This is a genomic window from Paenibacillus sp. FSL H7-0326, assembly GCF_001955535.1.
Classification (GTDB): Bacteria; Bacillota; Bacilli; order Paenibacillales; family Paenibacillaceae; genus Paenibacillus; species Paenibacillus shunpengii.
On the sequence record NZ_MPVN01000004.1, the window covers coordinates 519,043 to 576,713 of the forward strand.

Below are 57,671 nucleotides of genomic sequence, written 5' to 3' on the forward strand. Positions count from 1 at the left end.
TTAACGGTATCAGTATCACTGCGGGTGCTACTATTACAGTTAATGATAAAGCAACAAGTAAAATTGCTATCGGAAGCATTACTACGACTTCCTTTAGCGGCTTAGGTTCTACTGCTACACTTGCTTCGGTTGAAGATGCAATCAAAGCTGTTTCTACAGAGCGTGCGAAACTTGGTGCGGTACAAAACCGTCTGGAGTATACTTCTAACAACCTTGGTACAACTGTTGAAAACTTGACTGCTGCTGAGTCCCGTATCCGTGATACAGACATGGCTAAAGAAATGGTTGCATTGTCCAAGAACAACATCTTGCTGCAAGCTTCCCAATCTATGTTGGCACAAGCAAATTCGCAACCGCAGGGTGTACTATCCCTTCTTCGTTAATTTATTTTCAACTTTTAAGAGACCTTGGTATAACAAGGTCTCTTTTTTGTTTTATTATTCACTTCACTCTACAATCTTCCGATATAAACAGTAACAATGTTGATTATGATTCCAATTTATAGGGAGGATCGACTACTATGGAAAGCCGGATAACTGGGAGTGGTATAAATATGGGGGGCGGCTATGGGAGAATTGCCGATAAATTGAATAGTGGCAACGAGCAGTTGACTATAGCGGCTCTATCGAGAGAAGAAGAAATTGCAGTACAGGAGTTAGAAAAATCAATCAGAGCCATACAAGGTACAGAGAAAACAATTCAGTTCTCCATTCATGAACAAACAAACGCAATTATGATTAAGGTGGTGGATAAAACAACTGGCGAAGTAATACGAGAGATTCCAAGGGAAAAGCTGCTTGATGTAACCGCCAGAATGATGGAAATAAATGGATTGATTATTGATGAAAGAGCTTGATATTAGGAGGTAAATAAAATTATGCGTATTAGTGGATTTGCTTCTGGACTTGATATAGATTCAATCGTAAAACAACTGATGACGGCACAGAAAGCTCCTTTAGATAAGCTGAATCAGCAGAAACAGCTTGTAGAATGGAAACGAGAAGATTATAGAACTGTGAGCACCAAGTTAGTTACGTTCCAAGAAAAATTGTCTTCACTGAGTCTAAGCAGTGCTATAGACGCTAAGAAAACAGTGATTTCGGGTGCTTCAAACGTACTTACTGCTACACCAACTGGCGCTGCTTCAAATTCAGTATTGAATGTTGAAGTTATTAGTCTTGCAAAGGCATCCACTACTGTACTTCAAGGTACAGCAGGTGCAACAAAAATTTCGGATATTTATACAGGTGGTTATAATGGAACAGAAAACGTAATAAAAATCGGTGATGCAGATCCGATAGTATTTAATAAAGATGATACAATTGATTCTCTCATGAACAAGATCAATAGCAATAGTAAAACAGGAGTCACTGCAGTTTACGATTCAGCATCCGGAAAATTATCTTTTACAAGCAAAGCAACGGGAAAAGACAATACTATCGCTCTGTCTGGAGGGTTGGTAAGCAACTCGTCTCTCGTAATTGAATCCACAACCCCAGGTACAGATGCAGAAGTCATTATTAATGGTATTAAAACCACGCAATCTTCTAATAGATTCACGGTGAACGGTCTTGAAATCAGCTTGAATGGAACAACTCCCCAAGGTCAAAGTACACAAATTGAAGTCACACAGGATGTTGATAAAACAGTAGAGACGATTAAGGAGTTTGTAAATGCTTATAATGACACACTCTCTTTTCTCAATTCTATGACAAGTCAGGAACGATATAGAACTTATCTGCCTCTTACAACAGAACAAAAAGAGGCGATGAGCGAGAACGAAATTAAGCTTTGGGAAGAAAAATCTAAAAGCGGTATGCTGAAGAATGACTCTATATTGAATAATACGATAAGCCAGATGCGGCTCGCTGTTATGAGCGATTTTACTACTGACTTCACTCTTCCCGACGGAAGTGTAGTAAAAAGCATGAATCTTACCAATATAGGAATAACAACAGGTGACTATCAACAAAAAGGTAAGCTGCAAATAGACGAAAATAAACTTCGTGCAGCTATAGAGGCTAATCCCGATCAAGTTGCGTCTTTTTTTAAAAATGTTGATGGTGCTAGCAATACAGGATATTCCCAGACTGATGGATTATTCAATAGATTAAAGAAGATAGAACAGGATTCACTAAAGCTTATTTCCGAAAAAGCAGGTACATCTAGATTTAGCACAGATCCTACAACTGCTTTCCTGCCTCAAAGCGAAATGGGTGATCAACTCAAATCATTCGATAAAAGAATATCAGACGTCCAATTAAGATTAAATATGCTGGAGACTCGTTACTACAGACAATTTACAGCAATGGAAACTGCGATGAATAAATATAATAGTATCTCCTCCAGTTTATCAAGTTTCATTTCGTAAGGATAAGGAGAGGTTTGAATGTTTAGTACAGCTCAACAAAAATATCAACAAACCAGTATGCAGACGGCTTCACCTTCGCAGTTATTATTAATGCTTTATGATGGAGCAATCCGATTTGTGAAAGCGGGTATAGCTGCAATAGAAGAGAAAAATATAGAGAAGACGAATATGTTTTTTGGCAAAGCTCAAGCTATTATTCACGAACTGATTGCATCTCTTAATTTCGATTATCAAATCTCCAATCAATTATACCAAGTATATGAGTATATGATTCACCGTTTAATACATGCCAATATACACAAGGATCTGGGAGCTGCGTCTGAAATCCTTTACCAGCTTGTAGAGTTAAGAGATACCTGGGACTTAGCGAGCAAGTCCCTTACTACTAAAGGAGAATATTGATGACGGCCACTTTATCTTCACTTATCAATGAATTAGAAAGAAATGTAACTGAATTGTTGTCTGTGGTGGACCATGCAAATTATGAGCAAATTGTTGAACTAGTTGATAAGAAAGAAGAGATCGTTAATAACTTATTAGATTATAAAGAAGAGTTGAGTTTAGATACGAAAGAGAAAATTAAAGCTTTAATGATGCATGATAGTTTAGTTATTTCTAGGATGCAGTCACTGAAAGATGAAGCAACTGAGTGGCTATTAAAAAGAGAATCAATTAAAGAACAACGTTCAGCTTATAACATGAACTATACTCCAGACAGTTTCTTCTTTGATAAGAAGAATTAAATTAAGGCGGTATTTATGAACAAACTACTGAGTGTCTGCATGATTGTCAAGGACGAAGAAGCTGTGTTATCCCAGGCGCTTGAAAGCATTAAAAGTGTTGCTGATGAAATAATCATCGTTGATACTGGCTCCACGGATAAGACAAAAGAGATAGCTGCAAAATATACTGAACAAGTTTATGATTTTGAATGGTGCAATGACTTCGCAGCTGCAAGAAATTACTCTATTCAATTTGCTAAGGGCCAATGGATTCTTATCATGGATGCTGACGAGTATTTGCCTAATCATCAAATTCATTTATGGAGAGACTTGTTGAAAAAAGAGAATCCCCATAAAGAGCTGGTTTATACATTAATGATAGTAAATCATTTGGACGACAGAAAATTAAATCATCAAATTTCGACAGCTCCAGTAACAAGACTATTTCCTAATTACAATGGAATTAAATTTACTAACCCTATCCATGAACAATTAGTTGGGAAGAATGGAATGCTGCAAAGTAAACTGATCGAACTCAATATTTTTCACTCAGGATACCAACAATCAATTATTGAAAGCAAGAAAAAGCATGAGCGTAATATGTATATCTTCAATGAGATGCAAAAAAAAGGTGAGATGAGTGCCTATGATTATTTTACACTTGGTAACCAACATGCCCATGGCGGAGAAGAATTAAAGGCAATTGAATGTTTTAACATAGCTCTAGAAAGAGGATCCGATACAAGCACATGGCATCCTTTTTGCTTAATGGGATTAATTACTTTATATATAAGGCAGGATATGCTCGATAAATCATGGGACCTAATTGAGACGAAACTCAAGAAGTTTGCAGATTATCCTGAGTATTTCGTAACTAGAGGGATTCATTACGAAACTTTGGGCTATTTCAAAGAAGCAGAGGAATGCTATGAGAAAGGTATACAATGTGCAGAAAAAAATGCAAAATGGTCACGTGAAATTTGGCTGACAGATCCGAAGTTTGCTTTCTATTTACCTGCATATCAATTAGTTAATATCTGTTTTCGTTTAAATAAGGAAGAAAGAGCTGTTTATTGGCTGACAAAAATAATTAAGAGTAATCAAAGGGATGGGGAGGCTCTATTAAGATTATTAGAGTGGCTACTACATCATGAGACAATTGAAGATATTCTGGATATGTTAGGCAGGACACTAGAGTTAAAAGATAACTACGATTTGAATTTAATCTACAAAATAGCTTTAAGTCTATGTAATAAGGATATTATTGACCATTATCAGAATCTCCAACCAAAGGATTCTCCTATGCAGTGGACAGACCAGCTAAGATTAGGACTAGCAAATAAGGATGTAAATCAATGGTTCGAGGCCGCCTCTAACTTAAAAGATATTTTGCGAGAAAATATTAATACAAAAATAGCATTAGCTGCAGGCTTCATAATTTGGAATAATAAAATAGTGATTGATAACAGTGGATATATATTTGATGGTGAAGAGGGTCCAGAATTTAACGAATTACTTTACAATTTAGTTGATGATAGAGAAATTACAACAGAAATGATTGCAAAATGGAGTAAAGAGCTTTTTCTAATCTGTAAAGCACTATTTCAATTAAAACAATTCGATGATTATGATCGTCTTATTGCTAAAGTCAAACATCCAAAGATAACTAATATGCTGGCAAATTATTTCTACAAGGTAGGATTATACGAGTTAGCTTTTCAATATTATTCATCATTACTATCTACAAATGATTTAGATGTGATAAGTTTAGAAAACTTAGGACTTTACATGTACAATCATGGACAGCATGAAGATTCGATAGAATTTTTAAGAGAAGCTTTGAGAAAAGACCCAAAGAGAAGACATCTTTATTATCCTTTAATCCTACAAGCATCTGGGTCCATCAGAGAGGAATATATTGAGAAATTCAAGAACGAATTTGACCCTTTCTTATCTATTAAGTTTATAAAAAAAACATTTGCTTAAACATAACCAAGGAGGGTCCTGTGAAGACTTCAATTATAATTTTGACTTTGAACCAGCTAAGTTATACGAAGGAATGTATTGAAAGTATTAGAAAATTTACTGAGTCCTCGACTTACGAAATTATTGTTGTTGACAACAATTCAACTGATGGTACGGTAGATTGGTTGAGAGAGCAGCAAGATATAACAGCAATATATAATCAGACCAACAAAGGATTTCCGGCTGGCTGTAATCAAGGTATTCGAATAGCAAAAGGCTCAGACATTTTATTGCTAAATAATGATATTGTTGTAACAACCAATTGGTTAGAAAATTTAAGGACTGCATTATACAGTGGTGATCAAATAGGAGCAGTTGGTTGTGTGACAAACAATTCATCTTATTATCAACAGATTGATAAAAGTTACGAGACTTTATCAGATATGCATAATTTTGCTGCAGGATTTAATATTTCCAGTCAAGATAAATGGGAAGAAAGATTGAAATTAGTAGGATATTGCATGTTAATAAAGAAAGACGTCGTAGACATGGTTGGATTATTAGATGAACGGTTTACTCCGGGTAATTATGAAGACGATGATTATAGCTTAAGAATAAGAAAAGCAGGATATAAGCTGATTTTATGTAAAGATACGTTTATACATCATTACGGAAGTGTTTCCTTTAAAGAACAAGGCGATGCTTATAGTGAATTGATGTTATCTAATTCGAACAAATTTAAGGAAAAATGGGGGTTCCATCCTGATTATAATCAGCATATTAGGTTCGAGATTATAGATATGATTGAATCTGGATTAGAAGATCATATTAATATTCTTGAGGTAGGGTGTGCTTGTGGAGGAACACTATTACAGATTAAGAATTTGTATAAAAATGCTGTGCTTCACGGTATAGAATTAAACGATCAAGCTGCAGATGTTGCTTCTCTTGTTTCGAATGTTAAATCATTTGACATTGAGAATGAATCTCTCTTTGATTACGAAAAGGGCTATTTCGACTATATCATATTTGCAGATGTACTTGAACATTTAAAGGATCCTTGGAAAGTGCTTCATCAAATTAAAGACTATTTAAAGCCGGACGGACACATCATTGCCAGCATACCTAATATTATGCATTACAGTGTGATGTCTGGTCTCTTACAGCGAGGACAATGGAATTATACTAAATCAGGTATACTTGATGAGACACATCTAAGATTTTTCACCTATGATTCTATTCAAAGAATGTTTATGAATGCTCATTATAAAGAGATAAGCATAACTGGAAAAGAAATATACAATTCAAAAGCTGAAAAATTTATTGGAGAATTATCCAAATTTTCAAATGGAGCAATGCTTCAACAGTTCACTGTTTATCAGTATCTCATTAAGGCCAAGAATACTGATTTATACAATAAATTAAAATATATAAATGATAATGATTGCAGTACTACCGATATATTTGAGCTCATTTTCACGCATAAAGATCAAGAAATGATTGATCAGATCTTGCATTCAGAAGAAATTGATGGTTGTAAAGTGCTTAATTCTATAGGTGTATCATTTTTTGAGAATGGTAAACATGAACGTGTAATTCCTTTTTTCCTAGAAGCAATTGAGCTAAACCCTTCTGACAAAGAAGTCCTCTATAACATTTCATATTTCTTGAATTATGTTGGTGAAGACCAAATGTCTGCTGACTATCTTAATCGACTAAGAATAGTTGATACGAACTTATCGAAACAATTGGAAAGTATTTTTTTATAATGCAAGTTATATGTTATTAAGAAAAAACTCTACGGAGATAAATATGAATTCCACCCTTGCTTTAGTCATGATTGTTAAGGATGAAGCTTCTGTGTTAGAACGCTGTCTTGAGAGTGTGCTTAACTTGGTTGATGAAATCGTAATTGTCGACACTGGATCCACAGATAACACTAAGGATATTGCACGTAATTTTAATGCCCGAATCTTTGATTATGTGTGGGAGCAGGATTTCTCATCAGCTCGAAATTATGCTCTTTCGCAAGTGAAAAGTAATTGGTGTATAGTACTCGATGCGGATGAAATGATATCTAATGATTGTATGCAATCAATCAGATCATTTATTAACTCACATGAGGCTATAGGGAAAGTGAAGATAATAAATAAATTCTTGGGTTCGGATGGTCTTAATTATGAACAGATATATATATCCAGGTTATTTCCTTCTCATTGCAGATACACTGGGAAAATACATGAACAAATAGATTCTGATCTTCCACGTAAGATTATAGATATCGAAATACAGCATGACGGATACCTGGAGAAGAAGAAAAGCTCAAGAAATATACCGATACTAAAAAAAGTGATTGAAGAGAATCCTCAAGATCCATACTATTACTATCAGATTGCAAAAGAGTATCGGGGATTAGATGAGCATCTCGAATCCAATAAGTATTTGGAGCATGCCTATTCACTAATGAACTTAAGAGAACCTTATGCACCAAGGATCATAATAGATTATTTGTATTCTATGATAAACTCTAATCTCTTACATAAGGGTTTGGACGTAATAGAGGATAATCGGGACTTTTTGTGGGATAACCCAGATTTCTTTTTTGTATCGGGTCTTTATCTACTAGAAGTTACATTAAGTGATCCTGAACAATTCATTAGCTTGTTACCGCTTATTGAGAAGTATTACTTAAGAGCTCTTGAGATCGGTGATAGCAATTCTGAAGGTAGTGTATTAGGTACCGGGAGTTTTGCTGCACATCATAATTTAGGTGTGTACTACGAAGCGACTGGAGAACTGCCTTTAGCTAAAGAACAGTATGAGCAGGCTGCAAAGTATAATTATGAACCTTCTATTGAAAGAATGAAAAATTTATTAATATAGGCTCACTTGATGTTTTGTTACAAGAGGAGCCAACTAATCAAAGATAGCTCTGGAGTTTATTCCAGGGCTATCTTTTTTGCATTTAAAGAGGTGAGTTATTTTCAGTGATCATCCAAAATAATATATTTTTTGACAACATCTAGCACAAATAAAATTAAAATGGTATTATACTCCTAGACAAGTAGTTCATTAGACTTAGTTCTATAGATATAATTATATCTCGAATATCAGAATAATTAGTCTTCAGGACCTGCATTTTTGCTGTTCCAATTTTATTTCTATATTCAAACATCTGGGAGGAATAAAAGTGAGTAAGAAAGTTCGTGGTACAGTCACAGGGTTATTGAGTATCAGTATGGCGCTGAGTTCATTGGGAACTGTAGGAGCTGCACAATTAGGAAAAGACTTGGAAGGACATTGGGCGGAGAGCCAGCTTCAAACCTGGATTAACCAAGGGAACCTTAATGGGTATGCAGATGGAACGGTTAAGCCTAATCAGTCGATTTCACGTGCTGAATTTGTTTCTTTAATCAATCGGAGCTTTGGATACACAGCACAGGCTTCAATATCTTTCGAGGATTTATCTGTATCCAATTGGGCATATACTGATATTGCCAAAGCCGTTGAGGCCGGATATGTACAAGGATATGAGGACAATACTTTCCGACCTGGCACAACCGTAACTAGACAAGAAGCAGCAGTCATGATTTCCAAATTATTAAATGTGAAGAGCAATGATTATAATACGCTGAATCAATTTTCAGATCGTAACAGTATTGCTGGCTGGAGTAAAGCAGCAGTTGCTTCCGTAGTAGAGCGAGAAGTAATGAAGGGATATCCGAATGATACGTTTGCTCCTCTCCGTTCTTTGACCAGAGCAGAAGCAATAGTTTTGATTGATAACGCGATAGCAAATGAAAAAGAGTTGAATACGATTACATATGACGAAGCTGGAACATATGGCTCTGATGAAGAGAAGACAGTTATCGAAGGTAACGTCATTATTAGCGTGCCAGATGTCACGCTCGTGAACACAGAGATTAAAGGGGATCTTCTGTTTGCTGAAGGTATTGGAGCAGGAGATGTCACTATAAAAAATGTAAAGGTTTATGGTACGACGAATGTAGAGGGCGGCGGTGAGAATTCCATTCATCTCGTGGATTCTGTCCTCATCAACATTGTTGTTAACAAGAAGGACGGTACTGTACGTATAGTAGCAGAGGGATCCACAAGTGCTCAGAACGTAATTGTGAACTCATCTGTAAAATTGGAAGAGGAAAATGCATCAGGCGTAGGTTTTACAGATGTGGAGCTGTCGAGAGAACTTCCATCGAATAGCACCGTTGTATTAAACGGAATATTTGATGATGTAGATCTGTATGCTGCCTCTATTTCCGTTGAACTGGTTCGTGGCTCCATTGAGAATTTCTTGGTAAGCGAAGATGCAGACGGCAATGAAATTACACTTAGCAGCAATACTCGAATTGCTCAGCTTGTACTGGGTGCAATGACTCAATTATTGGGTTCAGGGACGATTTCGAAAGCTACATTAAATGAGGGTGCTCAAGGCTCTTCATTTGAGACCAAGCCAAGTCAATTGGATGGTGTACAAAAGGATAACGTCACTTTACCACCAAGTACTACACCTCCAGTATCTAGCGGTGGCAGTGGAGGTGGTGGAAATTCGGGAAATAATCCGGACCCGGTACCGGCTCAAGTAGACAAATCGGCATTGTTCGTGGCATTAAATATTGCGAGAGATCTGATTGAAGACGTTCCAGTTGGTACAGAACCAGGCCAAATTAATCAGGATAGTAAAAATGCACTTATATCTGCAGTTGCTTCTGCTGACGTTGTTTATCTTAATGCGAATGCGACTCAAGCACAGGTGAATCAATCTCACGCTGACCTGGTTGCTGCGATTGAAGCATTCAACGCCGCAATTATAACAGATAGTACAGAAGAAGGATTACAAGCAGCGAAGTTAGAGCTTGGTCTTACCATTAACAATGCTAAATCCCTCAACGAAGCAGTTTATGTAGGCGAAGAGGTAGGTCAGGTTTCTGTACAAGCCAAAATTGATTTCACTGAAGCTATTCGTGTTGCTGAAGCCGTATATGCTGATATAACGGTTAGTGTTGCGGAAGTCAATCTGGCAAACCGTAATCTCGATAATGCAGTTCAAACGTTCCAGAGTGCAATAAATAAAGAGGATCAAGATGGTTCAGACGAGTTGGAGAATGCGAAGCAACAATTATACGTAAGGATCGTAGAAGCTGATCAGCTTTATGTTAATACAAGTGTAGGTGAAGAGGTAGGCCAAGTCTCACAAGCTGCTAAAGAGAATTTAGATGCAGCTATAACGGTGGCTAAGTCTGTATATTCAAATCAAACGGACATCAACGTTGTCAATGTAGCGACTTCAAGCTTAAATGAAGCGATTAGTAGCTTTAATGCTGCTATTATCACAGACGAGCAAGTAGAATCCGAAGCTGTCAAAGCAGCAAAAGCAGTGTTGTACAGCGAGATTAAAAGAGCCACTGTAATTGCTGATACTTACGTTGTCGGGGATCAGATCGGACAAGTGCCAGCGGAGCAAAAAGAAGCCCTTGATGAGCAAATTTCTGTTGCTAAGAGTGTGTATAGTAATGTAGAAATATCATCGCAAGCTGTGTATACCGCAATTTCAGATCTTCAATTGGCTGTAAGCATACTTGAGTCATCTGTCATTGAAGTGGTTTCTGTGACAACACTATCTGAGCTTAGTGAAGCTGTGACAATTAATAACAACAAGATCAAGCTGGAAGCCAATCTCGTAGGACAGCAATCTGTGGCAATTACAGGCGAAAATGTTCAAATAGATGGCTATGGTTTTACTCTACAAATCACAGGTAAAGGTAACCGATTCACAGTGGAGAACGATGGTGCATCTGTAAGCAACCTGACCATAAAAGACTCTGCTGAATACAATCTTCAAGTATATAATGCCAATAATGTGATCATTGAAGATGTCATCTTGCAGAACTCGCTTAAAGGCGGATTATTGATTAACGGATCAGAGGTTACTGCAAATAACGTAACAACAAGCGGGAATGCTTGGGGTGGTATCGAAGTTTCGAAAGGAGCAGGAGAAGGGCTTAAAGCTTCTACTCTTACAGTCAAGGGAACAAGCAGCCATGACGAAGCAGTAGCGATCTGGACAGTGAACCCAACTGGTGAAGGTAACCAGGTTATTGATGCATCTGAGCAATACCGTTCCTATGCTGATGTGCGTCCTGATAAACAAGGCTATACCAACTATATTCTGAAAGATGCATACCAAGTAGTAAGTTCACTAGCAGAATTTAAACAAGCGGTTACTATCGACAACAACAAGGTTCAACTGTGGGCCGATTTGTCGGGAGAAGAGTCGGTAGCAGTTACAGGTGAAAATGTAGAACTAGATGGGAACGATTTTACACTAGAGATCACAGGTAAAGGTAATCGATTCACCGTAGAGAACGATGATGTATCTATAAGCAATCTGACCATTCAAGGTTCCACTGAATACAATCTTCAAGTATATAATGCCAACAATGTGAACATCAATGATGTAATCTTGCAGAACTCGCTTAAGGGTGGACTGTTGGTTAACGGATCAGAAGTTACTGTGAATAACATAAAGACAATCGGCAATGATTGGGGCGGTATCGAAGTTTCAAAAGGAGCAGGAGAAGGGCTTAAAGCTTCTACTCTTACAGTTAAGGGAACAAGCAGCCATGACGAAGCAGTAGCGATCTGGACTGTGAACCCAGCTGGTGAAGCTAACCAGGTTATTGATGCATCTGAGCAATACCGTTCCTATACTGATGTGCGTCCTGACAAACAAGGATATACCAACTATATTTTGAGTGAAGCATATCAAGTTGTAAATTCACTAGCAGAATTTAAACAGGCGGTTACTATCGACAACAACAAGGTTCAACTGGGAGCTGATTTAGCCGGAGAAGAGTCGGTAGCAGTTACTGGAGAAAATGTTCAAATTGATGGCGATGGCTATACTCTTGAGATCACCGGTGAAGGTAACAGATTCACCGTTGAGAACGATGGTGTATCTGTAAGCAATCTGACCATTCAAGGTTCCACTGAATACAATCTTCAAGTATATAATGCCAACAATGTGAACATCGAAGATGTCATCTTACAGGACTCGCTTAAAGGCGGACTATTAATTAACGGATCAGAAGTTACTGTAAGTAATGTGACAACAAGCGGGAATGCATGGGGTGGTATCGAAGTTTCGAAAGGTGCAGGAGAAAGTCTTCAAGCTTCTACTCTTACGGTTAAGGGAACAAGCAGCCATGACGAAGCAGTAGCGATCTGGACAGTAAACCCATCTGGTGAAGGTAACCAGGTTATTGATGCATCTGAGCAATACCGTTCCTATGCTGATGTGCGCCCTGACAAGCAAGGCTATACCAACTATATTCTGAAAGATGCACACCAAGTAGTAAACTCGTTCCAAGAACTTTCTGCTGCAGTTAAGGGGGATGGCAATAAAATCAAACTCGGGAAATCGATTACCGAAACAGGCGTCGTTCTCGAAGTTACAGGTCAAAATGTAATTATTGAAGGTGCTAATCATACACTTAGCCTTACCGAAGCAGGAAATAGCTTCGTTATCTTTGGTAACGGTACACAGCTCAAGAATCTTACCGTGGCTGGTTCACAGAAATACAACATCCATGTTTACAAGGCTACCGGTGTTGCACTAGAGAATGTAAATCTAACCACAGCCCTGAATGGTGGTATGCTCGTTAACGGTGCAGAGGTATCGGTGCACAATATCGAGACTTCCGATAATGCATGGGGAGGAATTGAAGTCTCCCGAGGCACCAATGTTGAGTCACAACCTACACTAACGGTTGAGGGAATTAGTCACCACAATGAGGAAGTTGCAATCTGGACTGATCCTAAGAATGGAAGTGCGCCAACAATTAAGGATGTTTCGAATCAATACAGAGTAGAAGACATCACAGCTCCAGGTAAGGAAGGCTTTAAGTATTACTATTTTGAACCTACTGCAGTTAACTAGGGTCTAAGTTTGTAATGGACTAGGATATACTTCGTAAAATCAATATGGGGATTGCTTGGGGTGATGACGATCAGTCTCGTTGTTACCAAGCAATCTCCTTTTATTTGGAATGATTTTAAATTAAACAGAAGTTCATGGAAAGGACAATTTTCGACAATATATTAACATTCATATGTTATTTATTTGAAGGTAATCATTTTCTTTTCCAATTGACAATGGATAAGTTTGGATGGTATAGTCGGAGATGTGAGCCAAGCTCACTTCATTTGATGACGAAGGGAATGTTCGTGCATGCAAGGTAAAGTTAAATGGTTTAACGCAGAAAAAGGTTATGGTTTCATCGAGACTGAGGAAGGCGGCGACGTATTCGTACACTTTTCCGCAATCCAATCCGAAGGCTTCAAGACTTTGGAAGAAGGTCAATCCGTAGAATTCGAAATCGTCGAAGGCGCACGTGGACCACAAGCTGCTAACGTAATCAAATTATAATCATCCCGGCTTAGCCCGACCTACATATAACGGTTAGATGGTTAACAATTGAGTTTAGCTAGCGTCAACCTTGAGACAGTTGTCTCAAGGTTTTTTTTGTTCCCGTCGGAAGGCTTGATTTCTCATCCTCTTTTAGTGGGAGTACCAAGTTACACATGAAAGGACAAACACATGCATGGTCTCTTTGGAATATCCAATTCCTAATTTTGATATGTGCCTACTTAGAATCTCAGCCCCATGCAAGACAACTTCAACCTTATCTCAACGAGATCTGAAGCTTATTTTCTTGCATAACCAGAAATTTTATTTCACATCATATTAAATTTCCGACAAAATAAGCGGAAGTCTCCGTCAAAATCCGCAGATTTCTTTTCATTTCACAAGGCTAACACAGTATTTTAACCGATTCCTGCTCTCCTCAAACGCACCTCATACAATTGTCATAACTTTGTGTTATATATGTGTAAAACGCCCTCATTCTTTTTACATTCGCCTAACAAACATGTTATAATCGAGGTGCAAAGGAAAAGGAGGAATTGCCCTATGAATTTGAGTATTCGAGGTCAACAAATCGAGGTTACCGATGCTTTGAAAGAATATGTCGACAAGAAACTTAGCAAGCTAGAGAAGTATTTCGATGAACCTCTAACCTCTGATGGCAATGTGACGCTTAGCGTGAATGTTAACCGCGGGTTCCACACTGTTGAGGTTACGATTCCGATGAAAGGTCTAGTCCTTCGCGCAGAAGACGAGAGCACTGACATGTATGCGTCCATTGACGCTGTGGTGGAGAAGCTTGAGCGTCAGATTCGGAAGCATAAGACGAAGATCAACCGCAAATTCCGTCAAGAAGATAATCTGAAGACGTTTTTTGTTGAAAATGTTCCTGCCAGCCCGTCCCCAGTGACCGATGAGGAGCTGGACAGTGAGTACGACGATCTGGAAGTGGTCCGCACGAAGAGGTTCTTTCTGAAGCCGATGGATGTGGAAGAAGCCATTTTGCAGATGAACATGGTCGGCCATAACTTCTTTGTATTCTCCAATATTGAGAACAATGAGGTCAATGTCGTGTACAAGCGTAATGACGGCAAGTATGGTTTGATTGAACAGGAATAAGCAGCCAGAATGATGATGGCTGAATCGTGCAGGATTTGTGCTGTTAAGGTTTGAATTGAGAATTTGGATGAACTGGAAAATAACCCGGAGCCCTCTCTTTGATGAGCAGGGGCTCTTTTTTGTATTTTTCCACATAATGTCTTCGTCAAATAGCGAAACTTAATATTAGGCTCATGCGTCTATATATACAGGGTCTTGCCGGAAGAAGGGATAGGGCTGTGATGTGTTTCACTGCTCTTTTCAATCGCGGAATTCGGTGAAAATAAAGGGCTTGCCCTTGTTGCGACTGCCTTGACAAACTGTTACAATTTAGGCAAAACCTTTTTTATGTATACTACTGAATCAAATTCATCCTTGTACTGAGTTTTGAAATGGATTCACCGCATTTTGGATATGCATAAAAATTTAATGATTGATTCGATATGAACATCAGCTTGTGCATGTAAGAACTTTGAATGAATAACGAACCACTCAAGTTCCTAACATTTACCCTTTGCATGCCGAGTTTGATTCTAACATCTGTTTTGCACGAAAGGGGTTAACCATGCTAGGACTAGTGAAGAAGATCTTCGGCGACACCAACGAGCGTGATGTCAAACGTCTGATGAAGACGGTCGATACGATTAATAAAATGGAACCGGAATTTGCCGCGCTTTCTGACGCTCAGCTCAAAGGGAAGACAGAGGAGTTCCGCGCACGGATCGAGAAAGGGGCTACTCTTGAAGAACTGCTGCCGGAAGCTTTTGCTACTGTACGGGAAGCATCGAAGCGTGTTTTGAATAAGCGTCACTACGACGTACAGCTGGTTGGCGGTATTGCACTGCATGAGGGCCGTATTGCAGAAATGAAGACAGGGGAAGGGAAGACGCTTGTCGGAACGCTGCCTGTATATCTCAATGCACTTCTTGGCAAGGGTGCTCACGTGGTTACGGTCAATGACTATTTGGCTCAGCGTGACAGCCAGGAGATGGGACAGATTTATGAGTTCCTTGGCATGACTGTTGGAATTAACCTGAGCGGTATGGATCATGCGTCCAAGCAGGCTGCATATGCATGTGATATTACTTACGGAACGAACAACGAGTACGGGTTCGACTACCTGCGTGACAACATGGTTCTTTATAAGGAACAGATGGTACAGCGTCCGCTGTATTTCTGTATCATTGATGAAGTGGACTCCATCCTCGTTGACGAAGCGCGTACACCGCTCATCATTTCCGGACAAGCCCAGAAATCGACAGAGCTTTATTTTGCAGCCGATCGTTTCGTGAAGAAGCTGGTCGCTGAAGAAGACTACACTGTAGATATCAAGGTCAAGTCCGTAGCGCTGACGGAAGCAGGGGTTGCGAAGGCGGAGCGTGCTTTTGGCATTGATAACTTGTACGACCAAGCCCATGTCACGCTGAACCACCATATTGTGCAGGGGCTTAAGGCGAATGTCATCATGCGTCGTGACGTAGATTACGTCGTTGCCGAAGGTGAAGTTGTCATCGTTGACGAATTTACAGGCCGTCTGATGGCGGGTCGTCGTTACAGTGATGGCCTGCACCAGGCGATCGAAGCGAAGGAAGGCATTGAAGTTCAGAATGAGAGCATGACGCTCGCGACGATTACCTTCCAGAACTATTTCCGGATGTACAAGAAGCTGGCAGGTATGACCGGTACGGCGAAGACGGAGGAAGAAGAGTTCAAGAAGATTTATGGACTTGAAGTGCTTCAAGTACCGACGAACCGTCCGAACCAGCGTCAGGATATGGCGGATGTAGTCTACAAGAGCGTAGACAGCAAGTTCAGAGCCGTGGTGAACGAGATTGTAGAACGCCATGCGAAGAAGCAGCCGGTGCTCGTGGGTACCGTATCCATTGAGAACTCAGAGGTTCTGTCTGAGATGCTGAAGCGCAAGGGCGTGAAGCATCAGGTATTGAACGCGAAATACCATGCAGAGGAAGCACAGATCATCTCCGGCGCAGGTCAGGCTGGAGCAGTAACGATTGCGACCAACATGGCTGGACGCGGTACAGACATTATCCTCGGTGAAGGCGTAGCGGAGCTTGGCGGATTGCACATTATCGGTACCGAGCGCCACGAGTCGAGACGGATTGATAACCAGCTGCGCGGTCGTGCCGGACGTCAGGGTGACCCGGGTTCGACGCAGTTCTATCTGTCGCTTGGCGATGAGCTCATGAAGCGCTTTGGTGCGGACAACGTACTGAACATGATGGAGCGTCTTGGCTTCGAGGAAGATCAGCCGATCGAGAGCAAGATGATTACGCGTGCCGTAGAATCGGCTCAGAAGCGTGTTGAAGGCAACAACTTCGATATGCGTAAAGTCGTTCTTCAATATGACGATGTGATGAACCAGCAGCGTGAAGTCATCTACAAGCAGCGCCGTGAAGTGCTGGAGTCCGAGAACATTAAGCAGATCGTGATGGAGATGATCCGTGGAACGATTCAGCGTAATGTGGAAGCTCACTGTCCGGATGATATCCCAGAGAACTGGGAGCTGCAGGAAGTGGCAGATTATATAAACAGCAAGATGCTCGAAGAGGGCGCAATTACCCGCGATGATCTGTGGGGCAAAGAGGTTGAAGAGATCGTTGAGTTCATCTTTGGCAAGGTACAGGAGAAGTATGATGCCCGTGAAGAACGCATTGGGGAAGAAATGGTGCGTGAGTTCGAGAAGGTTATTGTGCTTCGTGCGGTAGACAGCAAATGGATGGACCATATTGATGCGATGGATCAGCTGCGTCAAGGGATTCACCTTCGGGCGTACGGCGGTACAGATCCGCTTCGCGAGTATCAGTTCGAAGGATTTGCGATGTTCAACGAGATGATCTCCACGATTCAGGAGGAAGTCGCGACTTATGTCATGAGAGCTCAAATCGAGAGCAACCAGGAGCGTCAAGCGGTTGTGGACGAGAAGCAGATCTCGACAAGCGGTGAACCTGCGGAGAAGCGTCCCGTGAAGGTAGCAGACCAAATCGGACGCAATGATCCTTGTCCTTGCGGCAGTGGTAAGAAATATAAACATTGCCATGGTCAAACTTCTTAATTCGGCATAGAATATAAAATAAAAAGAGGATGTTGCGCAGAATTCCACTTGTGTGATGCACAGAATACGTGGAATGGCTGATGCAGCATCCGAAATAGGCTTGTTTTATAATACAGCTCCTTGAGACCTGTCCTTGTTACTGTTTCTGTACAAAGGCGAGTCTCAATGGGGCTTTATCTACAAGTAAAGAGAGGAATCTGTGAATTATGATTGAACCAAGCATTAAGCAGGATTTGCGCGAGATCAGCAAGAAATTAACCAACCTTAGGGGGTCTCTTTGACTTAGATCTGAAGAATGAAATGATCGCGAACTTCGAAGAGAAGATGTCAGCCCCTGATTTTTGGGATGATAATGATAAAGCACAGGCCCTCATTTCCGAGATGAATGCGGTGAAAGGCTCTGTCGATCAGTATAAGAAGCTGCAGCAGGAATATGATGATGCAAGCATGATGATCGAGCTTGCCGAAGAGGAAGGCGATGAGAGCATCGCGGCAGAAATCGGCGAAGCGATCACAGCCCTGGTAAGCAAGCTGGAGGAATTCGAGCTGCAGCTGCTGCTGGATCAGCCTTATGACAAGATGAACGCCATTCTGGAGCTGCATCCAGGAGCAGGCGGTACCGAATCTCAGGACTGGGGACAGATGCTGCTTCGGATGTATACCCGTTGGGCAGAGAAGCGCGGCTTCAAGGTGGAAGTGCTGGATTACCTTCCTGGAGATGAAGCAGGCATCAAGAGTGTGACCTTGTCCATTAAGGGCTATAACGCTTACGGTTACCTCAAAGCCGAGAAGGGTGTGCACCGTCTGGTACGAATCTCTCCATTTGATTCCTCTGGGCGCAGACATACCTCCTTCGTATCCTGTGATGTTGTACCTGAGATTACAGAGGACGTGGAAGTGGATATCCGGACGGAAGATCTGAAGATCGATACGTACCGTGCGAGCGGCGCCGGCGGTCAGCACATCAATACGACGGACTCTGCTGTACGGATCACGCATATTCCCACTGGTGTCGTCGTTACTTGCCAGAATGAGCGTTCTCAGATCAAGAACCGTGAGCGTGCCATGACCATGCTTCGTTCAAAGCTATATGAGAGAAAACTAGAAGAGCAGCAAAAACAACTGGATGAAATCCGAGGAGAACAGTCGGATATTGCATGGGGCAGCCAGATCCGCTCCTATGTATTCCATCCCTATAGTATGGTAAAGGATCACCGTACATCCGTGGAAACGGGGAACGTAGGTGCAGTGATGGACGGCGATCTCGATGCTTTCATTGATGGATACCTCCGCAAGCAAATTAAGGTGGAGTCTGAATAATTTATATGGAATTCCTACATGGTAAGGGTAAGTATAGCCGTGTAGGAATTTTTTTGGTTGTCTTTAATTATGAACTTTTGTCATTGATCATCTATTTAAGGGGAGACAGTAATCAAGATGCAGCACGCACAAGAGCGCAAGAGCAGGAACAAACGAGCTTCAAATCTCATTCCGGTAGACGGTCCGCTGCGAGTGGCCGTTGATGCCTTTTTCATCATATTCGGGGCATTTGTCATGTCGATTGCCTTTAATTTGTTCCTCGTGCCGAACTTAATCGCCTCAGGGGGTGTATCGGGGATCTCGATTCTGGGGCAGGCGGCCTTCGGCTTCGAACCGGCATTTACACAGTGGGCGCTGAACATTCCGTTATTCATTGCAGGGTATTCGATACTGGGAAGACAATATGCCATCCGGTCTCTGCTGGGAAGTGTCATGCTTCCGTTATTCGTTTATCTAACCAAGGATTGGACAGTGCCGACCAGCAACCCGCTGCTGGCCTCGATCTTTGGCGGGATTGGTGTTGGACTCGGAATTGGTATCGTATACCGCGGACGAGGATCAACCGGGGGACTGACGATCCTTGCGCAAATTATTCAGAAATACAGTGGTCTCCGGCTGTCGCTGAGTGTCATGCTCTTAGATGGAGCGGTTATTGTCATAGCGGGGATGCTGCTGTCACTAGAGAACTCACTGTATGCGCTTATCAGTTTATATGTCACGGGAAAAGTGATCGATGCCGTTGAAATGGGATTTGGTACGTCCAAAGTTGCTTATATCATATCCAATTTCACAGAACCGATTAAGCAGGCAATATTGCACGATCTGGACCGAGGAGTAACAAAGCTCTCTGCCCAAGGCGGCTATACGGATGATGAACGTACGGTGCTGATGGTGGTTGTGGGTCAAAGTGAGATTGCGAGATTGAAGACGCTCGTTCGTTCGGTGGACCCGAATGCATTTGTGACCATTACGAATGCGCATGAGGTGCTGGGAGAAGGGTTCAAGAAGACGTTCTAGACACAGAGCTGGGCTTTAGCTGTTTATTTGCAATTGTACTTTATAGACGCACTGTGGATAAATGAAGTGTAAGAAATCGTTCGATCGTTGCAAGTACACATGTTGATGAATAAATGTACAACTACAGAGATGAAGTCTAGGCAGACTGAGTGAATCGATTTCATAATATGATGTCAGATTCAATCAAGACTATATAGTTATGGGTTATTATTGAAATGACAAAAGGGAGTGACCTCACGTTTAAACGGAGGCACTCCCTTTTTCTCTATTATAAAGCTATAAAATAGGCGACAGCAGCCGGGATATCGATTCCTTGAACCGAATCCAGAGTGAACGCTGCCGGTAGTGTTCTGCCGTCATCTCGGCAGAGAGCTGCATATCTTTTTCAAAAGCATCCGTCAGCTCAAGCGCAATCTTGGTATCATAAATGAATGCGTTAATCTCGAAGTTAAGCCGGAAGCTGCGGACATCGAAGTTGGCTGTACCAATGGTCGCAATTTTCTTATCCACGACAATCATTTTCGTATGCAGGAAGCCATTGTCATAAATATAGATCTTGGCGCCAACCTTAATAAGCTCACCGACATACGAGGTGGTTGCCCAGTAGACAAACATATGGTCCGGCTTATTCGGAATCATAATACGCACGTCAATTCCTGACAGACAGGCGATCCGCACCGCATCGAGCATACTGGCATCAGGAATGAAATACGGCGTCTGAATGATGATGGATTTCTTCGCAGCAGAGATCATTTTGATATAACCATTCTTGATATGCTCGATCTCGGCATCAGGCCCGCTCGTTACAATCTGCATACCGATATGATCCTTGCCTTCCGGCTCGGGAAAATGTTCGGGCACAAATGTAATGTCATGATAGCGGGACGCTTCATTCCAGTCCATAATGAACCGGGCCTGCAGCGTGGAAACCGCAGTTCCTTGAATTCGCAGGTGGGTATCGCGCCAGTATCCAAAATTCTTATCCTTGCCCAGATACTCGTCCCCGACATTAAATCCGCCAGTATAGCCGATAATTCCATCAATAATAACGAGCTTGCGGTGATTACGGTAATTGAGACGCAGGTTGATCAGCCTGAACTTCGATGGGAAAAAGACCTCGACCTTCCCGCCGGCGGCAACCAGCTCCTTGAAGAAGCTCTTCTTCATGCTCCGTGAGCCGAGCGCATCATACAGCACCCGCACGTATACGCCTTCTTGGGCTTTTTTGATCAGCGCATTTCGTATGCTTCTCCCCAGCCCATCTCCTCGAAGGATATAGTACTGGATATGAATATGATCCTTTGCATTTTCAATGTCTTCCATAAGCTTGTTGAATTTATGATGTCCGTCGCAGAAGATTTCGACACTATTGTCTTCCGTAAATAATGCACCGTTCTGAATCAAATGCATATAAATAAAATCCTTGTACTCTAATGTGTCTTGTTTGCGGAATGGGAAATCCTTCTCCTGCAGGTGGCGAATCTGATCGATGACCATCTGGTCGATGTTGAGCTTGGCGCGTTCCTTCCATTGAAAAAGGCGGTATCTTGTAAGATTCTGCCCGAGCAGCAGGTAGAGCACGAACCCTACAATCGGAATAAACGTAAGCACCAGCAGCCAGGCCCAGGTGGAAGAAGCGTCTTTGCGTTCCAGAAATATAAGAGCGGCCGCTAGTAACATGTTAATGATGATCACTACAATGTAGCTGATATGGTTGATATCCAAGTGAGTTGTTCCTCCAAATTCGATGATATCTATGTAGCTGGGCCTAATAATCAATCTATCTTAATTAACCCTATTATGCATCATATCACTCAATCGGAATCAACGAAAAGAGATTTCATAGCCTGTCATCATTTTTTTGAGCTGAGGAAGAAACAGGAATGAATAATAACAAATAGAAATCATGCATAAAGTGTTGTATTTATATAAGCGTGGATGTATAATAATTCACATCTATTAAAGAGAACGTATCGTTAAATGGTTTGAGGAAATCGGATAATAGTAAGCAGAAATTCAGCAATTGCCGATATGACAGGCACCGTCCGATAGAGTGCTGCATACATAGAGAGCTGCATGAACTGTGAGCTCAGCTGAAGAGAGAAGGGGAGACATTATGAAGGACAAATTAAAAGTCGCAATTGTGGGTTCCACTGGGTACGGCGGAGTGGAGCTCATTCGTTTTTTACAGCATCATCCGAACGTAGAGATCGCTTCCGTCATTTCGTCATCAACGAGCGGAGTATCCATAGCAGAAGGGTTCCCCCATTTAAATACCATTATGGAGCAGACACTGGACGGCATCGACGTAGCCCAAATGGCAGCAAATATGGATCTGGTATTCACCGCGACTCCATCCGGCGTAAGTACACAGCTCGTTCCTCAGCTCATTGATGCGGGTCTCAAGGTCATTGACCTGTCAGGCGACTTCAGGCTGAAGGATGGAGCAGAGTATGAAACATGGTATAAACACGCTCCTGCAGAGAATCGGTATTTGGAGCAGGCTGTTTATGGACTGAGCGAAGTGTACGGAGAGAAGGTTCAAGGTGTAGACTTCATCTCTAACCCGGGCTGTTATCCGACAGCAACGCTGCTGGGTCTGATTCCTGCCATCGCAGCAGGCATGATTGATCCCGCAAGCATCATTATTGATGCGAAATCCGGTGTATCCGGAGCAGGCCGTGGCACAAGCCTGACTTCTCATTATGCTGAAATTAACGAGAATTTCAAAGCCTACAAGGTTAATAAGCACCAGCACATTCCGGAGATTGAGCAGGTATTAACCGATATTGCAGGTCATAAAGTAACGGTCACGTTTACAACACAGCTCGTACCTATGACTAGAGGGATCATGAGCACGATTTATGCATCCCTAAACGGAAATTATACAGACCAGGATTTCATTGATGCATACAACCAGTACTACGAAGGCAAGCCGTTCGTTCGAATCAGGCAGGCGGGCAGCTGGCCGGCGACGAAGGAAGTATTCGCATCCAACTATTGTGACATTGGCTTCTCAGCCGATTCGCGCACAGGAAGAGTTACCATTTTCGCTGTTATTGATAATGTCGTGAAGGGTGCTGCTGGGCAGGCCATTCAGAATTTGAATCTGATGATGGGCTGGGATGAAGCAACAGGGCTTCAATTCTCACCAGTATACCCATAAGTAGAATGAAGCATAATCCGTGCATGTCCGGCTTTTCATATTAACTTGGATAGGATGGGGAAGAAATTATGGGACAGGTTGCAATTCGGGCTTTTAGCATCGTGGATAACGGATCGATCGTATCGCCATTAGGGTTTAGCGCAGGAGGTTTGCATTGTGGACTCAAGAAGGCGGAGCGTAACGATCTTGGCGCCATTAAATGTGATGTCATCGCGAACGCTGCTGCCGTGTATACAACGAATGTATTCCAAGCAGCACCGCTTCAAGTGACAAGAGACAGTCTGAAGAACGGCAAGCTTCAAGCCATTATCGTAAACAGCGGTAATGCAAACGCTGTGACGGGCAAGCAGGGAGAAGAAGATGCATATGCGATGAGAGCCGCTGCTGCGCGTGAGCTGGGCGTGGCTGAAGCCGATGTGGCAGTTGCTTCAACCGGTGTCATTGGTGAACTGCTCAAAATGGATCGTGTACATGCCGGAATTAAGGCGATGCCTGCGCAGATGGGAAAGGACGCGGATGTAGCAGCTGAGTTCTCTCAAGCGATTCTGACCACCGATCTTGTGAAAAAAGAAATCTGTGTCACGACTCAAGTGGATGGCAAACAAGTCACGATTGCTGGAGCGGCAAAGGGCTCGGGGATGATTCATCCGAATATGGCGACAATGCTTGCTTTTGTAACCTGTGATGCCGCGATTGAACAGCAGGCACTGCAAGGACTGCTGGGTCAGTCGACAGATGCGACCTTCAATATGATTACGGTGGATGGTGACACAAGTACGAATGATATGCTGGTTGCGATGTCAAGCGGCCTGGCAGGCAACGATACACTGACTCCGAAGCATAAAGACTGGGAGGCTTTTGCAGAGGCTTTCAATTATGTATGTGAAGTGCTGGCCAAGGCAATTGCAAGAGACGGAGAAGGGGCTACGAAGCTGGTTGAAGTGAACATTCAAGGAGCAGATACGAATGATTCCGCCCGAGCGATCGCGAAGACGGTCATTGGTTCCAGTCTGGTCAAGACCGCCATGTTCGGTGCAGATGCGAACTGGGGACGAATCATTGCTGCCGTTGGTCGTGCAGGCGTGCCGGTGAATCCGGAGCAGGTTGATGTCAAGCTGGGGGATATTTTGGTGCTGCAAGGCTCTCGTCCTGTGGCATTTAGTGAAGATGAGGCACTTGTCTATCTTCAAGGCGATACGGTTCAGATCTTTGTTGATCTTCATGGGGGTACAGGTAAGGCGACTGCCTGGGGCTGTGATCTGACTTACGATTATGTACGGATTAATGCAGCTTATAGAACTTAAAGATACTTGGAAAAGGGGAGAGGGGAATGACGCAGGCAAGCACAGAATTGAAGAAGAGCTCGACCGGGAAGACAGCAGGAGCGTTTGTCATGAAATGCGGAGGCAGTACGCTTGCGGCGCTGCCGGCTTCGTTTTTCGAGGATTTGCGTGATCTTCAGGCTGAAGGCATAGCACCGGTTATCGTTCATGGCGGCGGTCCGGCGATCTCGGACAATCTGGCGAAGCTTGGTATTGAGACTGAATTTGTCGGTGGACTGCGCAAGACGACAGAGGCAGTGCTGGATGTTGTGGAAATGGTGCTGGCGGGCAGCATTAACAAGCAGATCGTCCGTCTTATTCAAGGGACTGGTGCAAGAGCAATCGGGCTGTCCGGTGTGGACGGTGGTCTTATTCAGGCGAAGCCGGTGAGCAACAGCGCTGAGGTCGGTCATGTAGGAGATGTCACTCAGGTAGAGTCTTCTATTATAGAAGGAATCGTCAATCTGGGATATATGCCGGTGATCGCGCCTATAGGTGTTGATGCAGCAGGACAACGCTACAATATCAATGCAGACACGGCAGCTGGAGCTGTCGCTTCCCATCTGGGCGTGGACCGCATGATTGTCGTCACCGATGTGCCCGGCATTATGAAGAATGTCGATGGAGTGAAGAAGGTGCTTCCTTCAGTTACAGTGCAGGAGATTGAAGACATGATCCAGAGCGGCGAAATATACGGCGGAATGATCCCGAAAGTAAGAGCCGCCATTCAATGTATTCAAGGTAAAGTGAAAGAGGTCGTGATCGTGGACGGCAGCGAGCCGAAGATCTTGAGCCGGGTGCTTGAGGGAGAAGTCATTGGCACAAGAATCGTCCGGATGTAACGATGACAGCGAGAAGATCTAGGTGAATGAACGGACAGCTCGCAATTAGAGCAACGAATGTTTTTTATTAAAAACGGCGCATGCGCCAAAATCAGATGGGAGTGTAGATGATGACCGTTACGAATCAATCACAGCAGACACAAGCGGCAGCACCTGGTAAGCAAGTGACGAATGAGGCAGGGAGCTCGCTTTTTCCAACCTATGCACGGTATCCGCTAAGCCTGGTCAAGGGCAAGGGCAGCTACCTGTGGGATGACAAGGGCAATAAATATTTGGATTTCATGAGCGGTCTCGCCGTCACCAATCTGGGTCATGCGCCGGATAAGATTGTGAATAAAGTGAAGGAACAGCTGGATGAGCTGTGGCATGTATCGAATCTGTTCACCATTCCTGGACAGGAGCAGGCAGCGAAGCTGCTGACAGCAAATACTTGTGCTGATGCGGTATTCTTCTGCAACAGCGGGGCAGAGGCTAATGAAGCGGCGATTAAGCTTGCGCGCAGATATCAGCAAAAAGTGCTTGGCAAAGGCAAGTTTGAGATTATCACCTTCAAACAGTCCTTCCATGGCCGGACACTAGCGACGCTCACTGCAACTGGACAGGATAAAGTGAAGGAAGGCTTCCTTCCGCTGCCAGAAGGCTTTGTTCATGTGCCATTGCATGATATCCCTGCACTGGAAGCAGCAATTACACCGCATACGGCGGCGATTATGCTAGAGCTGATCCTGGCTGAAGGCGGCATTCATGTCGTCGAGCCGGAATTTTTGAGAAAAGTGAAGGCGCTCTGCGAGGAACACGGCTTACTGCTGATTATGGATGAGGTGCAGACAGGCATGGGCAGAACAGGCAAGCTGTTTGCTCATCAGCATTATGATATGGAGCCGGATATTTTCACTTCAGCCAAAGGGATCGGCAGTGGATTCCCGGTTGGTGCGATGCTGGGTAAAGCTTATTTGCGTGATGCATTTACCCCGGGAAGTCATGCGACTACGTTCGGGGGCACACCGCTGGCGATGGCAGCAGTCAATGCAACGATCGAGACGATCATTGAAGAGAAGCTGCCTGAACGGGCACAGCAAATGGGAGATTACTTGATCGAATCCTTGCGCAAGGAGCTGGCAGGCATTTCATTTGTAACCGAGGTACGCGGCCGAGGTCTGATCGTTGGGATTGCATGTCAGGGACCGGTTGGCGATATTGTCGCAGCAGGCCAGAGCAGAGGCTTTCTGTTCGTGAATGCAGGGCCTGAAGTGATCCGCTTCCTGCCAAACCTGTACGTGACCACAGAAGAAATTGATACAGCAGTGGCTCTAATCAAGACGTTGATTGAAGAACACATCGCTGCGAACGAAGTTTGAAGGAGGATGAACACATGACAATTACACAGCTGAACCTCAAAGGCCGGGATTTTATTGAATTTACAGACTATAGCAAAGAGGAGATTGAATATCTTCTACAGCTTGCTATTGATATCAAGAAGAAGCAAAAAAGCGGTGAGGTCTATCAGCCGCTGAAGGGCAAGACGATCGGACTTATTTTTGAAAAATCATCCACACGTACGCGCGTATCCTTTGAAGTAGGGATGTTCCAGCTGGGCGGGCATGCGCTGTTCTTAAGCAAAAATGACATTCAGCTTGGACGCGGTGAGACCATCAGCGACACGGCTCAAGTGCTCTCTCGTTACCTGGATGGGATTATGATTCGGACGTTTGCGCACAGCAATGTGACGGAGCTCGCCAAGTATGCGGATATTCCCGTAATCAACGGGCTGAGCGACGATGCGCATCCTTGCCAGGTGCTGGCAGATTTCCAGACGGTGCTGGAGCACAAGGGACAGCTGAAGGGTCTCAAGATGGCCTATGTAGGCGACGGCAATAACATGGCTCATTCCCTGATGCTTGGTGCTGCTAAGCTTGGTGTTCATGTATCGGTGGCGAGTCCTGAAGGATACGAACCGAATTCGGCGATTGTGGAGAAGGCGAAGAGCATTGCACAAGAGTCGGGTTCTCAGGTGGTCGTGACTCGCAGTCCAGAGGAAGCAGTGAAGGATGCGGACATGATCTACACGGATGTTTGGGCCAGCATGGGCTTTGAGGAAGAGCAGCAGGCCCGTGAAGCTGCTTTTGCTGATTATCAGGTTAATGAAGAGCTTGTTAAAGGAGCGAAGAAGGATTATATCTTCCTGCACTGCCTTCCAGCACACCGTGGTGAAGAAGTAAGTGAAGGGGTCATTGATGGACCGAACTCGGCTATTTTTGACCAAGCGGAAAATCGTCTCCATGCCCAAAAAGCACTGATGGCTGCCCTGATGGGGTAATGAAGAGATTTTTATATACTCTTAAGTTAAGCAGCTGAAGGTATATAAAATGGATTCGTTAATGTTAAAATAAATTGTAGATATTGGAATCGATATAGACTATTGTTCAAGCGACTAAGGAGGACATTATGGCAAAAGAGAAAATTGTACTGGCCTATTCCGGCGGACTGGACACTTCCGTCATTCTAAAATGGCTCAAGGAAACTTATGATGCAGAGATTATTGCGTTCACAGCAGATATCGGACAGAAGGAAGAGCTGGACGGATTAGAGGAAAAAGCACTCGCAACAGGTGCCTCCAAAGTATACATCGACGATCTGCGGGATGAGTTCGCCAGTGACTTCATTTACCCGATGTTCCAGGCGGGTGCCTTGTATGAAGGCCAGTATCTGCTCGGTACCAGTATCGCGCGTCCGCTGATCGCGAAGCGGATGGTTGATATCGCGATTGCTGAAGGCGCGACAGCCATTGCACACGGTGCAACAGGTAAAGGGAACGACCAGGTGCGTTTCGAGCTGAATGCTGCTGCGCTTACACCAGACATCAAAGTGATCGCACCATGGCGTCTGGAAGAATTCCGCAATCAATTCCCGGGTCGTGCGGAAATGATCGCTTATGCAGAGCAGCATGGTATTCCCGTAACGGCATCGGCAGCGAAGCCGTATTCCATGGACCGCAATCTGCTGCATATCAGCTATGAGAGCGGAGTGCTTGAAGATCCTTGGTTTGATGCGAGTGCACCAGAGAACAAGGAAATGTTCCTTCTTAGCAACTCACCAGAGGATGCTCCTGACGAAGCGGAGTACTTGGATCTTGAGTTTGAAAAAGGGAACTGTGTAGCTCTGAACGGTGAGCAGCTGAGTCCGCTTGAAGTCATGGAGAAGCTGAATGAGCTTGGCGGTAAGCACGGAATCGGCCGTGTTGATATGGTAGAGAACCGTTTCGTTGGCATGAAGAGCCGCGGTGTGTATGAGACGCCAGGTGGAACGATTCTGTTCACTGCGCATCGCAAGATGGAATCCATCACCATGGACCGTGAAGTGATGAACCTGCGTGACAGCTTGATCACACGTTACAGCACCCTCGTATATAATGGCTTCTGGTTTGCACCGGAACGTCTCGCACTGCAGGCGCTGGTGACGGAGAGCCAGAAGAATGTAACAGGAACGGTTCGCGTGAAGCTGTACAAAGGCAATATTATTGCGGCTGGCGTGAAGAGCCCTGTTAGTCTGTACAATCCGGATATCGCGACGATGGAGGCAGATCCTACCCAGGCTTATGACCAAGGGGATGCAACAGGTTTCATCCGCCTGAATGCTCTGCGTCTCAAGGTCGGATCGGGTGTAGCACAGAACCAATAATGATGTGCCCTAGAAGTAATGTGGGATGATTATAGATGAAGCAGCTGTAAGCTGGTAAGGAAGCGTAAGGCCGTTCCTTGAAGAGAACTCAGGAGCGGCCTTTGTCCTTGAGATGTGAAAGGGAGGAAGGCACAGAGATGAGTAAATTATGGGGCGGGCGTTTCACAAAACAGACGAATCATTTGGTGGAGGAATATACAGCATCGATCAATTTTGACAAGGCACTCGCAGAGGAGGATATTCAAGGCAGTCTGGCACATGTGACAATGCTGGGTAAATGCGGAATTTTGCCACAGGATGATGTGGAGAAGATCAAAGAAGGCTTGAACACGGTTCTCGGCAAAATTCGTGAAGGCCAGATTGAGTTCTCAGTCTCAGATGAAGATATCCATATGAATATCGAGAAGAATCTGATTGAGGAGATCGGACCGGTGGGCGGTAAGCTTCACACGGGACGCAGCCGGAATGACCAGGTAGCAACCGACATGCATCTCTACTTGCGGTCTCGCGTTATCGAGATTGTCGGGATGCTGCATGCACTGCAGGAAGCACTGATCGGACAGGCCAAAGAGAATCTGGATACGATTATTCCAGGCTATACTCATTTGCAGAGAGCACAGCCAATTCTATTCGCTCATCATCTGATGGCGTATGTCTCCATGTTCCAGCGCGATGCCGAGCGTCTGATCGACAGCTACAAACGGATTAATGTGCTTCCACTGGGTGCAGGCGCACTGGCAGGAACAACCTTCCCGATCGACCGTCACTTTGTTGCTGAGCAGCTTCAATTTGACCGGGTATATGAGAACAGCCTTGATGCGGTAAGTGACCGTGACTTTATCGTTGAGTTCCTGGCGGATGCTTCCCTTATTATGATGCACCTGTCTCGTCTGAGTGAGGAGCTGGTATTGTGGAGCAGCACGGAGTTCAATTTTGTCGAGCTTGATGATGCGTTCTGCACAGGCAGCAGCATTATGCCGCAGAAGAAGAACCCCGATGTGCCGGAGCTTGTCCGCGGTAAGACAGGACGTGTGTACGGTAACCTGATGGGTCTGCTCACCGTGCTTAAATCCCTTCCGCTTGCGTACAACAAAGATATGCAGGAAGACAAGGAAGGCATGTTTGATACTGTGGCAACACTCGAAGGAGCACTGCAGCTGTTTGCGCCGATGATTGCTACGATGAAGGTGAACAAAGGGCGGATGCGCGAAGCCGTGAATCAGGACTTCTCCAATGCGACCGATATTGCCGACTTCCTCGTAGGCAAGGGCCTTCCTTTCCGCCAGGCACATGAAGTTATCGGTAAAACGGTGCTGTATTGTATCCAGAACGGAAAATACTTGCTTGATCTATCCCTTGATGAGTTCAAGCAATTCTCCGAGCTGTTCGATGATCAGATTTATGCGGTGCTCCAGCCGGAAGCGGTCGTCAATGCGCGTAACGTTTACGGAGGTACGGCTACTACTCAAGTGGCCGATGCGATTCGCCGGAGCGAAGCGATGCTGGGTCTGACCACGCAATGGCTTAAAGAGCATACAGAGTAACTAAGATCGTTCTAAATGTAAAAAGGGATTGCTTGAAGGAGGCTAAGGCTGCCGTCCTTGAAGTAATCCCTTTTTTATCACATGTTCTATTATTTCTGCAAAGGAAGCCACTCCAGAACATCCTGAATGCGTGCATCCCAGTATCCCCACTCATGTTCTCCCGGTCCTTCGGTATAAGTGAAGTCAAGATTGGTTTGTTCAGCTGCCGAACGGAAGCTGAGATTATCCTCATATAGGAAGTCCTCTGTTCCGCAGCACTGGAACAGCTTAGGCTTAGGACCTGGCTGCTGATCGCACTGTTTCAGAAGATGGATCAGATCATTTTCTGTTCCTGCAATGATGTCGCCGAAGATCCGTTTGAATTCCACGCTGCGCGCGTCATCCTGAGCCTTGAGATTGTCATAATGGGCCGCCATATCGACAGCACCAGAGAGGCTTGCTGCAGCAGCATATTCCTCTGGTCTGGATAATGCAATCTTCATAGCACCGTATCCGCCCATGGAGAGCCCGGCAACAAAGTTATCCTCACGTGCAGAAGATAACGGGAAGAAGGATCTCGCCAGCTTCGGAACCTCTTCCGTTATGTACGTGTAATACTTACTTCCTTCAGCCATATCGGTATAGAAGCTGCGATATGCGTTCGGCATGACTACCGCAATTCCTAGCGCGGAAGCATAGCGTTCGATGGAGGTCCGGCGCATCCAGATGGAGTCATCATCGGAGAGACCATGCAGCAGATAGAGTGTCGGGTAGGGCCCTTGTCCCTGCTTCGTATCCACTCCAATCTGAGAGAAAGTCTGCTGGGGCAGAATGACGTGCATCGTTGTATTCAGTCCTAGTACTTCGGAATAAAAGTGACATTGCATAAAGGCCATTAGAAGTGCTCCCTTCAAATCGAGATGAATTGTCGTCATTTCTATTATAAAGCATGTTCGAATAAAAAGCGGTTTCATTTTTATCGTAACGATTCATTTCAATCAGGGCTGATACCATGAGTGGGGAGTGGAGAGTTTAAAAAGGGGCCAGCCTGATCTCGGTCTTGTATGTTGCGTGAGCGCTGAACGAAAAGTTATCAACAGATACCAAAATGTTGATAACTTTCTGGTGAAAATGAATTTATGGTGAGTCTTATTCACGATTCGGGGTAAAATCATGCGTTTTCATGTGCATAACATTGTGTTATACACAGCGCGCACGAAATAACGACAATTTTTTCACGTTTATGCACATTTCTATACACATTACTCACAGACAGGCAGAGACACTATCCTTATTCTGCGTGAAAATGTGGATAGAATGAAGAAGTGTGATCATGTTATTCACGGTTATCCAACGCTTAGAATGCCTATTCCGCAGGCAAATTACCGCCCTTAAGGAAAATGTGCTGCTCTATTTCATTTACAGCGTAACAATGTTATGTTACATTGTGTTCAGGAGGTTGATTTCACATGCAGGAGGACTTGATATCGAAGAAAGATCTGCTGGAGATCACCGGTATTTCATATGGACAGTTATACCGATGGAAGCGGAAGAATTTAATTCCGGAGGATTGGTTCATTCGCAGATCTTCCTTTACGGGTCAGGAGACGTTTTTCCCCAGGGAGAGCATCTTATCACGAATTCACAAAATAAAAAACATGAAAGATGATCTATCTCTGGATGAGCTCGCAGATGTGTTCTCTCCATCGGTCAGCACGCTTCTTCTGACACAGGAAGAAATCATGCATAGACAGCTGGTTACACCGATCACCATGCAATTGTACATAGAGCAAGCGGAGCTTCATGAGACAGAGCAGCTGGAGTTCGAGCAGCTACTTTGCCTTTATGTTCTGGATCAGGCTTTGTCCAGTGGACAAATGACCCGAGATGAGGGAGCGCTTCTCATTCGTACGTTTCATCATGAATACAGGAAGTTCGAGGATAAGGGCTGTGACATCATTCTGATCCGCAAAATGGGCGTGCCGATTCTTGTGATGGTCAGTGCAGGAAGCGGAATATATTACGATATAGGCGTTAAGGAAGTTCTGAGGTTACCAATTGCAGTTTATATAGAACAGCTGAAGGTGCATTTAAATCGATCTGGAGGTTATCGCTATGAGTGAAGCAGAAAGACGGAATCGGAATATTGCGGGAATTTGCAGTACTTCAGGGGGGATCTACCAGCATGTCAGAGCAGATGGGATGGCCAAATTTTCCAGTGATATCGACTGTATCAGTTATGAAGTGAACGGAACCGCAAGTTTGAATGGTGCTCTCAAATGTAATCGCTACTTCGTGAACGGGCTATCAACGGTGAATGGTGACATCTCTGCAGAAGAAATCTTCGTTAACGGCACAAGTAAAGCAAAAGGGAATGTTGGAGCTGACCGAACTCGAGTGGATGGTGTCTTTTCTATTAGAGGACAGCTGGATACAGAATCGCTTGTCGTCAACGGCAAAGCTAACGTAGGCGGCAAACTCATTGCCAGCAGCGTAGAAGTAGCAGGAACCCTGTCTGCAGACCGGGATGTGGAATGCGAGAAGCTCGAGGTACAGGGCGGCTTCAAGATCCATGGGCTGCTGAACGCGGGTGATATTGATATTAAACTGCTTCTGGGTTGTGAGGCGGAGGATATTGGCGGAGAACGTATTCATGTGCGCCGTGATCATAAGGTAAAGCTTCTTGATGATTTTGTGCCAGGACTCGCGCCTAAGCTGAAGGCCAAAGTGATTGAAGGAGATGACATCTACTTGGAGCAGACCTATGCTCAAACGGTTAGGGGAAACCGAGTGGTTATTGGCCCAGGCTGCCAGATTGGTCTTGTGGAGTATAAGGAATCCTATTATCAGGATGAGGATACGGTCGTCGATCGCTACATTCAAACGTAAAGAGGTGAATTGTTGTGATTACAGGTAACCGTGAGCTTAACAGCGATTGGAAAAGTGACGTCAGAATGATTGGCGAAGGGGAGTCAGCTGGAGGAGCATTTCGGAAAATAAGCATTATGGGTCAAGGCCGAATTGAAGGGGATGCGAGCTGCGAGCTGTTTCGCTGTATGGGGGACGCCTCTGTACAAGGGCAATTAGATGCATCCTCATTCAAACTGTTGGGAAATGTGCATATAAAAGGCGGATTATCCGGTGATTCCGCATCAACGCTGGGGGAGCTTCGTGTAGATGGAACATTGCAGATTCGTCATATGAAGCTGCTCGGGGCAATGAAAGTAGGACAGAATCTTCGCGGTGAGAAGCTGAAATGCTCAGGGCAGCTGCAAATTCACGGGGACTGTATCTCTGAAGAAGTGCGCATACGAGGTGTGATTACGGCAGAAGGAGCCGTGAACGCGGAGCATATTCGAATTAAACTGAATGGTCCGAGTCGTGCAAGGGAATTATGCGGGGCACAGATTGATGTTGGGCAGGCGTTTTTATCCTGGTTTCCGCGCTTCCTTAGTAAGGGAGTCAACAAGACCCTGTCGGCTGATCTGATTGAGGGTGATAACATCAGGCTTGAGCATGTGGAGGCAAAGGTTGTGCGAGGACGGCGAGTCACGATTGGTCCAGGCTGCCGGATCGGGCTGGTTGAATATACGGAGAAATACAAGGAGCATCCCACTGCGAAGGTAGACAAGAGCTTGCGTCGCTAAAAATAGGATGCAATGAACTCAAGAACTAAAAGCGCTCAGGAACTGAAGACTCATGGACTCATGAACCTGCATCTTACAGGCCCATGAGTTTTTTTGTTTATTTAAAAGGCTTCAAAGAATAGGGCAGAAGCTCCTGCAGCTCACAAATCAACATCAATCTCCGATGGCTCCCTGTGTACGTATACCGTCCTCGACCGGAGGAGCAGGGTCAAATGGCGCAGGTTCTGAGCGGTCTTCTGTCTCAGAGGAAGGGTTGTCTGGATTGGCTGCAATTAGACGCGCTTGTGGACGATAGGTGTCCTTGGAGATCAGAGTGCGGGAGACGATAGCGCCATCGATTCGTTTAATCTGATAGGTCTCCACAATATATCCCGGTGCTCCTTCTTGGACTACGGCCTGCGTATTTACCGGCAGAGAAGAGTCATTCGTAAACTCTGTGGGTGCAGGGAGTGTTTCAAGGAGAAGTGTTTCGAGCTCATAGGTTACATTCTCCGGCATGGTTCCAAAAAACTTTACAACCAGCTCGCGATTCTTAATCTCTGCTTTGATCAGCAGCGATTTGCCCGTAGTATTCTTGAATCTGAAATTGATGTAGTCCGTCGCGAACGTAGCATCAAGGCCTTTGGGCATATAACTGACCGGCAGTGAATGATTTCTCCGTTCCACAATGTGAAGCCCTGTTCTGAGTGCCGCATTATAGAGGGTGCTTGAGACCTGGCAGATGCCCCCGCCGATACCTGGAACAAGCTCTCCGCCTACAATGACAGGGGCTTCCTTGAAGCCGCTGTCCTTCTCTGCCTTCTTGACAATTTGTCCATAGTTGAGCTCATCTCCCGGCTTAAGTATCATACCATCCACCGCTTTGGCGGCAGCCGTTACGTTGTAGGTTCTACCTTCTCCGCTCGTGCCGAGTGGGGTAGAGACTTGAATGATTTTTCGCTGAATGCCAGACTGTCTAAGAGAGTCAATTGTTACCGAGGGGTTCATCACTTGGAGGGGAAGGTCGATAACAATAGTAGGTCTGGGTTCTATTGGATTCATAAGTCGTGTGAAATCGGCCGGAACAGCATGTTCTATACGCCGGGTCATCTCCGTCCAGTGAATCCTGTTCGCGCTGTGCTCAGGTATAAACTCGATTTCATCCAGTTTCGTAATAAGGACCTTAGCAGGAATCAAGTCACCAAATTCAGATTGTTCCCAGGCAGGAGACAGATAGCTTCGCAATTTAGCACGATCATAGCTGTAGGAGATGCTCCAGTCTTTTTGAAAACGAAGTCGGTTGAAGAGTCTTTGAACCATGTTTCCTTCGGACAGACCCGCTGCGGCCTGTTTAAACTCATTCGCGTTATACCTCACTCCGGCATGCTGCAGTGTCAGCTTGGGGGTGGATAGGGTGCGATTGCCTTCCTTTAGCTGTAGAGGCAGGTCTTCTAATGCCTGGAGCTTCTGATCAAGCTCACGAATTACTGAAGGGATATCTTGGCCGCCGACAGCCCAGCCGGAGATGGTTACTTTTGACGGGAGCTTCGCTTGATGAGTATACATATAAATCCACACCAAAAGGGTGGTGAAAAAGAGAGCAAATAGCACAGAAATGATGGCGAAAGTGTGAATTTTTTTCATGGGTAACTCCTTTCCTGCTTCTTGTTTCCCCGGATTACAAACACTTTACATGTATATGTTCCGGAAGCGGAAATCTTTCGGCTACTCAAAAGGTAACAAATTTGTTACAATGGGAAACATCTTGATGAAATTCGAGAGATTTTAAAGGAAATCAATGGAAAGTGTCGAAATGATAAAGGCTACTATGCAACGGGAAGTGATCATGTGATTGAATTACAGGACGTGTGGAAGACCTATCCGAATGGGGCACATGCCTTGCAAGGTGTGTCGGTAAAGATCGACCGCAACGAATTCGTTTATATTGTCGGACCGTCTGGTGCGGGGAAATCGACATTTATGAAGCTCATTTACAGAGAAGAAGTTCCGACAAAAGGACAGATTTCAGTTAACGGATTTAATATCGGTAAGCTGAAGCATCGCAAAATCCCTTATGTTCGGCGTAATATCGGCGTTATTTTTCAGGATTTCAGACTTCTGCCGAAGATGACGGCGTATGAGAATGTTGCATTTGCAATGGAGGTTGTTGAAGCGCCGAAGAAACAGATTAAGAAGCGGGTTATGGAAGCCCTGGATCTTGTCGGACTTAAGAACAAGGCAGACCGAGAGCCGAACCAGCTGTCAGGCGGGGAGCAGCAGCGTATTGCGATCGCAAGGGCGATCGTGAACAATCCGTCTGTCATCATCGCGGACGAGCCTACAGGTAACCTTGACCCTGAGACGTCATGGGGGATTATGCAGCTGCTCGATGAGATCAATTTCCGAGGAACAACAATCGTGATGGCAACCCATAACCGGGATATTGTAAATACCATGCGTAAGCGGGTTATTGCCATTGAGCAGGGACATATCGTCCGAGACGAAATGAGAGGGGAATACGGCTATGAATTTTAGTACCTTCTTGCGCCATATGCGGGAAGGGTTCAAGAGCCTATTCCGTAACGGCTGGATGTCCATAGCATCTATTACGTCGATTATTGTCTCATTGTTGATTCTAGGCGTGTTCGTTCTGCTCGTGGTGAACGTCAATTCCATGGCGGATCAGGCAGATGACCAAGTGGAGATCAGTACATTCCTGCAGCTTAATGTAGATGAGGCGCTGCGCGGTAAGCTTCAGGACGAGATTGGAGCCATGCCGGAAGTGAGCAAGATTGAATTTGTTCCTAAAGAGCAAGGCTTGGCAGATTTTAAAGAAGAGCTTGGAGAAGATGGTCAGGAGCTGCTTGAAGGCTTCGACGAGGATAACAATCCTCTCCCGGATACGCTCAGGGTAGAGGTTATTGATCCGAGCACAGTCAGCTTTGTAGCTGAGAAGATTGAAGCGCTGAACGAGGAATACCCAGAGCAGCCCATTATGAAAGTGAACTATGGAGAAGACACGGTGGAGACACTGTTCAAGATCACTCGTCTGATCCGGACGATCGGCGTTGTTTTTGTAGCAGGTCTTGCACTCATGTCCATGTTTTTGATCTCTAACACGATTCGCGTAACGATCCTGGCACGCCGCCGGGAGATCAGCATCATGAAGCTGGTAGGAGCGACAAACTCCTTTATCCGCTGGCCGTTCTTTGTTGAAGGGGCCTTGATTGGATTCATTGGATCTATTATTACGATCGCTATACTATTTATCGGATACAACCAGCTGCTGAACTCGATTCAACAAGATATTATCATCCAGATGCTTGATCTGGTGCCATTGTCCAGTATATGGACTTGGTTTGGCGGATCACTGCTCCTTATGGGAATGCTCGTGGGCATCCTGGGAAGCACGTTGTCTATTCGTAAATCTTTGAAAGTGTAAGGTTTTCATAGTTTTAGTAGTTTGTAGTTTCGTATAATCATGTGGCTGTCCTTATCGGGCAGCCCTTAAGTAAGAACATAACTCGTCATGGATTGATATATAAAATACTTACGAAGAAGGATGGGAAACGAACTTGAAAAAGACGGCCACTGCAATAGCGTTAAGTTTACTTACAGCCACAGTGCTTAGTCCTGGATACGGAGTCGCTGCATCAAGCATCAGCGATATTGATAAAGAGCTGGATCAGCTGGAACAGCAGTCCGAATCTGCGAAGTCACAGCAACAGAAGGCGGAACAGAAGAAGCAGGAAGCAGAACACTACAAGCAGAAGCAAGAAGCCTATCTCGAAGCTATTATGGAACAAATTGAAGCCGTAAGTAATGAGCTGGCGACCGTGTCTTACCGCATTGAAACTACGGAAGAGAATTTGCGGAACACGAAGAAGGAACTGCAGGCAGCAGAAGAGAGAATTGCAGCCCGCGAGGAGCTGCTCGAATCGCGTGTTCGTCTGATGTACACAGATGGAACAGTTTCCTATCTGGATGTATTGCTGGCTTCTACAAGCATTTCCGATTTTCTGGAGCGTGCAGATTCATTGAAGATGATCGTGGATCAGGATCAGAATCTGCTCGTTGAACATAAGAAAGATAAGCAGCTTGTTGTAGACAAGAAGGCAGAACTCGAACAGCAGTATGCAGAACATAAACGTCTATATGCTGAGAAAAAAGAACGCAAGGCAGAGCTGGATAGTAAAGAGCAAGAGAAACAGACGCTCATTGCAGGTTATGAGGAAGAAATCCATGTGCATGGCGAGCTTAGCGAGGAACAGGATCGCATGCTCGTAGAGATCGCATCGAAACGTTCAGCACTGGTTCAAGAGAAGAACAAGCTCAAGGCAGAGCAGGCGGCAGCAGCGGCAAGAGCGAAGGCGGCAGCGGAAGAAGCAGCAAGAAAGGCTGCTCAGAAGAAAGTAGCCAGCTCGAACTCCAGCTCCAGCTCTTCTGGTTCTAGCTCTAGCTCAAGTGAAACCATGTCTTCCAGCGGCAGCGGTGTGCTGGGAATGCCGATCTCAGGCGCGCGTATCTCCTCAGGTTACGGACCGCGTATTCACCCGATCACAGGTGAGGTTGGTAAGATGCATACCGGTACTGACTTTGCTGCCCCTCAAGGAACAAGCATTTATGCCGCTGAAGATGGCGTAGTTATCATGGCAGAATGGTACAGTGGTTATGGCTATACTGTGATAGTCGATCACGGGGATGGACTATGGACGCTGTATGGACACATTCGCGAAGGCGGCATCAAAGTAAGCGAAGGAGATTCGGTGAGCCGTGGTCAAAAGATCGCCGAAGTCGGATCCACAGGAAACTCTACGGGACCTCACTTGCACTTTGAGGTTCGTGTGAATGGAAGTACGCAAAACCCGATGAATTATTTGTAAGCAGAGGTCTATTCTGGACATATTCCGTACAAGCTTTACATATACTCTTGCTGGTATATGGTTTTATGTGTGGGGATGAATCAGGCAACGAACATATAGACGATTGACTGAATCATCCGGGGATGATTCAGACAGCGGATATACGAACGATTGTCTGAATCATCCGGGGATGAATCAGGCAACGTAAAGCGTTCGTGTGCTGTTTCATCCACGGATGAAACAATAAGCGCAACACAGTCGTGCAGTGTTTCATCCAAGGATGAAACAATAAGCGCAACACAGTCGTGCAGTGTTTCATCCTTCAGCGAAATATGATACAAGTAAATAAGGAGCTTGTTTTATCCAAGGATGAAACGGATGGCGTAACATAGCCGCCGACGGTTTCATCCAAGGATGAAGCAATAAGCGTGACACGGTCGCGCAGAGTTTCATCCAAGGATGAAGCCGGGCTCTAAGTTGACTTGTATCCTATTTACATCCAAAGCAAGTAAGTCGGAATAGAAAGGGCGGTGACGCTCATGATGAAGAAGCGCTCTGCTATACTGCTGGTGGTTCTTGCGCTTCTGGGTGGAAGCTTGCTTACACTCGCTGTTGTAAATTACCCGGGGCTGAACAGCCAGGGCGGAGAAGGGCTGCTTGCCAGTGTAACCGGCAGCAATCAGAAGAATGAACTGCAGAAGATTGAAACCGCACTTGACCTGATCGAGGCTAACTATTATCAAGATGTGGACCGTACTAAATTAATTGATGGCGCTATTAATGGAATGATGGAGGCCCTCGGAGATCCTTATTCTAATTACATGGGTCAGGAAACAGCTGCTCAATTCGAAGAATCGATTGAAGGTTCATTTACAGGTATTGGCGCAGAGGTATCCTCACAGGATGGCAATGTTGTGGTGGTATCACCGATCAAGGGCTCTCCCGCTGAAAAAGCAGGAATACGGGCTAAGGACGTGATCCTGTCTGTCAATGGTGAATCTTTGCAGGGGCTTGATCTCAATGATGCCGTCTCCAAGATCCGTGGACCGAAGGGCAGCGAAGCCAAGGTTCAGGTTCAGCGTTCTGGATCCAATGAGCCGCTCGAGTTCAGTATTATACGAGATGACATTGATCTGGAGACCGTGTATGCGGAGATGAAGGAAGATGATGTCGGCGTTATTACGATAACGCAGTTCTCTTTGAATACAGCTGAACGGTTCAAGGAGGAGCTTGCTAAGCTTGAAAGCCAGAACATGAAGGGGCTTGTCATCGACGTTCGTAACAATCCGGGCGGCGTACTGTCTGTCGTCATTGATATCGCAGAGCAGTTTGTTCCTTCTGGAGAACTGATCGTGCAAGTGGAAGACAAGAACGGAACTCGGGAAACAAATAAGTCCAAAGGTTCAGCGAAGGATTACCCGGTGAGTGTCCTGATGAACAAAGGAAGTGCGAGCGCATCTGAAATTTTGGCAGGCGCACTGCAGCAATCCGCTGGAGCGACACTGCTCGGTGAGCATTCCTTCGGTAAAGGAACGGTGCAGACCAGCTTTGAACGTCAGCTTGGTGACGGAAGTCTTGTGAAGATTACGATAGCCAAGTGGCTTACGCCAAACGGTGATTGGATTCATGAGAAAGGAATTGAGCCTGATATTAGTGTAAGTCAGCCTGATTATTTCTCCGTGGCACCAATCAATAAGGATAATCTTCCATTGAAGTACGATACCAACAGTACGGACGTGAAGAACGCCCAAACGATGCTCGAGGGTCTCGGATATAAGACGGATCGCAAAGACGGATATTATGATGATAAGACCGTAGAAGCCGTCAAAGCTTTCCAAAGCTCACAAGGACTGAGCGTGAGCGGAAATATCAACGAGGAAACGGCTGCAGCACTTGAGACGGCGCTCATTGAACGAATCGGCGATCCTGCATACGATACGCAGCTCAAACAGGCTGTTTCCAAGATGAAGCAGGAGATCTCTTCAGCAGCGTCGAATTAAGAGAGAAAAACGACCCGAACATCAAGCGTTCAGAATAAGTTTTTCTTGTCGATATTAGAAAAACAGATGAAAGAAGGCTGCTTGTTCAGCCTTCTTTTTTTACTTGGATCAAGTATTTGGAGAGGGCATGCAGCAGTTGAATTATGAGGGGGCGTGAGCTAACTTGAATGAAGTCATCACATGGCTATGGCTTGTTGTGGATGCATTAATCGCTTTGCTGACACAGCCATTTTATTACATAGCCATCGTATTATTAGCGCTCAGTTACCGTCGTCAGGGGATGCTAGAACGAAGATTGCTCCACACACGCCTTAATGGGTGGCCGCTGTTAACATTGCGGGCTATTTTTACAGGTATACTGATTGGTCTTATTGTATCTGTCGTTTATTTATTCCTGGGAATTGAAATGACAGCACAGGCTGTGCTGGTGATATGGGTAACATCGATTATACTGATGCTGCTGCGGATCAGATACCTGAACGCGGTATATGCAGTGGGTTTACTCGGTATCATACAATGGGTGCTTAAGCTGTTTGGCAGCTGGGAGCCTCAAGGCTTCCTCGAAGCCGTCGTCTCTACAATCCGTGATCTGCCGATTCCTCAGCTGCTGGTGCTAGCAGCAGTGCTGCACTTGACTCAGGCTCTGTTCGTAAGGCTGCAGCAGCGGCAGAACGCTTCTCCTGTTTATTTTAAAGGGAAGAGGGGCAAGCTTGTCGGCGGTTATCAGCTGCAGTACTATGTACCGGTGCCGCTTATGCTGCTTATGCCCACCAATTCGGGAAGTGGAGCAGATTTAGCGTGGAGTCCGCTGATTTCCGGCGGTGCCGATATGTATATGCTTTTTGCTGTTCCTTTTATTGTCGGATTTAGTGAAATGACAAAAAGTATGCTGCCTGAAGACAAATCAGCGCTTACCGCGAAGCGGCTCCTGCTGTATGGAGTCATACTGCTCGCCTTGAGTCTGTTGTCCGTGTGGTGGAATCCCTTGTCTCTGGTGGCTGTGCTATTTGCTCTTCTAGGTCTTGAAGCGATATGCTGGATCAGTTCGTCGGAGGAAGAAAATCGCAGCCCAATCTATGTACATCCTAAGCAGGGACTGCAGGTTCTGGCCGTATTGCCGGGAAGTCCTGCGGAGGAGCTGGGAATCCAGACGGGTGAGGTTATCTTTCGAGTGAATGGACAGCATGTCAACTCCCAAGCGGAGCTGCACAGCGCGCTTCGTATGAACCCTGCATTTTGCAAATTGGAAGTACGCAATATTGAAGGCGAGAGTAAATTCCTGCAGCGTGCGATATACGAAGGTGAGCATCACCAGCTCGGAGCACTGCTTGCGCCAGATCCGGATACCGGCTTTGCAATCGACGAGCGTCCTGCCTCGTTCTTTCAGATCGTCGGGATGAAGGTGGATACACATCGTACCGATAAGCCAGCGCCCGATCCTTTCAGTCACGAAGCATGAGGGGATAGAAGCTGAAATTACTTTAAGCAATCACACGATAAGCTAAGCCGGAGAAGGGGAACATCTACACACAAGCTTCTCTGCACAAAAAACAACCTCCATCCTGCCTATAAAGCAGGGTGGAGGTTTTACTTTTTTATATTCAAATGAGATCTAGCTTTACTCACTTTGCAGCTGGCGCAGAACAGTGATTTCCACTCTGCGGTTTTGTTGTCTGCCAGCGGCGGTCGTATTCTCTGCTGCAGGCCGGTTATCCGCATATCCGGCATATTGGAAGCTGTTCGGATCCAGTCCTTCCTGCTCAATAAAATAACGAAGCACAGAGAGTGCGCGCTCACCGGAGAGTTCCCAGTTGTCCCGGTATTTGGAGCCTGATGTCACTGGGGTATTATCGGTGTGACCCTCGATTGAGATGGTTGTCGCAAGATCCCTAAACAAGCTGGCTAATTGAGACAGAACGGGGCCTGCACCCTCCATTAAATTTGCATCCCCAGTGCGAAACAGAAATTGTTCACTCAGCGTAATGGAGATCCCTTGAGGCTTGTCCACTACAAAAATAAGATTCTCAAGCTCATGGTCTCTTATATAATCCTCGATCAAGGCCATCAGATCCTGAAGCTCTTTTTCTTGCTCACGGAAGGCAGTCTCTCGTTCGGTCAAAGGTCCGCTGTCTGCCTCTTGTTCCGTATCTGAACCGGCTCCGCCTGAACCGGGCTGGTTTGCTTCACTGCCTGTCTCGCCATTTTGACCAGAGGGGTAGTCAATTACGCCATTTCCTCCGTCAAGAATTCCGCTTGAGCTCTGAAAGGTAGTCTGCAGGGAGCTGGTAACTTCCTCATACTTGTTTGCATCAAGCCGGCTCATCGCATACATCATCACGAAGAAAATGAGCAGAAGTGTTATGAGATCCGCATAGGTGATCATCCAGCGATCATGCGGAGAGCCGGAGGAATGCGCGGACTTTACATTCCGTGTTCGCCTATTCCGCTGTCTCATGCATGACATCCTTCCTCGGGCTTAATGAATTTGGCAGTGAGGTAATATAAGTGTTCAGCTTTTTGCGAACGAGCAGCGCATTATCACCATTTTGTACTGACAATACACCTTCCAGAATCATTTCCATGCCCATAATTTCCTCTGCGCCCTTGGCTCTAATCTTGGAGGCGATGGGCAAGAAGATCAGGTTTGCGCTGGCTACCCCATATAAGGTCGCGATAAAAGCAACGGCGATCGATGGACCGAGCTGACTCGGATCTGTCAGATGACCAAGCACCTGAATGAGTCCCATAACGGTCCCGATAATCCCCATGGTCGGCGCATAGGAGCCTGCAGATTCAAATAGCTTGGCATAGTTATCATGCTCCTGTTCCTTGGCATCGATATCCAGCTCCATAATCTGACGGACGATCGGCTGATCTGTTCCATCCACAACTAACTGAATGCCTTCTCTTAAGAAAACATTAGGGTGATCAACGACCTTCTGCTCCAAGGCTAGAACACCTTCACGTCTTGCAACCATGGACATCTCTACGATATCCTCCAGCCACTCCTTTACTTCAGACCGATTCGGCTTGAAGGCCAGTTTAATGCCCGCAGGCAGAGTACGGATCCGGTGCAGTGGATAGCTGATGAGCACGGCTGCAATCGTACCGCCGAAGACGATAAGAGCAGCCGTCCCTTGAAATAGTCCTGTTATTTGTCCCCCTTCCCATAAAAATCCTCCAATGATTGCGACAGCTCCGGCTATAAGGCCGATTAGGGTCGCGATATCCATCAAAAATTCCCTCCAGTCATTTGCTTTCTATATTTGCATCCAGGACATGAACCGAGTATAATAAACGGGAACAAACATTCTTATAAATGCTTTTGCTTAACTCACGAACGAAGAGCCGGTGAAACAGCCTGATGAAGAGCTTCATTCCACTTTTTGAGATGGGTTCTTTTTTATTTCGGCTGAGGAACTTCATTTGTTTAATGTTAGGGAAATAAGCAATGCAGTATATAAAATGGTTTCCGAATGTTATATTTTCGGTAAATCTCGACATATATAAGGATATTGCACAGCTTGCTATGGGCAGTTCTTACAACAATATCTAGGTTGATTTGAAGTTTTTGAGTGTAAGTATGTACATTGATGACTTCATTCTATCTGGATATTTGTAGTTTCTTAGCGAGAGAGATCGAAATTTGCATAATCCTGGTGTAAAACTATTTTAGACGATGAAGGTGAGGTTGGGCAATGAGCGATATTGTCATGAGCAATAAAGGATTTGAACTCGTATCGGAATTTGAACCTCAAGGGGATCAGCCGCAAGCGATTGTAGAGCTGGTAGAAGGGATCCGGCAAGGGAAGAGGCATCAGACATTGCTTGGTGCTACAGGTACCGGTAAGACGTTTACCATTGCTCAGACCATAGCGAAGTTAAATAGACCCACGCTTGTTATTGCACATAACAAGACGCTTGCGGCACAGCTCGCAAGTGAGTTCAAGGAGTTTTTTCCTAACAATTCGGTAGATTACTTTGTAAGCTATTACGATTACTATCAACCGGAAGCCTATATTCCTTCTTCAGATACGTACATTGAGAAGGATTCAAGTATAAATGAAGAAATTGATAAGCTTCGGCATTCGGCTACAAGTTCTTTGTTCGAGCGCCGAGACGTTATTATTGTTGCGAGTGTATCCTGCATCTACGGTCTCGGTTCTCCGATCGAATATTCCAATATGCTATTGTCGCTTCGTGTAGGGATGGAGAAGTCTCGCAAGGAGATTTTGTCACGTCTCGTGGATATCCAATACCAGCGTAATGACCTTAATTTTGTCCGGGGGACATTCCGCGTGCGCGGTGATGTCATTGAGATTTTTCCGGCATCTAAAGATCAGCATGCGATGCGAATCGAGCTTTTTGGAGACGAGGTTGAGCGCATTACAGAGATTGACGTGCTGACCGGCGAGCTCATAGGTGAGCGCGATCATGTGGCTATATTCCCGGCGTCTCACTTTGTTACGCGTGAGGAGACGATGAGAGTTGCGCTTGTTAATATTGAGCGTGAGCTCGAGGAGCGCCTTGCTGAACTGCGTGAACAGGGCAAGCTGCTCGAGGCACAGCGTCTGGAACAGCGGACACGTTACGATATCGAGATGATGAAGGAAGTGGGATTCTGCTCCGGGATTGAGAATTATTCTGGTCCACTGACCTTCCGTGAGGCAGGAGCTACACCGTATACACTGCTCGACTATTTCCCTGACGATATGCTGGTTGTCATTGACGAGTCGCATGTGACATTGCCTCAAATTCGTGCAATGTATAACGGTGACCGTGCGCGGAAGACCGTACTCGTAGAGCACGGATTTCGTTTGCCGTCCGCACTGGATAACCGTCCATTGCAGTTCGAGGAATTCGAGAAGAAGACGAAGCAGCTCGTATACGTCTCTGCCACTCCAGGTCCTTATGAAATTGAGCATACCGAAGGAGATATGGTTCAGCAGATTATTCGTCCAACAGGTCTGCTTGATCCGATCATTGAAGTGAGACCAACCAAAGGTCAGATTGATGATCTGATTGGTGAGATTCGGGACCGTGTAGAGAAGGATGAGCGCGTGCTTGTTACGACACTGACGAAGAAGATGGCAGAGGATCTGACCGATTACTTCAAGGAAGTCGGCATTAAGGTCAGATATATGCACTCAGATATTAAGACGCTGGAGCGTATGGCCATTCTGAGGGATCTCCGGCTCGGCACATTCCATGTACTTATCGGAATTAACCTGCTGCGGGAAGGACTTGATCTTCCTGAAGTATCGCTTGTTGCTATATTGGATGCTGACAAAGAGGGCTTCCTGCGTTCTGAACGCTCACTTATTCAGACTATTGGACGCGCTGCCCGGAACAGTGAAGGTAAAGTTATCATGTATGGTGATAAGATTACGGACTCCATGGATAAAGCGATGAAGGAGACGGAACGTCGTCGTGCGATTCAGGTCGCTTATAATGAAGAGCATGGAATCACACCACAGACCATCCGCAAGAAGATTCGTGAGGTTATTGAGGCAACGAAGGTGGCCGAGGCGAAGAGCGATTATCTGACAGGCGGCACAGAGAAGATGTCGAAGCGCGAGCGTCAGTCGTTGATGCAGCGTCTTGAGGCTGAAATGAAGGATGCAGCGAAGAACTTGCAGTTCGAGCGTGCCGCAGAACTACGAGATGCCCTGCTTGAATTGAAGGCTGAATAAAATAAGAAGAGAACGGCCGAGGGGTCGTTCTCTTCTTAAAGAGTGCATAAGGTACGTTGCTATTTCTGTACTCTTTAATTTCATAATTGTATTTCGTTTAATAACGTTGAAAGCTGATCATAAGGGCTATACTTATTGATAAATTGATATATTGTTTAATTTAGTAGAACAAGGACCGAGCTCGGAGAGCAATGGTCCGCCCGTGGGATGAAGCGAAGCGATCCCACGCAGGAAGTTGCACTTGAAGGACCGAGCTCGAAGAGCAATGGTCCGCCTGTGGGATGGAGCGAAGCGATCCCACGCAGGAAGTTGCACTTGAAGGACCGAGCTCGGAGAGCAATGGTCCACCTGTGGGATGAAGCGAAGCGATCCCACGCAGGAAGTTGCACTTGAAGGACCGAGCTCGAAGAGCAATGGTCCGCCTGTGGGATGGGCGAAGCGATCCCACAACAGGAAGTTGCACTTGAAGGACCGAGCTCGAAGAGCAATGGTCGGCCTGTGGGATGATGCGAAGCAATCCCACTCAGGAGCGTGCACTTGAAGGACCGAGCTCGAAGAGCAATGGTCCGCCTGTGGGATGGAGCGAAGCGATCCCACGCAGGAGCGTGCACTTGAAGGACCGAGCTCGAAGAGCAATGGTCCGCCTGTGGGATGATGCGAAGCAATCCCACCAACATGCACTTGAAGGACCGAGCTCGAAGAGCAATGGTCCGCCCGTGGGATATAGCGAAGCAATCCCACTCACGGTACGCGTCGGATGTAAAGCATGTTCTGGACAACCAGATGGGTTGTCCAGAACGAATGCGGTCCAAGCACAACAACCCAGCTGTAAATAACCACGAGCCCAACTACTTCGGCCAATTTCCGGTTTCCAAAGGGAGGTCCCTTTGGGGTCCTCCCTCTCAGGGAGGATTTAGGAGGGTTCTTTTAAGGAGATGAGAGTGTGGCGAACGAGAGTATAATCATTAAAGGCGCAAGGGCGCACAATCTGAAGAACATCGATGTAACGATCCCGCGCGACCGTTTTGTCGTCCTGACCGGACTGAGCGGATCCGGTAAATCATCGCTGGCATTCGATACGATATATGCCGAAGGTCAGCGTAGATATGTAGAGTCACTGTCCGCATATGCCCGTCAGTTTCTAGGGCAGATGGAGAAGCCCGACGTAGATTCGATAGATGGACTGTCTCCTGCGATTTCAATAGATCAGAAAACAACAAGCCGCAATCCGCGCTCAACGGTAGGAACCGTTACCGAAATTTATGACTATTTGCGTCTATTGTTTGCACGCATCGGTCATCCGCATTGTCCGGAACATGGTGTAGAGATTACTTCCCAGACTGTAGAGCAGATGGTTGACCGGATTATGAGCTACCCGGAACGGACAAGGCTGCAGATTCTGGCGCCTGTTATTTCGGGCCGCAAGGGTGAGCACAAGAGTCTGCTGGCAGATATTTCGAAGCAAGGCTTCGTACGGGTAAGGATTGATGGCGAGCTCCGTGACTTGTCGGAGAACATTGAGCTTGAGAAGAACAAGAAGCATACGATTGAGGTCGTAGTGGACCGGATCGTCGTGAAGGAAGACATTCAGTCACGTTTGTCCGATTCGATTGAAACCGCGCTTAAAATATCCGGCGGTCAGCTGCTGGTTGATATCATTGGAGAAGAAGAGCTGAGATTCAGCTCCAACTATGCCTGTCCGATATGCGGATTCAGCATTGAGGAGCTCTCCCCGCGTATGTTCTCGTTCAACAGTCCATTTGGTGCCTGTCCGGATTGTGACGGCTTGGGAACTAAGATGATTGTCGATCCTGATCTGCTCGTTCCAGATCGCAGCAAGTCGATCGAAGGCGGTGCATTTGAAGCTTGGGCTGGAGGGACGTCGAACTACTACCCGCAATTTTTACGTTCCGTATGTGAGCATTACAAGATTCCGATGAACGTTCCTGTCAGCGAGCTGTCACCAGATCAGATGAACAAGCTCCTTCGAGGGACGAATGGTGAGAAGATCCGTTTCCGTTATGAGAATGATTTTGGCCAAAGAAAAGAAGCTTATGTTGTATTTGAAGGGATTATTCCCAATCTGGAGCGCCGGTATCGTGATACGGCTTCGGAAGGTATTCGTGAGTTCATCGAAGGCTTTATGGGCGAGAAGCCGTGTGGAACATGTAAAGGTCATCGTCTCAAAAAAGAAGTGCTGGCCGTTACTGTCAATGGCAACAACATGGCTTATGTGACCAATCTCTCCATTGGAGCGGCCATGGAATTCTTCAGCAATTTGCAGCTCTCCGAGAAGGAACAGGCGATTGCCCATTTGATTCTCAAAGAGATCAACAGTCGTCTGGGATTCCTCGTAAACGTCGGGTTGAACTACCTTACTATGAGCAGAGCTGCAGGTACATTATCCGGCGGGGAAGCACAGCGTATTCGGCTTGCGACACAGATCGGCTCCAGTCTCATGGGTGTATTGTATATATTGGATGAGCCAAGCATCGGACTGCATCAGCGTGACAATGACCGTCTGATTGCAACACTGGGTCATATGCGTGACCTCGGAAATACGCTCATTGTCGTAGAGCATGACGAGGATACGATGATGGCAGCGGATTATATTATTGATATCGGTCCGGGAGCCGGAATTCATGGCGGTCAGATCATATCGCAGGGCACACCGCAGGAAGTCATGAATGATCCTAATTCATTGACGGGCAGCTATCTCAGCGGACGCAAGTTTATCCCTGTTCCTGCCGAGAGACGGAAGACGGATGATCGCTGGCTGGAAATTCGCGGTGCGAAGGAGAACAATCTCAAGAACATTAATGTGAAGATTCCACTAGGTGTATTTACAGCGGTTACTGGTGTATCCGGTTCAGGCAAATCTACCCTTGTGAATGAGATCTTGTACAAAACACTGGCACGGGATTTGAACCGGGCAAGAGTACGCCCAGGGCAGTATAAGGAAATGAAAGGCTTGGAGCATATTGACAAGGTCATTGATATTGATCAATCTCCAATCGGCCGTACACCTCGATCCAACCCGGCAACGTACACGGGTGTATTTGATGATATTCGAGATCTGTACTCTCAAACGAATGAAGCCAAGCTGCGCGGCTACCAAAAGGGCCGATTCAGCTTTAACATCAAGGGCGGCAGATGTGAGGCGTGTAAGGGCGATGGAATCATTAAGATCGAGATGCACTTCCTGCCGGACGTTTATGTACCTTGTGAAGTCTGCAAAGGGAAACGATATAACCGGGAAACGTTAGAGGTTAAATACAAAGAGAAGAACATTTCTGAAGTACTAGATATGACGATTGAAGATGCGGTGGAATTCTTCCGCAACATTCCTAAGATTCATCGCAAAATTCAAACCCTGCTGGATGTCGGCTTAGGATACGTCAAGCTCGGACAGCCGGCAACAACACTATCCGGGGGAGAGGCACAGCGCGTCAAGCTCGCATCTGAGCTGTACCGCCGCAGTACCGGTAAGACGATGTATATCTTGGACGAGCCGACCACCGGTCTGCACGTGGATGATATTGATCGTTTGCTGACGGTACTTCACCGACTGGTGGACTCTGGGGAAACCGTGCTTGTCATTGAGCACAATCTGGATGTCATCAAGACGGTCGACCATATTATCGACTTGGGACCGGAAGGCGGAGACGGCGGCGGTACCATTATCGGTACAGGTTCTCCAGAGCAAATCGTCAAAGTGAATGAATCCTACACAGGTAAATACCTGAAGCCGGTGTTGGAACGGGATACCGAGCGCAGTCAAACCCTGGTGTTAAACCGTTCATAGCTGCTGCATGAAGAGCTGGAGGAGATACATTTATCTCATCTCCAGCTTTTTTTAAAGTAATCCGTCATCATTAGAGCGACGTGGTTATATCGAACTCTCTATTATTCATGCTATCTAAAAAATAGTTGTAACGGAGGATGACTGTCGTGAGAAATGAACAAGAGATGATGAAGAAGCTGATCGATTTTGCCAAAAATGATGATCGAATTCGATTGGTTACTTTGGAAGGGTCCCGAACAAACCCCAATATTCCTCCTGATCCATTCCAAGATTATGACCTCTCATACTTTGTAACGGATATGGATTCTTTCAAGGAGAATGATCAGTGGCTTCAAGTATTCGGAAAACCTGTTATGATGCAAAAACCCGAAGATATGAAGCTCTTTCCGCCGGAGTTAGGTAATTGGTATTCATACTTAATCCTATTTGAAGATTGGAATAAGTTAGACCTGACACTTATCCCAGTCCACGAGGCTAACGATTATTTTACCCACAGCGATGGTTTAGTTCAGGTGCTGCTTGATAAGGACAATCTCGTTAAACACGAAGTAATCGCAAATGATCATCAATATTGGATTAAAAAGCCGACAGCAAGAGAATTCGATGATTGCTGTAATGAGTTCTGGATGGTTTCCACATACGTGGTTAAAGGGTTGGGGAGAAAAGAAATCCTATTCGCTATTGACCATCTGAACGAGATCGCAAGACCGAATTTATTGAGAATGATGGCTTGGAATATTGGATCAGAGCAAGGATATCATTTTAGTGTAGGGAAGAACTATAAGTTTATAAATCGCTACCTTCCTGATGCAGATTGGGAAAAACTCTTGTCCACTTATGTGGAGAATGGCTATGAGGAAATGTGGCAGTCTTTATTCACTTGTTATGAGTTATTTAGAAATTATTCAAAAGCGGTGTCAGAGAGTTTCGGATATAAGTATCCTGATTACGATGAAGTCATTACTAAATATACGAAAAGTATTTATAGGAATTGAATTGGATTATTTTAGATTTTCTGGATGAAAAGTCTTGCTAAACCCGGGCGATGAAGATAACATATAAGAAGGTGTAAACGCTTGTACGTATATGATATCTCGTCATAAGGGGGCGCATGTATGCTGCTATTAGCTGAAGCTGGAGGCACTACTTCTAAATTTAATGGATTTGATATCTTCGTCATTCTATTTACCATTATTATCTTCATCGGTGTTGTTCGACTGATCAAGGCACCCAAGAAGAATTTGTTTGCCATTGCTTTTGGTGTAGTCAGCTTAATCGTATTTCTAATTACCGATTATGCGATGATCAAGCATTGGTTGAGCTAGACGGTTACATACAACATAAGTAGATTTGCAGAACACTTTCCCCTGTGTGAAGGGAAGGTGTTTTTTAATCCTCTTTTGAAGAAAGAATGCACCTGGCGTATGGATTCAGAATGTCACATAAGAGTAAGAGAATGATAGATTGGGAGAGGAATCGGTGAAGCCATTTGGAACGTAATAATATAGATAGAACTAGAGCTAGAAACGCAAATAACGATAGAATAACGGATAGAAACAAGGACACAAATCTCAATCTAAACAAGGTAAGAACAAAAATGACAACAGCTGCTGTCATGGCAATCCTTATGCTTGGGGCAAGTGCGATTAACCCGGCAGTAATCGAAGGCGCTAGTGTTAAGCTGAATGCGAAGCTACAGGATGATCAAATATACATAAATTCAAAAGACCTTATGAAAGCGTTAGGCGGTACAGGTCAATATGACACGAAGACAGGAACATTCATTTATACAGCAAAAGATGAAATACCGGAGGTTGTCGAGGCCGTATCCCCTTCTGTTGTTGGAATCATAGGACGCCCGGATGCAGGTGCAGAAGGAGGAAGCTCTGATCGTTACAATTTGACGCACGGAACGGGTGTCATTATCAGATCAAACGGATGGATTGTGACGAACGCCCATGTCATTGACGGTTTATCCAATGCAGTTGTAGTCACATCCGATGGTAAGACCTATAAGATCACTGACAGTTACAGCGACCCGACCAGCGATTTAGCACTGATTAAGATCAATGCGAAATCGTTGAAAACAGCGAAGCTGGCCACTTCCTCCTCCCATATGCGGGTGGGCGAGACCGTCATTGCGATCGGCACACCGGTGTCTTTTTCCCTGCGGAATTCAGCTACAGTAGGTGTGGTCAGCGGGCTCAATCGGGGAGTGAATGCATCCTATCGTCTGATTCAAAGCGACACAGCCATTAACCCGGGGAACAGCGGCGGTCCGCTCGTAAATCTAAAGGGTGAAGTGATCGGGATTAACACGATGAAGTATGCAGCGGTTGGAGTGGAGAATACAGGCTTCTCGATCCCTGCGGAGACGGTACATTATGTAATCCATCATTACTTTAAATATGGCGAAGTCAAGCGCGCAAGTCTGGGGCTTACGCTGGAGGAGAGCTGGTCGGCCATTGTGGGGCTGCCAACTGATGATCCTTTGACCGTTACGAGTGTTCATACGAATGAAGCAGAGAAGGCCAAAATCCAAGAAGGTGACGTGCTGTACAGCATAGATGGGGTGCGAGTCACTTCGGTTGTCGATATTAATGAGCTGCTTAAGAAGTATCTGCCTGGCCAGAAAGTGAAGCTGCTCATGCAGTCAGATGGAGACATCGTAACGCGCTATCTGGTATTAACGCAGGGTGAGAATTCGGTCGTTTCAGTTGAAGACGAAGCATGGGATGAGGTAGAGCAATGAATACAAGAACGGTACGTACTATTACAACGGCGCTATTGACGGGCACCATTGTGTTAAGCAGTGCAATTCAGCTAGCTGCGGCTTCTGATCTTGTGGAAGAGCTGAGACTGAGGACGGGAAGCCAGACGGCAACCATTAATGGAGAGAAGCAAACGATTCATAAGCCCTATGTGGAGCAGGGAACGCTGATGGTTCCGGCAGGGGTATTCAAAAAAGCTTTCCATAGCGAGATTCGTCTATCCGGGGAAGATGTCGTCAAAGTCATGGATGGTCCACATACGGTTGCACTCACCATCGGGAGCAAGACCGCCTGGATCGATGGGGAAAAAGTAGAAATGGCTGCTGCACCCAAGATGGTGAAGGATGTGCTTATGGTCCCGCTGCGCCCAGTAGCTGCAGGTATTGGAGCCACACTTCATAAGTCAAATCAAGGTGAGCTGGTTATTCGTATGAAAGCGAATAATGCTGAAGCTCCGCAGGAGAACCCTGAGAACGAAATTGATAGCGATCTAGGCAAGACAAAGATAGGGAACAGTTACTACGAATGGTCTATGAATTATCCAACCGGACTGATTGTGGGAGGATCCTACAATGAGAGTGAGGACTTTACCAGCTTCATGAACGCCGAAGGCACATATTATCTTGAAGTGCTGGTCAGTGATCAGGAGGTAGAGCTGGATGCGGAGGATATGCTGCAGCAGCTTGTTCAGGATGCCAAGGATATGGGTGAGACCGTCATGGATCGTGAAGCCTATGGAGAGGCTGTTACACCTTATGCCCGCATCGTGACCAAGGATGGCGACGGTATGTTCTGGGAAGCAAGACAATACTACGATAATGGGCGCCTGTATGAAGTCTATTTTTCCGACTATGAGGCTGTCAATTACAAGGATCTGCAAAAGCATGCCTCACTGCTGAATTCCTTCCGCACTTCATTCAACATATCGGATACGACAATGAAGGATTTGTCCACGGTTGAGAATGGCATGACGTCAGTGTATAACGAAGATTATGGTATTGCCTTGTCAGTGCCCGCGGAGTGGGATAAGGATAATCAGTCCCTGATCTACGAGAGTAAGGAAGGAACGCATTTATCCCTTCAGGTGACTTCGGCGCCGGAAGGCGCATCACTTAAGGATTGGAGCGACAAGCTGAATCAGTGGATGCGGGATGTGTTCGTGGAGGATGCTCACCGGGAGGTCGATTCCTACACGCTGAACGTAGCGGGTAAGGATGCTCAGGTGAACCAGTTCCAATATGATTTTGGAGATGGCTGGACTACGGAATACAATGTGCTGATTCAAGAGAACGGATATCGTTACTATTTGGAATACGCTGTACCTGAGACGGCGGCAGAGGATGAGGGCTTGTTCGAAGAGATCCTCGCTTCGCTCGAGATTGATTATGATACCGTCTCCGAAAATTTTGGCAAGCTGGGCGAAGATCCTTATTTAGTGAATAAGTCGAGTATGATCACCCGGACTTCCAAAACATATGGCTACACGCTCGATATTCCGAGATACTGGACTCCAGTGGAGAACCGGTTTGAATCCACGATTGTAGCGTATCAGTTTACAGGAGGCTTTTTCTCTATCCATGTGGATAAGGAGATATCCGTAGAGATGGCCGTCAGTCAGCTCCGTGAATCGTATGCCGAAGCGGCCCAGAGCCGCAAGGATTTCCGTGTGACGGATACAAAAAATGTGACCTTTGCAGGAGAGCCAGCGACAGAGTTCACTTATCATGAAGTCGAGAAGGGTGTTCCCATGCAAGGCAGGCAGCTTGTATTTGAGCATGACGGCATAACTTACACTGTGACCGCGGCATTGAATGATGCGAATCGAACGGAAGTACAGCTGAATGCTCTTTCGAAGACGCTTGAATCTTTTTCATTTAATAAATAATGAATGCGGTGAAGAACCGGCATGGCTGAATTTATTTGGCATGCGGGTTCTTTTTTTATAGAGTTATTGAAGGAGCCTTGTTACACTGTTGATAGAAAAGTCCATGGAGAATGGACGGAAATTTCGGTTTTTTCAGGAAGTAGTAGAGGAAAGAACAAGGATTTGATACACTATTATAGTTGTTTAGCAGAATGGCTACACTGATAGAGTATATAGTTAATCATTTGAACGATGTATTAGGATATAGGCAAAGTAAAAAAAGCCTGTTTAGGAGGATATATGAATACAAAAGCATTGAGAAGAGAAGATGTCGAGCTGTTAGCACCTGCCGGCGATTGGGATTGTATGCGTTCAGCAGTAGCGAATGGCGCAGATGCAATCTTTTTCGGTGTGGAGAAGTTTAATGCTCGCGCAAGAGCGAACAATTTCCGGATGGAAGAGCTGCCTGAGATTATGGCTTTTTTGCATAGCTATGGAGTCAAGGGCTTTCTGACGTTTAACATATTAGTATTTGAAAATGAGCTGGCGGACGCCAAAGAATTGGTTGATGCTTGTGTAGATGCAGGTGTGGATGCAGTAATTGTGCAGGATCTGGGTCTAGTGAAGCTGATCCGCGAAATCTCGCCAGATTTCCCAATTCACGGTTCAACTCAAATGACGATTACTTCGCCGGAGGCGGTAGAGTTTACGAAGCCTTTTGATATTGAACGTGTCGTACTAGGCCGTGAGAACAACCTGAAGCAGATTCAAAAAATCGGGGAGCAAGCGAAGCTGCCGATGGAAGTATTCGTGCATGGTGCACTCTGCGTTTCTTATTCAGGTCAATGTTTGACTTCCGAGATGTGGGGCGGACGCTCTGCCAACCGCGGTGAGTGTGCACAGGCCTGCCGTCTTCCTTATGATCTGATGGTGGATGGCGAGCAGAAGCCAATGGGTGATGTTGCTTATCTGTTATCTCCGAAGGACCTGGCTGCAATCGACATTATGCCTGAGCTGATTGAGGCCGGTGTTACTTCCTTCAAGATAGAAGGGCGTCTGAAGACACCGGAATATGTAGCGAATGTAGTAAGCAAATATCGCAAAGCGATTGATGCCTATTTTGACGGGATTAAGGATCCAATTAGCTCTGAGGAGATTCGTGAGCTGCAGCAGAGCTTCTCCCGTGGCTTTACGCATGGCTTCCTTGAAGGGACCAACAACAAGAAGCTGGTGGACGGAACGTTTCCGAAGAGCCGTGGTGTCTATTTGGGCCGTGTAGAAAAAATTCTTCGCGACGGCGTCGTATGTAAACTGGAAGCTCCGGTGAAGCGTGGAGACGGTATCGTATTTGATGCCGGCGATCCGACCAAACGTGAAGAAGGCGGACGTGTCTATGATATTCGTCGTAAAGGCGTGAAAATTGAAGGCGAAGCAGGTGAAGGCTGGATCATCGACATTGTGCCTGGCCGCAGTGATGTGGATCTGCGCCGTCTGCATGAGGGCGACCGGATCTGGAAGACCAACGACCCAGCGCTGGATAAGCGTCTGCGTCAAAGCTATGAGACAGAGAAGCCATATCGTGTGTTCCCGGTTCATGTGAAGGCGGTAGGAAGACCAGGGCAGCCGCTCGAAACCTGGTGGACCGATGTACAGAAAGGCACTACCGTTCAGGTGAATTCCGAAATGGAGCTCGAACTAGCGAAGAAACGCCCGATGAATGATGAGCTACTCGAAGAGCAGTTTGGACGACTGGGTGGTACAGTGTATCAGCTCGAGGAACTGGATGTACAGCTGCATGGAGATATCATTATTCCAATGCGGGAGCTGAACAACATTCGCCGTCAGGCAGTGGAAATGCTGGCAGGAGAACGTCCGAAGCCGCCGGTATATGTGAAGCGTGAAGTGGAGGTTTACGGTGATTCCGTTAAGCCAGCTCCAGCGGTGAAGCGCGGTGCAGCGGAGCTTACCGCATTATGCCGCAGTCTGCCTCAAGTAGAGGCTTGTCTTGAAGCGGGAGTAGACTTTATCTATGCAGACTTCGAGTTCATCAAGCAGTTCCCGGCTGCGGTAGAGATGGTGCATGCTGCAGGCAAGAAAATTGCACTCGTTACACCACGCATCCACATGCCTGGTGAGAACGGCTACCATAACAACATCCTGCGTCTGAAGCCGGACGCGGTGCTGGTTCGTAATACGGGCGCACTGTATTTCTACCTGCGTCATCGCATGGAGAACCCGGAGGCGAATCATCCGGAGCTGATCGGTGACTTCTCACTGAACATTGCCAACCACAAAGCAGTTGAGCTATTCCTTGAAGCAGGCTGTGATGCGGTTACTCCGTCTTATGACCTGAACATTCAGCAAATGGTCGATCTGCTGGAGCGTTCCCGTACAGACAAGATGGAAGTGGTTATTCATCAGCATCTGCCGATGTTCCACACAGAGCACTGTGTGTATTGTACATTCCTCAGTGAAGGAACGGATTACACGAACTGCGGACGTCCTTGTGA

42 protein-coding genes (2 of these 42 only partly in view) are annotated in these 57,671 nt (G+C 45.6%); 37 read left to right on the plus strand and 5 right to left on the minus strand.

All coding sequences use genetic code 11. The features are described from left to right. The 14 genes from BK126_RS21220 to BK126_RS21285 form a co-directional block, all read left to right on the plus strand. Nucleotides 1-383 carry the 3' portion of a flagellin N-terminal helical domain-containing protein gene (locus tag BK126_RS21220; protein WP_076314523.1) on the plus strand. 388 nt of this gene lie to the left of the window's left edge, so the window shows 383 of its 771 coding nt (coding positions 389-771); its start codon lies off the left edge, out of view; the stop codon is at nucleotides 381-383. 137 nt (nucleotides 384-520) lie between these two features. Next, nucleotides 521-856 (plus strand): flagellar protein FlaG, encoded by a 336-nt coding sequence (locus BK126_RS21225; protein WP_076314524.1) that lies wholly within the window; start codon nucleotides 521-523, stop codon nucleotides 854-856. Nucleotides 857-877: 21 nt separating this feature from the next. Beyond that, a complete protein-coding gene (fliD, locus tag BK126_RS21230) occupies nucleotides 878-2,371 on the plus strand; it encodes a flagellar filament capping protein FliD (RefSeq protein WP_076314525.1) in 1,494 nt (497 codons plus the stop codon). Nucleotides 2,372-2,389: 18 nt separating this feature from the next. After that, entirely contained in the window at nucleotides 2,390-2,773 is a 384-nt protein-coding gene (gene fliS / locus BK126_RS21235; protein ID WP_076314526.1) for a flagellar export chaperone FliS, read from the plus strand. Next, entirely contained in the window at nucleotides 2,773-3,114 is a 342-nt protein-coding gene (locus BK126_RS21240; RefSeq protein ID WP_076314527.1) for a hypothetical protein, read from the plus strand. Before fliS ends, BK126_RS21240 begins: the two co-directional genes overlap by 1 nt. 15 nt (nucleotides 3,115-3,129) lie before the next feature. After that, nucleotides 3,130-5,079 (plus strand): glycosyltransferase, encoded by a 1,950-nt coding sequence (locus tag BK126_RS21245; RefSeq protein ID WP_076314528.1) that lies wholly within the window; start codon nucleotides 3,130-3,132, stop codon nucleotides 5,077-5,079. A 20-nt stretch (nucleotides 5,080-5,099) separates the two neighbouring features. Then, nucleotides 5,100-6,827, plus strand: coding sequence for a glycosyltransferase (locus tag BK126_RS21250; protein WP_076314529.1), 1,728 nt, complete (start codon nucleotides 5,100-5,102; stop codon nucleotides 6,825-6,827). 43 nt (nucleotides 6,828-6,870) lie between these two features. Then, on the plus strand, nucleotides 6,871-7,941 hold the full coding sequence (locus BK126_RS21255; protein ID WP_083656042.1) for a tetratricopeptide repeat-containing glycosyltransferase family 2 protein: 1,071 nt from the start codon (nucleotides 6,871-6,873) through the stop codon (nucleotides 7,939-7,941). Between the two features lie 307 nt (nucleotides 7,942-8,248). Next, nucleotides 8,249-13,015 carry an S-layer homology domain-containing protein gene (locus tag BK126_RS21260; protein WP_076314530.1) on the plus strand — a complete coding sequence of 1,589 codons (4,767 nt, stop codon included), beginning with the start codon at nucleotides 8,249-8,251 and terminating at the stop codon, nucleotides 13,013-13,015. Nucleotides 13,016-13,306: 291 nt separating this feature from the next. After that, entirely contained in the window at nucleotides 13,307-13,504 is a 198-nt protein-coding gene (locus tag BK126_RS21265) for a cold-shock protein (protein ID WP_007132290.1), read from the plus strand. A 543-nt stretch (nucleotides 13,505-14,047) separates the two neighbouring features. Further along, on the plus strand, nucleotides 14,048-14,620 hold the full coding sequence (gene hpf, locus BK126_RS21270) for a ribosome hibernation-promoting factor, HPF/YfiA family (RefSeq protein WP_076314531.1): 573 nt from the start codon (nucleotides 14,048-14,050) through the stop codon (nucleotides 14,618-14,620). Nucleotides 14,621-15,164: 544 nt separating this feature from the next. After that, a complete protein-coding gene (gene secA / locus BK126_RS21275) occupies nucleotides 15,165-17,672 on the plus strand; it encodes a preprotein translocase subunit SecA (RefSeq protein WP_076314532.1) in 2,508 nt (835 codons plus the stop codon). Nucleotides 17,673-17,878: 206 nt separating this feature from the next. Continuing rightward, nucleotides 17,879-18,992 (plus strand): peptide chain release factor 2 gene (prfB, locus tag BK126_RS21280; RefSeq protein ID WP_143757775.1). Its coding sequence is split into 2 segments (ribosomal slippage): nucleotides 17,879-17,950 and nucleotides 17,952-18,992, totalling 1,113 coding nucleotides; the frame shifts between segments, so codons are not numbered across the junction. Nucleotides 18,993-19,109: 117 nt separating this feature from the next. Next, on the plus strand, nucleotides 19,110-20,009 hold the full coding sequence (locus BK126_RS21285) for a YitT family protein (protein ID WP_076314534.1): 900 nt from the start codon (nucleotides 19,110-19,112) through the stop codon (nucleotides 20,007-20,009). A 276-nt stretch (nucleotides 20,010-20,285) separates the two neighbouring features. On the opposite strand, the gene cls is transcribed toward BK126_RS21285, so the two are convergent. Continuing rightward, nucleotides 20,286-21,734 (minus strand): cardiolipin synthase, encoded by a 1,449-nt coding sequence (gene cls / locus BK126_RS21290; RefSeq protein WP_076314535.1) that lies wholly within the window; start codon nucleotides 21,732-21,734, stop codon nucleotides 20,286-20,288. Nucleotides 21,735-22,125: 391 nt separating this feature from the next. Between cls and argC the strand changes: the two genes are divergently transcribed. From argC to argH, 7 genes are all read left to right on the plus strand, one after another. Then, a complete protein-coding gene (argC, locus tag BK126_RS21295) occupies nucleotides 22,126-23,175 on the plus strand; it encodes an N-acetyl-gamma-glutamyl-phosphate reductase (RefSeq protein WP_076314536.1) in 1,050 nt (349 codons plus the stop codon). Between the two features lie 68 nt (nucleotides 23,176-23,243). Next, nucleotides 23,244-24,479, plus strand: a complete 1,236-nt coding sequence (gene argJ, locus BK126_RS21300; RefSeq protein ID WP_076314537.1) for a bifunctional glutamate N-acetyltransferase/amino-acid acetyltransferase ArgJ — start codon at nucleotides 23,244-23,246, stop codon at nucleotides 24,477-24,479. 26 nt (nucleotides 24,480-24,505) lie between these two features. Beyond that, entirely contained in the window at nucleotides 24,506-25,339 is an 834-nt protein-coding gene (gene argB / locus BK126_RS21305; RefSeq protein ID WP_076314538.1) for an acetylglutamate kinase, read from the plus strand. Nucleotides 25,340-25,446: 107 nt separating this feature from the next. Next, nucleotides 25,447-26,697 carry an acetylornithine transaminase gene (locus tag BK126_RS21310; protein ID WP_179085581.1) on the plus strand — a complete coding sequence of 417 codons (1,251 nt, stop codon included), beginning with the start codon at nucleotides 25,447-25,449 and terminating at the stop codon, nucleotides 26,695-26,697. Between the two features lie 14 nt (nucleotides 26,698-26,711). Further along, a complete protein-coding gene (argF, locus tag BK126_RS21315) occupies nucleotides 26,712-27,656 on the plus strand; it encodes an ornithine carbamoyltransferase (protein WP_076314540.1) in 945 nt (314 codons plus the stop codon). A 128-nt stretch (nucleotides 27,657-27,784) separates the two neighbouring features. Beyond that, nucleotides 27,785-29,017: an argininosuccinate synthase gene (locus BK126_RS21320; protein WP_076314541.1), complete on the plus strand. Its 1,233-nt coding sequence runs from the start codon at nucleotides 27,785-27,787 to the stop codon at nucleotides 29,015-29,017. A 137-nt stretch (nucleotides 29,018-29,154) separates the two neighbouring features. After that, entirely contained in the window at nucleotides 29,155-30,561 is a 1,407-nt protein-coding gene (gene argH / locus BK126_RS21325) for an argininosuccinate lyase (RefSeq protein WP_076314542.1), read from the plus strand. A gap of 89 nt (nucleotides 30,562-30,650) precedes the next feature. Here the strand turns inward: argH and BK126_RS21330 are convergent, their stop codons facing one another. Then, the gene (locus BK126_RS21330) at nucleotides 30,651-31,436 is read right to left on the minus strand and encodes an alpha/beta hydrolase (RefSeq protein WP_076314543.1); all 786 of its coding nucleotides are present in this window, start codon (nucleotides 31,434-31,436) and stop codon (nucleotides 30,651-30,653) included. Nucleotides 31,437-32,009: 573 nt separating this feature from the next. Here BK126_RS21330 and BK126_RS21335 point away from each other — a divergent pair. The 3 genes from BK126_RS21335 to BK126_RS21345 are packed head-to-tail and all read left to right on the plus strand — an operon-like array spanning nucleotide 32,010 to nucleotide 34,187. After that, nucleotides 32,010-32,663 (plus strand): YhbD family protein, encoded by a 654-nt coding sequence (locus BK126_RS21335; protein WP_076314544.1) that lies wholly within the window; start codon nucleotides 32,010-32,012, stop codon nucleotides 32,661-32,663. Next, nucleotides 32,656-33,429 (plus strand): bactofilin family protein, encoded by a 774-nt coding sequence (locus BK126_RS21340; protein WP_076314545.1) that lies wholly within the window; start codon nucleotides 32,656-32,658, stop codon nucleotides 33,427-33,429. The genes BK126_RS21335 and BK126_RS21340 overlap by 8 nt, the downstream gene beginning before the upstream one ends. Nucleotides 33,430-33,443: 14 nt before the next feature. Further along, nucleotides 33,444-34,187 (plus strand): hypothetical protein, encoded by a 744-nt coding sequence (locus BK126_RS21345; RefSeq protein WP_076314546.1) that lies wholly within the window; start codon nucleotides 33,444-33,446, stop codon nucleotides 34,185-34,187. Nucleotides 34,188-34,340: 153 nt separating this feature from the next. Here the strand turns inward: BK126_RS21345 and BK126_RS21350 are convergent, their stop codons facing one another. After that, nucleotides 34,341-35,810, minus strand: coding sequence for a VanW family protein (locus BK126_RS21350; RefSeq protein ID WP_076314547.1), 1,470 nt, complete (start codon nucleotides 35,808-35,810; stop codon nucleotides 34,341-34,343). 204 nt (nucleotides 35,811-36,014) lie between these two features. Between BK126_RS21350 and ftsE the strand changes: the two genes are divergently transcribed. The 5 genes from ftsE to BK126_RS21375 all read left to right on the plus strand — a co-directional run bounded on the left by ftsE (nucleotide 36,015) and on the right by BK126_RS21375 (nucleotide 42,487). Next, nucleotides 36,015-36,701 (plus strand): cell division ATP-binding protein FtsE, encoded by a 687-nt coding sequence (ftsE, locus tag BK126_RS21355; protein ID WP_047912341.1) that lies wholly within the window; start codon nucleotides 36,015-36,017, stop codon nucleotides 36,699-36,701. Then, a complete protein-coding gene (gene ftsX, locus BK126_RS21360; RefSeq protein ID WP_076314548.1) occupies nucleotides 36,691-37,608 on the plus strand; it encodes a permease-like cell division protein FtsX in 918 nt (305 codons plus the stop codon). The genes ftsE and ftsX overlap by 11 nt, the downstream gene beginning before the upstream one ends. Nucleotides 37,609-37,741: 133 nt before the next feature. After that, nucleotides 37,742-39,049, plus strand: a complete 1,308-nt coding sequence (locus tag BK126_RS21365; protein ID WP_076314549.1) for a murein hydrolase activator EnvC family protein — start codon at nucleotides 37,742-37,744, stop codon at nucleotides 39,047-39,049. Nucleotides 39,050-39,567: 518 nt separating this feature from the next. Continuing rightward, nucleotides 39,568-41,028, plus strand: coding sequence for a S41 family peptidase (locus BK126_RS21370; RefSeq protein ID WP_076314550.1), 1,461 nt, complete (start codon nucleotides 39,568-39,570; stop codon nucleotides 41,026-41,028). A gap of 163 nt (nucleotides 41,029-41,191) precedes the next feature. After that, nucleotides 41,192-42,487, plus strand: a complete 1,296-nt coding sequence (locus BK126_RS21375) for a PDZ domain-containing protein (RefSeq protein ID WP_076314551.1) — start codon at nucleotides 41,192-41,194, stop codon at nucleotides 42,485-42,487. A gap of 159 nt (nucleotides 42,488-42,646) precedes the next feature. Here the strand turns inward: BK126_RS21375 and BK126_RS21380 are convergent, their stop codons facing one another. Both BK126_RS21380 and BK126_RS21385 read right to left on the minus strand, forming a co-directional pair. Beyond that, nucleotides 42,647-43,483, minus strand: coding sequence for a flagellar motor protein MotB (locus BK126_RS21380; RefSeq protein ID WP_076314552.1), 837 nt, complete (start codon nucleotides 43,481-43,483; stop codon nucleotides 42,647-42,649). After that, nucleotides 43,467-44,261 carry a flagellar motor protein gene (locus BK126_RS21385; protein WP_076314553.1) on the minus strand — a complete coding sequence of 265 codons (795 nt, stop codon included), beginning with the start codon at nucleotides 44,259-44,261 and terminating at the stop codon, nucleotides 43,467-43,469. Before BK126_RS21385 ends, BK126_RS21380 begins: the two co-directional genes overlap by 17 nt. A 465-nt stretch (nucleotides 44,262-44,726) precedes the next feature. On the opposite strand from BK126_RS21385, the gene uvrB reads away from it, so the two are divergent. From uvrB to BK126_RS21420, 8 genes are all read left to right on the plus strand, one after another. Next, nucleotides 44,727-46,721 (plus strand): excinuclease ABC subunit UvrB, encoded by a 1,995-nt coding sequence (gene uvrB, locus BK126_RS21390; RefSeq protein WP_076314554.1) that lies wholly within the window; start codon nucleotides 44,727-44,729, stop codon nucleotides 46,719-46,721. A 503-nt stretch (nucleotides 46,722-47,224) separates the two neighbouring features. Further along, nucleotides 47,225-47,557: a hypothetical protein gene (locus tag BK126_RS29190; protein ID WP_143757776.1), complete on the plus strand. Its 333-nt coding sequence runs from the start codon at nucleotides 47,225-47,227 to the stop codon at nucleotides 47,555-47,557. 107 nt (nucleotides 47,558-47,664) lie between these two features. Then, complete coding sequence (uvrA, locus tag BK126_RS21395) at nucleotides 47,665-50,526, plus strand: excinuclease ABC subunit UvrA (RefSeq protein WP_076314555.1); 2,862 nt, start codon at nucleotides 47,665-47,667, stop codon at nucleotides 50,524-50,526. A 146-nt stretch (nucleotides 50,527-50,672) separates the two neighbouring features. Further along, nucleotides 50,673-51,521, plus strand: coding sequence for an aminoglycoside 6-adenylyltransferase (gene ant(6), locus BK126_RS21400; protein WP_076314556.1), 849 nt, complete (start codon nucleotides 50,673-50,675; stop codon nucleotides 51,519-51,521). 120 nt (nucleotides 51,522-51,641) lie between these two features. Beyond that, nucleotides 51,642-51,851 carry a hypothetical protein gene (locus BK126_RS21405; protein ID WP_170862559.1) on the plus strand — a complete coding sequence of 70 codons (210 nt, stop codon included), beginning with the start codon at nucleotides 51,642-51,644 and terminating at the stop codon, nucleotides 51,849-51,851. A gap of 272 nt (nucleotides 51,852-52,123) precedes the next feature. Continuing rightward, nucleotides 52,124-53,278 (plus strand): S1C family serine protease, encoded by a 1,155-nt coding sequence (locus tag BK126_RS21410; protein WP_445321903.1) that lies wholly within the window; start codon nucleotides 52,124-52,126, stop codon nucleotides 53,276-53,278. Next, a complete protein-coding gene (locus BK126_RS21415; RefSeq protein ID WP_076314557.1) occupies nucleotides 53,275-55,182 on the plus strand; it encodes a stalk domain-containing protein in 1,908 nt (635 codons plus the stop codon). The genes BK126_RS21410 and BK126_RS21415 overlap by 4 nt, the downstream gene beginning before the upstream one ends. Nucleotides 55,183-55,461: 279 nt before the next feature. After that, nucleotides 55,462-57,671 carry the 5' portion of a U32 family peptidase gene (locus BK126_RS21420; RefSeq protein ID WP_076314558.1) on the plus strand. The gene runs 304 nt beyond the window's last position, so 2,210 of the gene's 2,514 nt are visible here — the first part of the coding sequence; its start codon is at nucleotides 55,462-55,464; its stop codon lies beyond the right edge, outside the window.

Excerpts from the sequence above, each read along its gene's own strand:
- BK126_RS21225 (WP_076314524.1), top strand. The coding sequence starts at position 521 with ATGGAAAGCCGGATAACTGGGAGTGGTATAAATATGGGGGGCGGCTAT.
- fliD (WP_076314525.1), top strand. The coding sequence starts at position 878 with ATGCGTATTAGTGGATTTGCTTCTGGACTTGATATAGATTCAATCGTA.
- fliS (WP_076314526.1), top strand. The coding sequence starts at position 2,390 with ATGTTTAGTACAGCTCAACAAAAATATCAACAAACCAGTATGCAGACG.
- BK126_RS21240 (WP_076314527.1), top strand. The coding sequence starts at position 2,773 with ATGACGGCCACTTTATCTTCACTTATCAATGAATTAGAAAGAAATGTA.
- BK126_RS21245 (WP_076314528.1), top strand. The coding sequence starts at position 3,130 with ATGAACAAACTACTGAGTGTCTGCATGATTGTCAAGGACGAAGAAGCT.
- BK126_RS21255 (WP_083656042.1), top strand. The coding sequence starts at position 6,871 with ATGAATTCCACCCTTGCTTTAGTCATGATTGTTAAGGATGAAGCTTCT.
- BK126_RS21265 (WP_007132290.1), top strand. The coding sequence starts at position 13,307 with ATGCAAGGTAAAGTTAAATGGTTTAACGCAGAAAAAGGTTATGGTTTC.
- hpf (WP_076314531.1), top strand. The coding sequence starts at position 14,048 with ATGAATTTGAGTATTCGAGGTCAACAAATCGAGGTTACCGATGCTTTG.
- secA (WP_076314532.1), top strand. The coding sequence starts at position 15,165 with ATGCTAGGACTAGTGAAGAAGATCTTCGGCGACACCAACGAGCGTGAT.
- BK126_RS21285 (WP_076314534.1), top strand. The coding sequence starts at position 19,110 with ATGCAGCACGCACAAGAGCGCAAGAGCAGGAACAAACGAGCTTCAAAT.
- argC (WP_076314536.1), top strand. The coding sequence starts at position 22,126 with ATGAAGGACAAATTAAAAGTCGCAATTGTGGGTTCCACTGGGTACGGC.
- argJ (WP_076314537.1), top strand. The coding sequence starts at position 23,244 with ATGGGACAGGTTGCAATTCGGGCTTTTAGCATCGTGGATAACGGATCG.
- argB (WP_076314538.1), top strand. The coding sequence starts at position 24,506 with ATGACGCAGGCAAGCACAGAATTGAAGAAGAGCTCGACCGGGAAGACA.
- BK126_RS21310 (WP_179085581.1), top strand. The coding sequence starts at position 25,447 with ATGATGACCGTTACGAATCAATCACAGCAGACACAAGCGGCAGCACCT.
- argF (WP_076314540.1), top strand. The coding sequence starts at position 26,712 with ATGACAATTACACAGCTGAACCTCAAAGGCCGGGATTTTATTGAATTT.
- BK126_RS21320 (WP_076314541.1), top strand. The coding sequence starts at position 27,785 with ATGGCAAAAGAGAAAATTGTACTGGCCTATTCCGGCGGACTGGACACT.
- argH (WP_076314542.1), top strand. The coding sequence starts at position 29,155 with ATGAGTAAATTATGGGGCGGGCGTTTCACAAAACAGACGAATCATTTG.
- BK126_RS21330 (WP_076314543.1), bottom strand. The coding sequence starts at position 31,436 with ATGGCCTTTATGCAATGTCACTTTTATTCCGAAGTACTAGGACTGAAT.
- BK126_RS21335 (WP_076314544.1), top strand. The coding sequence starts at position 32,010 with ATGCAGGAGGACTTGATATCGAAGAAAGATCTGCTGGAGATCACCGGT.
- BK126_RS21340 (WP_076314545.1), top strand. The coding sequence starts at position 32,656 with ATGAGTGAAGCAGAAAGACGGAATCGGAATATTGCGGGAATTTGCAGT.
- BK126_RS21350 (WP_076314547.1), bottom strand. The coding sequence starts at position 35,810 with ATGAAAAAAATTCACACTTTCGCCATCATTTCTGTGCTATTTGCTCTC.
- ftsX (WP_076314548.1), top strand. The coding sequence starts at position 36,691 with ATGAATTTTAGTACCTTCTTGCGCCATATGCGGGAAGGGTTCAAGAGC.
- BK126_RS21370 (WP_076314550.1), top strand. The coding sequence starts at position 39,568 with ATGATGAAGAAGCGCTCTGCTATACTGCTGGTGGTTCTTGCGCTTCTG.
- BK126_RS21380 (WP_076314552.1), bottom strand. The coding sequence starts at position 43,483 with ATGAGACAGCGGAATAGGCGAACACGGAATGTAAAGTCCGCGCATTCC.
- BK126_RS21385 (WP_076314553.1), bottom strand. The coding sequence starts at position 44,261 with ATGGATATCGCGACCCTAATCGGCCTTATAGCCGGAGCTGTCGCAATC.
- uvrB (WP_076314554.1), top strand. The coding sequence starts at position 44,727 with ATGAGCGATATTGTCATGAGCAATAAAGGATTTGAACTCGTATCGGAA.
- BK126_RS29190 (WP_143757776.1), top strand. The coding sequence starts at position 47,225 with ATGATGCGAAGCAATCCCACTCAGGAGCGTGCACTTGAAGGACCGAGC.
- BK126_RS21405 (WP_170862559.1), top strand. The coding sequence starts at position 51,642 with ATGCTGCTATTAGCTGAAGCTGGAGGCACTACTTCTAAATTTAATGGA.
- BK126_RS21410 (WP_445321903.1), top strand. The coding sequence starts at position 52,124 with ATGACAACAGCTGCTGTCATGGCAATCCTTATGCTTGGGGCAAGTGCG.
- BK126_RS21415 (WP_076314557.1), top strand. The coding sequence starts at position 53,275 with ATGAATACAAGAACGGTACGTACTATTACAACGGCGCTATTGACGGGC.